This window comes from Mesorhizobium sp. WSM4832, from assembly GCF_055811115.1.
Genome location: NZ_JBVVQH010000006.1, coordinates 110,761 through 165,184 on the forward strand (window position 1 = coordinate 110,761; position 54,424 = coordinate 165,184).

60 protein-coding genes and 1 tRNA gene (2 of these 61 running past the window's edge) are annotated in these 54,424 nt (G+C 64.5%); 31 read left to right on the top strand and 30 right to left on the bottom strand.

Annotated elements, in window-relative coordinates; translation table 11 throughout:
- The 3 genes from AC0L2L_RS10685 to AC0L2L_RS10695 form a co-directional block, all read right to left on the bottom strand.
- Positions 1-513, bottom strand: partial view of a carbohydrate ABC transporter permease gene (locus AC0L2L_RS10685; RefSeq protein ID WP_473578159.1) — the 5' portion only. Its footprint begins 312 nt before the window's first position; the window shows 513 of its 825 coding nt (coding positions 1-513); it begins with the start codon at positions 511-513; its stop codon lies off the left edge, out of view.
- The gene (locus tag AC0L2L_RS10690) at positions 510-1,379 is read right to left on the bottom strand and encodes a carbohydrate ABC transporter permease (protein ID WP_473578161.1); all 870 of its coding nucleotides are present in this window, start codon (positions 1,377-1,379) and stop codon (positions 510-512) included. Before AC0L2L_RS10690 ends, AC0L2L_RS10685 begins: the two co-directional genes overlap by 4 nt.
- Positions 1,380-1,840: 461 nt before the next feature.
- Positions 1,841-3,073 carry an ABC transporter substrate-binding protein gene (locus tag AC0L2L_RS10695; protein ID WP_473578162.1) on the bottom strand — a complete coding sequence of 411 codons (1,233 nt, stop codon included), beginning with the start codon at positions 3,071-3,073 and terminating at the stop codon, positions 1,841-1,843.
- Positions 3,074-3,244: 171 nt separating this feature from the next.
- On the opposite strand from AC0L2L_RS10695, the gene AC0L2L_RS10700 reads away from it, so the two are divergent.
- The 3 genes from AC0L2L_RS10700 to AC0L2L_RS10710 are packed head-to-tail and all read left to right on the top strand — an operon-like array spanning position 3,245 to position 5,976.
- Positions 3,245-4,015 carry an SDR family NAD(P)-dependent oxidoreductase gene (locus AC0L2L_RS10700; RefSeq protein WP_473578164.1) on the top strand — a complete coding sequence of 257 codons (771 nt, stop codon included), beginning with the start codon at positions 3,245-3,247 and terminating at the stop codon, positions 4,013-4,015.
- A gap of 2 nt (positions 4,016-4,017) precedes the next feature.
- Entirely contained in the window at positions 4,018-5,085 is a 1,068-nt protein-coding gene (locus AC0L2L_RS10705) for an ABC transporter ATP-binding protein (RefSeq protein ID WP_473578166.1), read from the top strand.
- A gap of 9 nt (positions 5,086-5,094) precedes the next feature.
- The gene (locus AC0L2L_RS10710; protein ID WP_027169135.1) at positions 5,095-5,976 is read left to right on the top strand and encodes a MurR/RpiR family transcriptional regulator; all 882 of its coding nucleotides are present in this window, start codon (positions 5,095-5,097) and stop codon (positions 5,974-5,976) included.
- 269 nt (positions 5,977-6,245) lie between these two features.
- Here the strand turns inward: AC0L2L_RS10710 and AC0L2L_RS10715 are convergent, their stop codons facing one another.
- Complete coding sequence (locus AC0L2L_RS10715; protein ID WP_473578168.1) at positions 6,246-6,560, bottom strand: DUF167 family protein; 315 nt, start codon at positions 6,558-6,560, stop codon at positions 6,246-6,248.
- Complete coding sequence (locus AC0L2L_RS10720; RefSeq protein WP_473578170.1) at positions 6,560-6,859, bottom strand: YggT family protein; 300 nt, start codon at positions 6,857-6,859, stop codon at positions 6,560-6,562. Before AC0L2L_RS10720 ends, AC0L2L_RS10715 begins: the two co-directional genes overlap by 1 nt.
- 140 nt (positions 6,860-6,999) lie before the next feature.
- Between AC0L2L_RS10720 and AC0L2L_RS10725 the strand changes: the two genes are divergently transcribed.
- Both AC0L2L_RS10725 and AC0L2L_RS10730 read left to right on the top strand, forming a co-directional pair.
- Positions 7,000-7,075, top strand: a tRNA-Ala gene (locus AC0L2L_RS10725).
- Positions 7,076-7,343: 268 nt separating this feature from the next.
- A complete protein-coding gene (locus AC0L2L_RS10730) occupies positions 7,344-7,784 on the top strand; it encodes a hypothetical protein (RefSeq protein WP_473578171.1) in 441 nt (146 codons plus the stop codon).
- 10 nt (positions 7,785-7,794) lie between these two features.
- Here the strand turns inward: AC0L2L_RS10730 and AC0L2L_RS10735 are convergent, their stop codons facing one another.
- Positions 7,795-8,664: an SDR family oxidoreductase gene (locus AC0L2L_RS10735; RefSeq protein WP_473578172.1), complete on the bottom strand. Its 870-nt coding sequence runs from the start codon at positions 8,662-8,664 to the stop codon at positions 7,795-7,797.
- Between the two features lie 103 nt (positions 8,665-8,767).
- On the opposite strand from AC0L2L_RS10735, the gene AC0L2L_RS10740 reads away from it, so the two are divergent.
- Positions 8,768-9,658 carry a LysR family transcriptional regulator gene (locus AC0L2L_RS10740; RefSeq protein WP_473578174.1) on the top strand — a complete coding sequence of 297 codons (891 nt, stop codon included), beginning with the start codon at positions 8,768-8,770 and terminating at the stop codon, positions 9,656-9,658.
- Between the two features lie 15 nt (positions 9,659-9,673).
- Here the strand turns inward: AC0L2L_RS10740 and AC0L2L_RS10745 are convergent, their stop codons facing one another.
- From AC0L2L_RS10745 to AC0L2L_RS10800, 12 genes are all read right to left on the bottom strand, one after another.
- Positions 9,674-10,165: a hypothetical protein gene (locus tag AC0L2L_RS10745; RefSeq protein ID WP_473578175.1), complete on the bottom strand. Its 492-nt coding sequence runs from the start codon at positions 10,163-10,165 to the stop codon at positions 9,674-9,676.
- A 98-nt stretch (positions 10,166-10,263) separates the two neighbouring features.
- Positions 10,264-11,658 carry a multicopper oxidase family protein gene (locus tag AC0L2L_RS10750; protein ID WP_473578177.1) on the bottom strand — a complete coding sequence of 465 codons (1,395 nt, stop codon included), beginning with the start codon at positions 11,656-11,658 and terminating at the stop codon, positions 10,264-10,266.
- A gap of 88 nt (positions 11,659-11,746) precedes the next feature.
- Positions 11,747-13,528 carry an ABC transporter ATP-binding protein gene (locus AC0L2L_RS10755; protein ID WP_473578178.1) on the bottom strand — a complete coding sequence of 594 codons (1,782 nt, stop codon included), beginning with the start codon at positions 13,526-13,528 and terminating at the stop codon, positions 11,747-11,749.
- A gap of 40 nt (positions 13,529-13,568) precedes the next feature.
- Positions 13,569-14,513 (bottom strand): acetamidase/formamidase family protein, encoded by a 945-nt coding sequence (locus AC0L2L_RS10760; protein ID WP_473578180.1) that lies wholly within the window; start codon positions 14,511-14,513, stop codon positions 13,569-13,571.
- Positions 14,503-16,146 (bottom strand): ABC transporter substrate-binding protein, encoded by a 1,644-nt coding sequence (locus AC0L2L_RS10765; RefSeq protein ID WP_473578181.1) that lies wholly within the window; start codon positions 16,144-16,146, stop codon positions 14,503-14,505. The genes AC0L2L_RS10760 and AC0L2L_RS10765 overlap by 11 nt, the downstream gene beginning before the upstream one ends.
- Before the next feature lie 32 nt (positions 16,147-16,178).
- A complete protein-coding gene (locus AC0L2L_RS10770) occupies positions 16,179-17,099 on the bottom strand; it encodes an ABC transporter permease (protein WP_473578183.1) in 921 nt (306 codons plus the stop codon).
- Positions 17,100-17,112: 13 nt separating this feature from the next.
- Positions 17,113-17,979: an ABC transporter permease gene (locus AC0L2L_RS10775; RefSeq protein WP_473578463.1), complete on the bottom strand. Its 867-nt coding sequence runs from the start codon at positions 17,977-17,979 to the stop codon at positions 17,113-17,115.
- Between the two features lie 19 nt (positions 17,980-17,998).
- Positions 17,999-18,601: an ANTAR domain-containing response regulator gene (locus AC0L2L_RS10780; protein ID WP_473578184.1), complete on the bottom strand. Its 603-nt coding sequence runs from the start codon at positions 18,599-18,601 to the stop codon at positions 17,999-18,001.
- The gene (locus AC0L2L_RS10785; RefSeq protein ID WP_473578186.1) at positions 18,598-19,692 is read right to left on the bottom strand and encodes a transporter substrate-binding protein; all 1,095 of its coding nucleotides are present in this window, start codon (positions 19,690-19,692) and stop codon (positions 18,598-18,600) included. Before AC0L2L_RS10785 ends, AC0L2L_RS10780 begins: the two co-directional genes overlap by 4 nt.
- Positions 19,693-19,972: 280 nt before the next feature.
- Positions 19,973-21,163, bottom strand: coding sequence for a cell division protein ZapE (zapE, locus tag AC0L2L_RS10790; protein ID WP_473578188.1), 1,191 nt, complete (start codon positions 21,161-21,163; stop codon positions 19,973-19,975).
- Between the two features lie 193 nt (positions 21,164-21,356).
- Positions 21,357-21,914, bottom strand: a complete 558-nt coding sequence (locus tag AC0L2L_RS10795; RefSeq protein ID WP_473578189.1) for a protease inhibitor Inh/omp19 family protein — start codon at positions 21,912-21,914, stop codon at positions 21,357-21,359.
- A gap of 196 nt (positions 21,915-22,110) precedes the next feature.
- Positions 22,111-22,548 (bottom strand): VOC family protein, encoded by a 438-nt coding sequence (locus AC0L2L_RS10800; protein WP_473578192.1) that lies wholly within the window; start codon positions 22,546-22,548, stop codon positions 22,111-22,113.
- Positions 22,549-22,675: 127 nt separating this feature from the next.
- On the opposite strand from AC0L2L_RS10800, the gene AC0L2L_RS10805 reads away from it, so the two are divergent.
- From AC0L2L_RS10805 to AC0L2L_RS10845, 9 genes are all read left to right on the top strand, one after another.
- Positions 22,676-23,683: an MBL fold metallo-hydrolase gene (locus AC0L2L_RS10805; protein ID WP_473578194.1), complete on the top strand. Its 1,008-nt coding sequence runs from the start codon at positions 22,676-22,678 to the stop codon at positions 23,681-23,683.
- A 71-nt stretch (positions 23,684-23,754) separates the two neighbouring features.
- Positions 23,755-23,916 carry a DUF1328 family protein gene (locus AC0L2L_RS10810; RefSeq protein WP_027169154.1) on the top strand — a complete coding sequence of 54 codons (162 nt, stop codon included), beginning with the start codon at positions 23,755-23,757 and terminating at the stop codon, positions 23,914-23,916.
- Positions 23,917-24,034: 118 nt separating this feature from the next.
- Complete coding sequence (gene dapF, locus AC0L2L_RS10815; RefSeq protein ID WP_473578196.1) at positions 24,035-24,919, top strand: diaminopimelate epimerase; 885 nt, start codon at positions 24,035-24,037, stop codon at positions 24,917-24,919.
- Complete coding sequence (gene mtaB, locus AC0L2L_RS10820; protein ID WP_473578197.1) at positions 24,919-26,247, top strand: tRNA (N(6)-L-threonylcarbamoyladenosine(37)-C(2))-methylthiotransferase MtaB; 1,329 nt, start codon at positions 24,919-24,921, stop codon at positions 26,245-26,247. Before dapF ends, mtaB begins: the two co-directional genes overlap by 1 nt.
- Positions 26,248-26,262: 15 nt before the next feature.
- The gene (ftsY, locus tag AC0L2L_RS10825) at positions 26,263-27,966 is read left to right on the top strand and encodes a signal recognition particle-docking protein FtsY (protein WP_473578198.1); all 1,704 of its coding nucleotides are present in this window, start codon (positions 26,263-26,265) and stop codon (positions 27,964-27,966) included.
- A gap of 63 nt (positions 27,967-28,029) precedes the next feature.
- A complete protein-coding gene (locus AC0L2L_RS10830; RefSeq protein ID WP_473578200.1) occupies positions 28,030-28,686 on the top strand; it encodes a septation protein A in 657 nt (218 codons plus the stop codon).
- 91 nt (positions 28,687-28,777) lie between these two features.
- Positions 28,778-29,398, top strand: coding sequence for a pyridoxamine 5'-phosphate oxidase family protein (locus AC0L2L_RS10835; RefSeq protein WP_473578202.1), 621 nt, complete (start codon positions 28,778-28,780; stop codon positions 29,396-29,398).
- 41 nt (positions 29,399-29,439) lie between these two features.
- Positions 29,440-29,967, top strand: coding sequence for an NADPH-dependent FMN reductase (locus tag AC0L2L_RS10840; RefSeq protein WP_473578203.1), 528 nt, complete (start codon positions 29,440-29,442; stop codon positions 29,965-29,967).
- A gap of 151 nt (positions 29,968-30,118) precedes the next feature.
- Positions 30,119-30,976 (top strand): hypothetical protein, encoded by an 858-nt coding sequence (locus AC0L2L_RS10845; RefSeq protein ID WP_473578205.1) that lies wholly within the window; start codon positions 30,119-30,121, stop codon positions 30,974-30,976.
- Positions 30,977-31,012: 36 nt separating this feature from the next.
- On the opposite strand, the gene AC0L2L_RS10850 is transcribed toward AC0L2L_RS10845, so the two are convergent.
- The 4 genes from AC0L2L_RS10850 to AC0L2L_RS10865 form a co-directional block, all read right to left on the bottom strand.
- Positions 31,013-31,504, bottom strand: coding sequence for an SRPBCC family protein (locus tag AC0L2L_RS10850; RefSeq protein ID WP_473578206.1), 492 nt, complete (start codon positions 31,502-31,504; stop codon positions 31,013-31,015).
- A gap of 39 nt (positions 31,505-31,543) precedes the next feature.
- Entirely contained in the window at positions 31,544-31,993 is a 450-nt protein-coding gene (locus tag AC0L2L_RS10855) for an SRPBCC family protein (RefSeq protein WP_473578207.1), read from the bottom strand.
- Positions 31,990-32,310, bottom strand: a complete 321-nt coding sequence (locus AC0L2L_RS10860) for an ArsR/SmtB family transcription factor (RefSeq protein WP_473578209.1) — start codon at positions 32,308-32,310, stop codon at positions 31,990-31,992. Before AC0L2L_RS10860 ends, AC0L2L_RS10855 begins: the two co-directional genes overlap by 4 nt.
- A gap of 87 nt (positions 32,311-32,397) precedes the next feature.
- Positions 32,398-32,823: a GNAT family N-acetyltransferase gene (locus tag AC0L2L_RS10865; protein ID WP_473578211.1), complete on the bottom strand. Its 426-nt coding sequence runs from the start codon at positions 32,821-32,823 to the stop codon at positions 32,398-32,400.
- A 162-nt stretch (positions 32,824-32,985) separates the two neighbouring features.
- Here AC0L2L_RS10865 and leuD point away from each other — a divergent pair, with 162 nt between their 5' ends.
- The 6 genes from leuD to AC0L2L_RS10895 all read left to right on the top strand — a co-directional run bounded on the left by leuD (position 32,986) and on the right by AC0L2L_RS10895 (position 37,555).
- On the top strand, positions 32,986-33,591 hold the full coding sequence (gene leuD, locus AC0L2L_RS10870; protein ID WP_473578213.1) for a 3-isopropylmalate dehydratase small subunit: 606 nt from the start codon (positions 32,986-32,988) through the stop codon (positions 33,589-33,591).
- A 69-nt stretch (positions 33,592-33,660) separates the two neighbouring features.
- The gene (locus AC0L2L_RS10875; protein ID WP_473578214.1) at positions 33,661-34,593 is read left to right on the top strand and encodes a hypothetical protein; all 933 of its coding nucleotides are present in this window, start codon (positions 33,661-33,663) and stop codon (positions 34,591-34,593) included.
- Between the two features lie 340 nt (positions 34,594-34,933).
- Positions 34,934-35,317, top strand: a complete 384-nt coding sequence (locus AC0L2L_RS10880; protein ID WP_473578215.1) for a RidA family protein — start codon at positions 34,934-34,936, stop codon at positions 35,315-35,317.
- A gap of 169 nt (positions 35,318-35,486) precedes the next feature.
- Positions 35,487-35,837 (top strand): VOC family protein, encoded by a 351-nt coding sequence (locus tag AC0L2L_RS10885; RefSeq protein WP_473578465.1) that lies wholly within the window; start codon positions 35,487-35,489, stop codon positions 35,835-35,837.
- A 124-nt stretch (positions 35,838-35,961) separates the two neighbouring features.
- Entirely contained in the window at positions 35,962-37,065 is a 1,104-nt protein-coding gene (leuB, locus tag AC0L2L_RS10890) for a 3-isopropylmalate dehydrogenase (RefSeq protein ID WP_473578217.1), read from the top strand.
- Between the two features lie 4 nt (positions 37,066-37,069).
- Complete coding sequence (locus tag AC0L2L_RS10895) at positions 37,070-37,555, top strand: GNAT family N-acetyltransferase (RefSeq protein ID WP_473578219.1); 486 nt, start codon at positions 37,070-37,072, stop codon at positions 37,553-37,555.
- Here AC0L2L_RS10895 and AC0L2L_RS10900 read toward each other — a convergent pair.
- The gene (locus tag AC0L2L_RS10900; RefSeq protein ID WP_473578221.1) at positions 37,552-39,396 is read right to left on the bottom strand and encodes a DEAD/DEAH box helicase; all 1,845 of its coding nucleotides are present in this window, start codon (positions 39,394-39,396) and stop codon (positions 37,552-37,554) included. The genes AC0L2L_RS10895 and AC0L2L_RS10900 overlap by 4 nt on opposite strands.
- Positions 39,397-39,997: 601 nt before the next feature.
- Between AC0L2L_RS10900 and AC0L2L_RS10905 the strand changes: the two genes are divergently transcribed.
- The gene (locus AC0L2L_RS10905) at positions 39,998-40,384 is read left to right on the top strand and encodes a DUF2794 domain-containing protein (RefSeq protein WP_027169173.1); all 387 of its coding nucleotides are present in this window, start codon (positions 39,998-40,000) and stop codon (positions 40,382-40,384) included.
- A gap of 106 nt (positions 40,385-40,490) precedes the next feature.
- Here AC0L2L_RS10905 and AC0L2L_RS10910 read toward each other — a convergent pair whose 3' ends face one another.
- From AC0L2L_RS10910 to AC0L2L_RS10925, 4 genes are all read right to left on the bottom strand, one after another.
- Positions 40,491-41,066 (bottom strand): GNAT family N-acetyltransferase, encoded by a 576-nt coding sequence (locus AC0L2L_RS10910; protein ID WP_473578222.1) that lies wholly within the window; start codon positions 41,064-41,066, stop codon positions 40,491-40,493.
- A gap of 117 nt (positions 41,067-41,183) precedes the next feature.
- On the bottom strand, positions 41,184-41,924 hold the full coding sequence (locus AC0L2L_RS10915; RefSeq protein WP_473578223.1) for a Bax inhibitor-1/YccA family protein: 741 nt from the start codon (positions 41,922-41,924) through the stop codon (positions 41,184-41,186).
- A gap of 240 nt (positions 41,925-42,164) precedes the next feature.
- Positions 42,165-44,705: an ABC transporter permease gene (locus AC0L2L_RS10920; protein WP_473578224.1), complete on the bottom strand. Its 2,541-nt coding sequence runs from the start codon at positions 44,703-44,705 to the stop codon at positions 42,165-42,167.
- Positions 44,705-45,403, bottom strand: a complete 699-nt coding sequence (locus tag AC0L2L_RS10925; RefSeq protein WP_473578225.1) for an ABC transporter ATP-binding protein — start codon at positions 45,401-45,403, stop codon at positions 44,705-44,707. The genes AC0L2L_RS10920 and AC0L2L_RS10925 overlap by 1 nt, the downstream gene beginning before the upstream one ends.
- Before the next feature lie 83 nt (positions 45,404-45,486).
- On the opposite strand from AC0L2L_RS10925, the gene AC0L2L_RS10930 reads away from it, so the two are divergent.
- Positions 45,487-46,149, top strand: coding sequence for an arylesterase (locus AC0L2L_RS10930; protein WP_473578226.1), 663 nt, complete (start codon positions 45,487-45,489; stop codon positions 46,147-46,149).
- A 135-nt stretch (positions 46,150-46,284) separates the two neighbouring features.
- Positions 46,285-46,881 (top strand): RNA 2',3'-cyclic phosphodiesterase, encoded by a 597-nt coding sequence (gene thpR / locus AC0L2L_RS10935; protein WP_473578227.1) that lies wholly within the window; start codon positions 46,285-46,287, stop codon positions 46,879-46,881.
- Here thpR and AC0L2L_RS10940 read toward each other — a convergent pair.
- The gene (locus tag AC0L2L_RS10940) at positions 46,785-47,303 is read right to left on the bottom strand and encodes a low molecular weight protein-tyrosine-phosphatase (RefSeq protein WP_473578228.1); all 519 of its coding nucleotides are present in this window, start codon (positions 47,301-47,303) and stop codon (positions 46,785-46,787) included. The genes thpR and AC0L2L_RS10940 overlap by 97 nt on opposite strands.
- Positions 47,304-47,352: 49 nt before the next feature.
- Here AC0L2L_RS10940 and AC0L2L_RS10945 point away from each other — a divergent pair, with 49 nt between their 5' ends.
- The 4 genes from AC0L2L_RS10945 to AC0L2L_RS10960 all read left to right on the top strand — a co-directional run bounded on the left by AC0L2L_RS10945 (position 47,353) and on the right by AC0L2L_RS10960 (position 49,393).
- A complete protein-coding gene (locus AC0L2L_RS10945) occupies positions 47,353-47,646 on the top strand; it encodes a 4a-hydroxytetrahydrobiopterin dehydratase (protein ID WP_473578229.1) in 294 nt (97 codons plus the stop codon).
- Between the two features lie 407 nt (positions 47,647-48,053).
- Positions 48,054-48,416 carry a YkvA family protein gene (locus AC0L2L_RS10950; RefSeq protein ID WP_473578230.1) on the top strand — a complete coding sequence of 121 codons (363 nt, stop codon included), beginning with the start codon at positions 48,054-48,056 and terminating at the stop codon, positions 48,414-48,416.
- A gap of 257 nt (positions 48,417-48,673) precedes the next feature.
- A complete protein-coding gene (locus tag AC0L2L_RS10955; RefSeq protein WP_473578232.1) occupies positions 48,674-49,180 on the top strand; it encodes an invasion associated locus B family protein in 507 nt (168 codons plus the stop codon).
- Between the two features lie 6 nt (positions 49,181-49,186).
- Positions 49,187-49,393 carry a hypothetical protein gene (locus tag AC0L2L_RS10960; RefSeq protein WP_473578234.1) on the top strand — a complete coding sequence of 69 codons (207 nt, stop codon included), beginning with the start codon at positions 49,187-49,189 and terminating at the stop codon, positions 49,391-49,393.
- A gap of 30 nt (positions 49,394-49,423) precedes the next feature.
- Here AC0L2L_RS10960 and AC0L2L_RS10965 read toward each other — a convergent pair whose 3' ends face one another.
- Together AC0L2L_RS10965 and AC0L2L_RS10970 are read right to left on the bottom strand one after the other, a co-directional pair.
- Positions 49,424-50,773 (bottom strand): chloride channel protein, encoded by a 1,350-nt coding sequence (locus tag AC0L2L_RS10965; protein ID WP_473578236.1) that lies wholly within the window; start codon positions 50,771-50,773, stop codon positions 49,424-49,426.
- Positions 50,774-50,902: 129 nt separating this feature from the next.
- On the bottom strand, positions 50,903-51,202 hold the full coding sequence (locus AC0L2L_RS10970) for a hypothetical protein (RefSeq protein WP_473578238.1): 300 nt from the start codon (positions 51,200-51,202) through the stop codon (positions 50,903-50,905).
- 274 nt (positions 51,203-51,476) lie between these two features.
- On the opposite strand from AC0L2L_RS10970, the gene AC0L2L_RS10975 reads away from it, so the two are divergent.
- The 3 genes from AC0L2L_RS10975 to AC0L2L_RS10985 form a co-directional block, all read left to right on the top strand.
- On the top strand, positions 51,477-52,937 hold the full coding sequence (locus AC0L2L_RS10975) for a DHA2 family efflux MFS transporter permease subunit (RefSeq protein WP_473578240.1): 1,461 nt from the start codon (positions 51,477-51,479) through the stop codon (positions 52,935-52,937).
- An 85-nt stretch (positions 52,938-53,022) separates the two neighbouring features.
- Positions 53,023-54,255 (top strand): dual-specificity RNA methyltransferase RlmN, encoded by a 1,233-nt coding sequence (gene rlmN, locus AC0L2L_RS10980; RefSeq protein WP_473578242.1) that lies wholly within the window; start codon positions 53,023-53,025, stop codon positions 54,253-54,255.
- Positions 54,252-54,424 carry the 5' portion of a hypothetical protein gene (locus tag AC0L2L_RS10985; protein ID WP_473578244.1) on the top strand. It continues 295 nt past the right edge of the window, so 173 of the gene's 468 nt are visible here — the first part of the coding sequence; the start codon lies at positions 54,252-54,254; its stop codon lies off the right edge, out of view. Before rlmN ends, AC0L2L_RS10985 begins: the two co-directional genes overlap by 4 nt.

Sequence of the window (54,424 nt, forward strand, 5' to 3'; positions counted from 1 at the left end):
CCAGGCAGCCTCCTCGAGGTCGCGCGGGATGGTGTCGAAATAGCTCTGCAGCATCCAGACCGTGAAGGCGACGTTGAAGGCCATGTAGATGAAGCCAAGCGCGGTCGTGCTCTCGACCAGCCCCCAGGCGGCCATCAGCCGGAACAGGCCGAGCACCAGCACAATCGGCGAGATCATCTGCGAGATCAAAAGGAACTGGCGGAAGGCGCCATAGCCGGCAAAACGGAAACGCGACATGGCATAGGCCGCTGGCACCGAGATCAGGATCGCGCCGATGGTCGCCAGCGCCGAGACATAGAGCGAGTTGAGCAGCGCCTGGCCGAAGCCGGTCGCCACCCACATGTCGGCGAAATTTGACCAGCGGAATTCGCTCGGCCACCAGGTCGGCGTCAGCACTTCGGTGCGCGGCTTGACGGCGGTGAGGAGCATCACCGCGAAGGGGAAGATCGTCACCAAGATCAGCGGCGCCAACAGCAGCCAGGCGATGACGGTGCGTTTCAGCTTGCCGTTCATGCCCGCTGCTCCCGCATGGCCAGCCTCACATAGATCATGGTGAAGACGAGCAGGATCGCGAACATCACGAGCGACACGGCGGACGCCTCGCCCAGCTTGCCGATGCGGAAGGCGAGCTTGTAGAGATGCGTGACGAGAATGTCGGTCGAGTTCGCCGGCCCCCCTTGCGTCATCACCCAGATGATCGGGAAAGAGTTGAAGACGTAGATGGTGTTGAGCACGATCGCGATGTTGATGAAGGGTTTCAGGAGCGGAAAGGTGATCTCGCGGAACTGCTGCAACGGCGTGGCGCCTTCGAGCGCCGCCGCCTCGTAAAGATCGTCGGGGATCGAGGACAGGCCGCCGAGGAAGATCGTGGTGGTGAAAGGCACCGTCACCAATATGCCGATCAGCACCTGCATCGGGAAAGCGGTCTCGGCGCTCGCCAGCCACTGGATGTTCTGGCTGATGATGCCGAGCTTCATCAGCGCCGAATTCAGCATGCCGCTTTCGCCGTTGAGCGCCCAGCGCCAGACCACCGCGGTCATGGTGAGCGACACCGCCCAGGGCAGCATGATGATGACGCGCGCAATTCCGCGGCCGTAGAAGTCGGTATTGAGGATGATTGCCACCGGGATCGACAACAGCAGCGCGCCGCCGACCACCAGCACTGTCCATAGGCCGGTGCGCCAAAGCGCGGCCATGAAGTCCGGATCGGCGGCGAGCGCCGCGAAGTTGGCCAGGCCGCTGAACTCGCGCAACTGGCCGAAGCGGTTGACGTCATGCGTCGAAATCTGGATCAGGTCCCAGACCGGCCAGAAGATGACGATCGCCGCCAGGAACAGGCTGGGGAGCGTTAGCAGATAGGGCAGGATACGATTTTGCATTTGTACCGCATTGTGGTGGACATGAATGACAGCGGGCTAGCGCGCAGATCGGGCCGGCTTCGGAAGCTTGCCAGTTAGTTCCACCATGCCTCTCGTTCTTCCCTGAGCACCGCTACAGGATTCTCTTACGCAGGTATGCGCCGCCCCTCACCTGCCTACCGGCATCCTCTCCCGTATAGTGATGGGGAGAGGGGGCGCTGTCGTCGGCGGTTTCGCCAATCGCCAACGTGGCAAGAAATGCGCCAGCGTTGCGGCCAGCCCCTTTCTCCCGTCACTATACGGGGAGAAATGCCCGGCAGGGCAATGAGGGGCGGCGCGGATGTCGGCGATTTATCCTTTTTGTCCCGGAGTGACCGTCTTGTTGCCTTTGCCGTTTTCCCTGGGAAGCCGTTGCCTGCCATTGAAAGATGTGGCGCGCTCCGACGGGGTGGAGCGCGCCACGGGCGCAGGGAGATACGCCCTTATTTCTTCTTCAGCACGGCGTCGGCCTTGGCTGCCGCGTCCTTCAATGCGTCTTCCGGCTTAGCGCTGCCAAGATAGATCTTCTGCATCGCATCCGACGTGATCTGGGCGATCTCTTCCCAGCCCGGGATGACCGGCGCGAAGCGGGCGTCGGGCAAGAGTGCCGTGAAGGCGGCGAGGTCGGCGTTGTTCACGTAATAGTCCATCTTCGCCTCTTCCTTGTTCACCGGCAGGAAGCCTTCGCCTTGCGTGAACTTGGCGCGCTGCTCCTTGGTGAACAGGAAGTCGAGCAGCTTCCAGGCCTCATCCTTGTTCTTGGAGTTCTTGAACATGATGATGGAATCGGTGACGCCATAGGTGCCGCGCGCGCCGGTCGGGCCGGCTGGGATCGCGGCGACGCCGTATTTCAGGCTCGGCGCTTCTTCCTTGATCTGGTTGGACAGGAAGGGCGCGGTGATCATCATGCCGACCTTGCCCTGCTTGAACAGGTTCTGCACGTCCTCGCGGTTGTTGGAGGTGACGCCGGGTTCGGTCAGGCCCTCGTCGATCATCGACTTATAGAGCTTGGCGGCCTCGAGCGCGCCTGGCGTGCTCAAGCCGGACGTGCCGTCCTTGTTGAGGATCTCGGTGCCCTGCGACCACATCGCATAGTAGTAGTAGACGTCGGTCTCGATCTCCTTGCCCTGCAGACCAAAGCCGAAGGCGCCGACCGCCTTGATCTTGCGCGCGTCCTCCTGCAACTCGGTCCAGGTCGCCGGCGGCTTGGCGATGCCGGCTTTCTCGAACAATTCCTTGTTGTAGTACATGGCGCGCGCGGAAGCCGCGATCGGCAGGCCGTAGGTGTGGCCGTCCATGATCGAGGGCTGCAGGAAGGTGTCGATGAAGCGATCCTTGAACTCGGGCGTGACATAGCTGTCGAGCGGCTCGGCGACATCCTGCTGCACGAAGTCGATCAGCCAGCGCGTGCCGATGATCGAGAGGTCGGCATTGGTGCCGGCGGTGATGTCGGTGGTGAGCTTCTGCAGCAGCACGTCCCATGGCACCACTTCATACTTGATGGTGATGCCGGGATTGGCCGCCTCGAACTCCTTCTTGACCTCTGCGAAATAGGGGCCGGTCTTGGCGCTGTATTCGGCGACGGTGACCCGCACCTCGCCGGCGTCGGCAGGTACCGCAAAAGCCAGCATGCTCATTCCGGCCAACAGGCCGACAGTCCATTTGGCAAGGCTCATTTGATTCTCCCATTGATGCACGTTGGCGCCCGGGCCCTTGGGGCTCGGGATAATGTTACTTTCCTACATTATCCATCGTTCCGCGCCATGCAAGCGGATTATCGTGTTGCTTAATTACATTTGCTTGGCTAGCCTATTGGCTCGAAAATGAGGGGCGTAGGAGCAGGCAGCGTGGGTTCGAAAGCCGAATTCGAGGGCAAGACCGTCGTCGTCACGGGCGCCGGCGGTGGCCTCGGCTCGGCGATCGTGGCGCTCATGGCCGATCGCGGCGCCCGTATCGTCGGCTGCGACCAGTCGGCGGAAGCGCTGGCCAGTCCACAGATCGCTTCCCGTCACGTCTTCAACCTGCTCGACCGCACTTCGATCGAAGCGGCAATCGCCGCGCTGCTCGAGAAAGACGGCGTCCCCGACATCCTGATCAACAATGCCGGCTGGACGCGCGCCGAGACGCTCGATGCGCTGACGGCGGACAGAATAGAGCAGGAGCTCGATCTCAACCTGACCGGCGTGATGACTTTCGCCGATCCGCTGGTCAAGGCGATGTCCAAGCGCGGTTCGGGCAGCATCGTCTTCATCTCCTCGGTCAACGCCATCGCGCATTTCGGCAATCCCGCCTATGCCGCCGCCAAGGCCGGCATCAACGCCTATGCCAAGTCGATCGCCGTCGAGCTTGGCCGCAGCGGGTTGCGCGCCAATGTCGTCTGCCCGGGGTCGATCCGCACCGCGGCCTGGGACCATCGCCTGGCCAAGGATCCAGAGATCCTCGGCAGATTGAAGCAACTCTACCCGCTTGGCCGCATCGTCGATGCATCGGAAGTGGCGGAAGCCGTGGCCTTCCTTGCCTCCCAGCGCGCTTCCGGCATAACTGGCGCGGTGGTGCCGGTGGACGCCGGTCTGACAGCCGGCTACCTGCCTTTCATCGACGACATATTGGGAGCGTGACCATGACCGACGTCCAGTTCCGCAACCTGTCGAAATCCTTCGGCCAGCATAAAATCCTCGAGGACATCAACCTCGACATCAAAACCGGCGAGTTCGTCGTGCTGGTCGGGCCGTCCGGCTGCGGCAAGTCCACCCTGCTGCGCATGCTGGCCGGGCTGGAGACGATCACTTCCGGCGACCTCGTCATCGGCGGCACGCGCGCCAACGACCTGCCGCCGCAGAAGCGCAACATCGCCATGGTGTTCCAGTCCTATGCGCTGTTCCCGCATCTGAAAGCCTCCGAGAATATCGGCTTCGGCCCGAAGATACGCGGCGAGAACCGCGCCGCGATCGACGACAAGGTGAAGAAGGCCTCGGGCGTGCTGAACCTCTTCTCCTATCTCGACCGCTATCCGCGGCAATTGTCCGGCGGCCAGCGCCAGCGCGTGGCCATGGGCCGCGCCATCGTGCGCGAGCCTTCGGTGTTCCTGTTCGACGAGCCGCTCTCCAACCTCGACGCGCAATTGCGCGTGCAGATGCGCGTCGAGATCAAGGCGCTGCATCAGCGGCTGAAATCGACCATCGTCTACGTCACCCACGACCAGATCGAGGCGATGACCATGGCCGACCGCATCGTGGTGATGGACCGCGGCCGCATCCAGCAGGTCGGCCAGCCGCTGGAGCTCTATGACCGGCCGGCCAACAAATTCGTCGCCGGCTTCATCGGCTCGCCGTCGATGAGCTTTGTTTCCGGCGCCTTGAAAACCGCCGATGCCAGGTCCTGGTTCGAAACGACGAGTGGCGGCCGTCTGGCGCTGCCGGGCAAAGCCGCTTCCGGCAACGACACCGTCGAGGCCGGCATCAGGCCCGAGCACTTCGTCATCGGCGCCGCCGCGGATGCTATCGCCATCAAGGTCGACGTCGTCGAGCCGACCGGCTCGGAAACCCATGTCTATGGCTCGGTCGGCGACGACGCGGTGCGCGCGGTGTTCCGCGACCGGCTGCAGGTGAAGCCGGGCGAGCGGCTGCCGGTCACCGTCGACCCGCGCAACATCCACCTGTTCGACAAGGCGACGGGCCTGCCCCTGTGAGGCAATAAGATGAAAAGCCCGGCCGACATCATCACCCGCCTGCAATTGATCTCGCAGGACGGCACCAAGTCGGATCGCCGGCTGGCCGGGCTGGTGCTTTCCGATCTCGATTTCGCGTCCAAGGCCGCCATCTCGGAAATCGCCGCCCGCGTCGGCGTCAGCGAGCCGACCGTCACCCGCTTCTGCCGCAATCTCGGCTGCGAGGGCCTGCGCGACTTCAAATTCTATCTGGCGCAGGCGATCGCTATCGGCGGCCAGTATCTGTCGCCGGAGCCGCTCAGCCGCGACGCGCGCGAGCAGCGTATCGCCTCCGCCATCACCGAGGCGGCGATCGCCGCGATCCACCGCGCCAGCGAAAACCTGGACATGACGACGCTGATGGCTGTCGCCGCCCGCATCGCCGCTTCCGGCAACGTGCTTTGCATCGGCTCCGGAGGTATTTCCTCGATGATGGCGACGGAGATGCAGAACCGGCTGTTCCGGCTGGGGCTTTCGGCGCTCGCCCAGATCGACGGCCAGCTGCAGCGCATGTATGCCGCCGTGGCTACGCCCGAGACGACGCTGGTCGCCTTCTCGGTGTCGGGCTATGCGCGCTCGGTGATCGAAGCGGTCGAGGTCGCGCAGCAATATGGCGCTGCCACCGTTGCCATCACCGCGCCGGACTCGGCTTTGGCCAAGGTCGCCGACACGGTCATCCTCCTGCAGTCCGTCGAGGACGGCAACATCTACAAACCGACCTCGTCGCGCTACGCCCTTCTCGCCATCCTCGACATGATCGCCACCACGGTGGCGGAATCGCGCGGCCCGAAAGTGCTGGAGAACCTGCGCCGCATCAAGCAGAGCGTGAACACGCTGAAGGTCGATGACCCGAGGCTGCCGCTGGGGGATTGAGGGGTCCTGCCTCGTCAGCGGCAAACCGAATGGCTTGGCCACGAGCTGCTTAATTTCGAACCGTTGCGCTGCCCCTCATCCGCCTGCCGGCACCTTCTCCCCGTAAACGGCGAGAAGAGGGCTGGCCGCAACCTTGGCGCTATTTCTGCGACGTTGATGATTGGCGAAATCATTCGCGGCAGCTTCTTTCTCCCCGTCAATATACGGGGAGAAATGCCCGGCAGGGCAATGAGGGGCAGCACCGACCTGAGCATCTGGTCGCTGCGGTTTCAACCGCCCGAAAGCGCCTCGACACGCCCCACCAGTTCAGCCGCATCCCCCACCACCCGCAGCGTCTTCAGCCGCGCCGTGCCGCCGGCAACCACCGAAACGGCCGACGCCGGCACGCCCAGCGCCTTGGCCATCATTCGTTCCAGCGCCGCATTGGCGGCGCCGTTCTCCGGCACGGCGCGCACGCGCGCCTTGAGATGGCTGCGTCCGTCGGCCGCCGTCTCGACGCCTTCGATTCGATCGAGCGCCGCTTTCGGCGTCAGCCGCACGAAGAGATCGATGCCGTTCTCGCGCAGCCGAAACGACGTGCTCATCAGCCGCCGGTCACGACCCAGGACCAGACGGTGGTGACGATAAACTGCCGTATGAAGAAAAGGATCAAAAGCAAGATGATCGGCGAAATGTCGATGCCGCCGAGATCGGGCATGAAGCGGCGGATCGGCCGCAGCGCCGGCTCGGTCAGCCGAAAGAGCATGTTGCCGACGGTGCCGACGAACTGGTTGCGCGAGTTGACGACATTGAAGGCGTAAAGCCAGGAAAAGATCGCCGAGGCGATGATGATCCACCAGTAGATATCAAGTGCCATGACGATGGTCTGAATAAGGGCGATCATGCCGGTCTCCAAATTGTCGCCGACATGTAGCCATTGCTTGGCGAACCGGCAAGCCCGGCAGTTTCGGCGCCTCGACGCCAGGCAGCCGTTTCGCCTTGACATCAAACCGCCGCGACCGATACAAGCCGATCCGCTGGAACGGGGCTGTAGCTCAGCTGGGAGAGCGCATCGTTCGCAATGATGAGGTCAGGGGTTCGATCCCCCTCAGCTCCACCAGCCAGCACAGGCATTTGCTTTTCGCGGTGGCTTTGCCCTCCCCCATCCAGGCATTTGCTGCTTGTCCATAATGGCTTTGACCAAGCCATGCTGGCGCCGAAGCCATTCTCTCCAATCGGCATCGTTTCGTAGCCGTCTCCTCGCGGCCGGATTCCGGCCGTGTGCCTGGAACCAAAGGCGCGGCGAGACTGTTCAACTATACTTTCACACACGAAGCTGACGTGCCCGGCCGGCTGGGCAGGCGGCGATGCTTGAGGAGTTCCCGATCATGAAGATTTCCAGGTTCCGTTCAGTCGCGGTTGCAGCCATCGCCGCAGCGGGCATGAGCATTGCCAGCGCCGCGCATGCCGACAGCGGCACAATCCGCTTCTCCGTCTACAAGGCAGCCTTCTTCATTGGCGGCTCAGGCGGCGAAGGCACGTTGACCTTCCATGGCAAACGCTATCCGATCTCCGTCGGCGGCGTCTCTGGCGGCCTCGCCTTCGGCGCATCCAAGACCTATTTCCAGGGTAGGGTGCGTCATATCCGGCGCGCAAGCGACGTGACGGGAGTCTACGGCGCGGCCGGCGGCGGCGGCACGCTCGGCAGGGGCGCCCAGGTGATCGTCATGACCAATGACAAGGGCGCCCAGCTGGAGCTTGCCGGCAGGCAGGTCGGCCTGCAGGTCAACGCCGATCTCAGCGGCATCAGCATCGCGCTGAAGAGGTAAGGGCGCGGCTTCAGGCGGAAGCAGCGATTGCCGAGGCGAAGTCGCGATATGGGCGCAATGGGCGTCCGAGCAGGGCAGTCAGGCGCTCGACGTCGCCGGTCTCAGGCAGCATCCCGTCGGTCAAGAAACGCTCGCCCATCAGGCGCATGTCGTAGGCCATCCAGGCGGGCAGGAACTGCTTGAGGTTTTGCTCAAAGCCCTCCGTGTTGTCGCCGCCGTAATTGATCGGGCGAGCAAGCACGTCCGACCAAATGGCGGCGATATCCGCCCCGGTCAGTGTCTGCGGACCGACGAGGTTGATCCGCTCGAGCGCAAGCGGCTCTGCGGACCGTTCGCGGCGCAGCAGCTCAAGGGCGGCGATCTCGGCGATATCGCGGACGTCGATCATGGCGAGACCCTTGCCGCCGATCGGCATCGGATAGGCGCCGTGGCCGGTGATGATGTCTTCGATCATCAGATCGTTCTGGATGAAGTAGGCCGGGCGCAAGATCGTGGCCTTGAAGTCCATCTGCTCGATCATTCGCTCGACGCCGAACTTGCCCGCGAAATGCGGCACGTTCACATAGACGTCGGCGTGGATCACCGAAAGATAGACGAGCCGCTCGATGCCGACCGACCGGGCGACGTTCAGCGCGACCAAGGCCTGGGTGAATTCGTCCGGCACCACGGCGTTCAAGAGGAACAGGGTAGAGACGCCGGACATGGCTTTGCGCAGCGAATCGACATCGAGAAAGTCGCCTTGCACGACAGACACGCTTGCCGGGAAGTTGGCTTTCGACGGATCGCGGACGAGAGCACGGACATCGGCGCCGCGCTTGACGAGGTGTTCGACGACTTGGCGGCCAACATTGCCTGTGGCGCCGGTAACGAGAATGGTCATGGAAATTCTCCTGCTGGGTTGCTTGACACCTCCAATATGTGCGGCTCACAAAGAGCCCAACAGACGAGAATTTTAGACGCTCCGTCTCGCTGGTGGAACAGCCATGGATCTTCTTGCCCTCGCCGACTTTAACCTCGTTGCCCGTCATGGCGGCTTCGGCAAAGCGGCAAGGGCCACCGGCCGGCCTAAGGCGACCCTGTCCCGGCGCGTTGGAGACTTGGAAAGCAGTCTTGATCTGCGCCTGTTTGAACGGGGTACGCGCAACCTGAAGCTCACCGAAGAAGGACGGGCGCTCTTCGAGCGGACGGGGACCTTGCTCGCCGAACTGGACGAGACGGCTTCGGCAATCGCCTCGGGCGGTCAGAGACCCAAGGGCAGATTGCGGATCAGCGCACCTTTACATTTTTCTCAGACCGCGATGGGGAGGATTGCTGCAGGGTTTGCCGTTAAGTATCCGGAGGTGAGGTTGGAGGTCACGACCGAGGACCGGTATGTGGACATGATCGAGGAAGGCTACGATCTGGCTATTCGAGTCAATCCGGATCCCGACGAAAGCCTTGTCGGACGGGCGTTCCTCCGCGACCGCCTGGTCGTGGTGGCGAGCCCCGACCTTCCTCGCCCGACCGGTGGACTCGCTGCTCCCGGCGTTGCGCGCGGCGCAGGCGAAAGGCAAACATGGCACGTGAAGACACAAGGTGGCCGCTCGACAATTACAATCGAGCCGGTCCTCGCTTTGTCGACGCTCATCATGGTCCGCGATGCGGTGCGGTCCGGTGTCGGTGCAGCGCGTCTTCCCATTTCTTTGGTGGTCCACGATTTGGCTGACGGCACACTGGTAAATTGGGGGGATATTGACGGCCCCGAGGTCGTTCTATGGACGCTCTACCCATCCCGGCGGCTGCTCAGCGCGCGCGTGTCGGCGTTCATGGACTTTCTAAAACAAGCCTTCCCAAATGGGACGCCGGACGAACTGGCCGCTTATATTGGCAAGTGATAGCCGAAGCCGCTTTCACCTGGAGACCGCCGGCACCTTGTAGCGGCGCTGGCGCGCATAAGCCACGCAGGCGTCGACCGTGCTGACACAGAGCGCATCGCGGCTGTTCGGCAGGTTGTTGTCACCGGCATAGGCGATCTCGGCGACACGGCCGTTGAGCATGCGAATCTGCGTGTTGCAATAGCCGCCCGGAGCGACGTTGACCGAGCCGCCGACTGCGGGAATCGCACCCACGGCCAAGGTCGGCACCACGATGTTGAGATTGCCGCGCTGCACGGTGCGCTGATAGGTCCAGATCTGGCCCGATGATCCGACATCGGCCGTCGCGGTCGGAAAGCCTGCGCACATGCGGATATCGGCCTCGCTGAGGCCGACCATTTCCCTGCGGGCGGCGGCAGTGGTGACGTCCTCTTTCGCGACCCGCGACGTATCGTCGGGGACGACGCAGGAAGACAGGATGGGAATACCCGCCGCAAGGGCAAGTGTTCGAATGCACAAAGATGTCATGTCGTCGGTCGGAGTTGCGTGGCGCCCCGTCTGCCCTGTTGGCTACCTAGGCAATCGCGAGGCGGGGTCAACCTGCCGTTGCGGAAACGAGACGCGTCTCACGCCACCCGAAGATAGCTCGTCATGCCCGTCTTCTGGTGCTCGATGATATGGCAATGCAGCAGCCAGTCGCCGGGATTGTCTGCGACGAGGCCCAGCTGCACCTTCTCATTGGGCTGGATCAGGTAGGTGTCGGAGACGAGCGGCTGGACTGCCCGCGTCGAGGACGACAGCACCCTGAAACTCATGCCGTGCAGATGGATCGGGTGCGCGTGCGGGGTGAGGTTTTCCATGTCGATGACATAGCTTTGGCCGAGCTTCAGTTCGGCCAGCGGCGCCGTCGGGTCCGGCGTGTCGCCGGGCCACGGCACCTTGTTGATCGCCCAGAAACTGTAGCCGAGGGAACCGCAAATGCCGTCGCCCGGCACGTTTTCGGCCGTGGCGCTGAGCGCCAGCGGAATGCGCTTGGCGCTGGCTAGGTCGACTTCGGCGACAGGGTTGGCTTCGAGCGGACCGAGGTCGCGAAGATCGCGCTTGAGCGATTTGCCGACCGAACGCAGCGTCGCCAGGATTTTCGGCTTGGTGCCCCGCACGTCGCGCAGGCTAACGATGGCGCCTTCCTCCTCGGGCATGCGGACGGCTAGCTCCAGCCGTTGGCCGGGGCCGAGCTGCAAGGCATCCGGCGTAAAACGCTGCGGCACCGGATTGCCGTCGAGCGCGATCACCGTCGCCTCGGCGCCGTCGACCCGGAAGGCGTAGATGCGGGTGAAGTCGGTGATGGCGGTCCGAAGCCGCACCAGTCCGCCGGCCGGCGCATCGAATTGCGGCTGGTCGAGCCAATTGGCGGTGCGCACCGTGCCGAAGGTGCCGGACTTGGCCGCGTCGCGCGGCCTGAACTGCTCGATGAACTGGCCGTCGTCGCCGAGCCGCCAATCGCGCAAATTGACGACCATCTCGACATCGAAGGCCGGATCGTTCGGGTTCTCGACCACGATCACGCCGGTCAGGCCGTGACCCATCTGTTCAAGCGTGTTGCAATGCGGGTGGTACCAGAACGTGCCGGCATCGGGCGGCGTGAAGGCATAGTCGAAATGGTCGCCCTGATAGACATAGGGCTGCACCAGGAACGGCACGCCGTCCATCTTGTTGGGAACGCGGATGCCATGCCAGTGGATGGTGGTCGGATCGTCGATGCCGTTGATCAGCCGCGCGGCGAACGGCTCACCCTTCCTCATCCTGACGACAGGCGGCGGGCCTGCCTCGCCATAGGTCAGAACATTCTTCGTCGGCGCGCCGTCCATCAGCTGCGTCTGAATGCTGGCGGTCTTCAGGATCAGCGGCTCGGGCTTCGCCGCCGCCCAGCCGGCAAACTTGCCGGCGGCCGACAGGCCGATACCGGCCGCGCCGGCGGCCGCGGCGCCTTGCAGGAGTTTGCGGCGAGTGAGGACCGACATTGCGATTCCGAAATAGATGAGTGGTTGCGTCAGGCTTTACCACCATTCGGGCACATCCCGAAACGGACAGATCGCCGCTCCGCCCGTATCAGTCCCCGACGGCGGCGAAATGCCCGCCGCCGAAATCCTTGAGCACCAGTTTCGGCATGCTTTCGCCGATCCGCCGCGTGGCGCTCGGAATTTCACGATCGAGGCGGGCAAAGCGTGGCCGGCGTCGTGACGGATCGGGAACCGGCACCGCCTCGATGAGCCGTCGCGTGTAGGGATGGCGCGGGTTGGAGAAGACCTGGTCGCGGCTGCCGATCTCGACGATCTGGCCGAGATACATGACGGCGACGCGATCCGAGATGTTCTCGACCACCGCCATGTCATGCGAGATGAACAGATAGGCGACGCCGAATTCGCGCTGCAGCTCCTTCAACAGATCGAGCACGCGCGCCTGCACCGAGACATCCAGCGCCGACACGCTCTCGTCGGCGATGATCAGCTTCGGCCTGAGCGCCAGCGCCCGCGCGATGCAGATGCGCTGGCGCTGGCCGCCCGAGAATTCATGCGGATAAAGCTCCATCTGCGCCGCCGACAGGCCGACCCTCTCGAACAACGCGGCCACGCGTTCGCGGCGCTCCTCCTTCGACCCGATGCCGTGGATGAGCAGCGGCTCGGCCACCAGGTCGCCGACGCGCATGCGCGGATCGAGCGAAGCGTAAGGATCCTGGAAAACCATCTGCACGTCGCGCCGCACCGCCTTGCGCGCGTCGCCGCCAAGCGTGGCGAGCTCCCGGCCGCCGATCGTCACGCCGCCGCTATAGGGCACCAGGCCGGCAAGCGCCTTGGCGGTGGTCGATTTGCCGCAGCCGGACTCGCCGACCAGCGCCAGCGTCTCATTCGGCGCAATAGAGAAGCTGACGCCTTCGACGGCATGCACCCGCCGGTTGACGCGGCTGAAGAAGCCGCCGCGCAGGTCGAAGCGGACATGGAGGTCGTTCACGACCGCCACCTTGTCCTGCGTCGCCACTTTGTCCGGCTCGCCGGAAGCGCGGCGCCCGGCGCCCGAGCCGATGCGCGGAACGGCGGCAAGAAGCTCGCGCGTATAGGCGGCCTGCGGCCTGGCGAAAATATCGGCGGCGGCGCCTTCCTCGACCATGCGGCCATTGCGCATGATGATGACGCGATCGGCCATTTCGGCGACGACGCCCATGTCGTGGGTGATCAGGATGACGCTGGTGCCGTGCTGGCGCTGCAGGTCGCGCAGCAGTTCCAGCACCTCGCCCTGCACGGTGACGTCCAGCGCCGTCGTCGGCTCGTCGGCGATCAGCACGTCGGGTTCGAGCGCCAGCGCCATGGCGATCATCACCCGCTGGCGCATGCCGCCCGACAATTCGTGCGGAAACTGTTTCAGCCGGTTTTCGGCCTCTGAGATGCGCACCGCCTGCAGCGCCTTGACGGCGCGCCGTTGCGCCTCGGCGTGGGAAAGGCCGGTATGCGCCTCGATCGATTCGGTGAGCTGCCGGCCGATCGACAGCACCGGATTGAGCGAGGTCATCGGCTCCTGGAAGATCATCGCGATGCGGTCGCCGCGAATGTCGCGCATGCGGCGCTCGTCGAGCGCCGTCAGCTCGACGGCGCCCAGATTAGCCCCATCACGAAGGCGGATCTTGCCTGATGATATGCGCGCGGCAGGTTGCGGCAGCAATTGCATGATCGCCAGCGCGGTCATCGATTTGCCGGAACCGGACTCGCCGGCAATGCACAGTGTCTCGCCGCGTTTGAGCGACAGCGACAGGCCGGAGACAACCTCGCGCTCGCCATCCTCACCACGCACGCTGACGGAGAGGTTGGCGATGTCTAGGACGGGCTCGGGGGTCGTCACAGGCGCACCCCTGCAAGGGATTTATTCCGTCGCCGGCCTCTCATTCAAACACGCAGCGCGGGAAGTAGAACGACACCACCCAGTTCGGCATGTCGACGATCTCGCTGATCCTGAGATCGCCGCAGACCGAGACCAGCATGTAGGCATCGACCGGGTCGAGCTTGTAACGGGCAGCCAGCAGATCGACCATCTGGCTGACGGCCTCCCTGGCGCCGGTCATCAGGTCGGGCCCGATGCCCGTCGTCACCTCATAGCCCTTGGCGTCGAGGTGCCGCGTCACCGGGCCCGGCGTGGTGAAACGCGGCGTTTTCAGCCGCGCGTCCTTGACCAGGTCGAGTTTCAGCACGACGTCCATCGGGCTCTCGATCGCCGTGCCGCACACCTCGCCGTCGCCCTGTGCGGCGTGCGTGTCGCCGACCGAAAACAACGCGCCCGCGACTTCCACCGGCAGGTACAGCGTGGTGCCGGCGGCGAGATCGCGGATGTCGAGATTGCCGCCGACACGCCGCGGCGGCACCACAGAGTGGAGGCCGTTTTCGGCCAGGGCGTTGCCGATGGTGCCGGCAAACGGCTTCAGCGGCACACGCGCATTTTGGCCGAACAGCGCCGGCTCGAGCGAGGCAGCGTCGTATTTCCAGATGTTCAGCGCCGGCTCCTTGAAGTCGTCGGCGAGCAGGCCGAAGCCCGGGATGTTGGCCGTCCAGCCGAAGCCGGATGGCTTGAACATCTCGATCGTCACCTTCAGCGCGTCACCCGGCTCGGCGCCGTCGACGAAGATCGGCCCGGTCACCGGGTTGACCTTGGCGAAGTCGAGCTTGGCGGCGTCGGCGACCGTGCTGTCGGGTTTGAGTTGCCCGCCGGACGAATCCAGGCACTGGAACTCGATGGTCGAGCCGGGCGCCACCCGCTCGGCCGGGACAAAGGAATTGTCCCAGCCGAAATGATGATGGCGCCCGTGGATGGTGTAGTCGCAGTTACTGCACATCTTTTACATACACATTGTCGTAGTTGATCGGGATATGGACCGGGTCGACATAGAGGTTGTCGGCGCCGCCCATGCGGGCCGATTTCATGGTGAAGCGCTGCTCGTTGAAGACCGGCGCCCAGGGCGCGTCCTCCATCACCTTGTCGTAGATGGCGCTCCACATCTTGCCACGGTCGGCGGACTTCGCCGGATCGACCACCGAGTCAGCCTCGGCCGCCTTGGCGTCGAGATCCTTGTTGCAATACCATGACCAGTTCCAGCCGCCCGGCACGGCGCCGGCGCAGCCGAGGATCGGGCCGTAGAAGTTGGACGGATCCGGGAAGTCGGCGATCCAGGCCATGCCGCCCGACCAGATCATCGGCGCGCCTGCCTTGTCGCCGCCGGCGGCAATGACATTGGCCTGGGCGAGCGACTGGATGCTGGCCTTGATGCCGATCGCCGCCAGGTCCTGCTGGATCGCCTGGGCGATGCGCGGGTTGGGATCGGTGTTCATGGCGAACAATTGCGTCTCGAAGCCATCGGGATGGCCGGCCTCGGCGAGCAGCGCCTTGGCCTTGGCGACGTCATAGGGATAGCCCTTGTATTCCTTGTCGTAGCCCGGCATCGACGGCGGCAGCGGCTGGTTGGCCGGCACGGCGCGGCCGTTGATGATCTGGATGATGCGCGCCTTGTTGATCGCCATGTTGACGGCCTGGCGCACCTTCACATTGTCGAAGGGCGCCATGGTGGTGTTCATGGTGACGTAGCCGGTGTGCAACTGGCCGCCTTCGACGACGCGGGCCTTCTGCTCGGGATCGGCCATCACCTCCTGGAATTTGGCCGGCGGGATGCCGTCGCCGGGCACGTCGATCTCGCCCTTCTGCAGGCGCAGCAGCGCCACGATCGGCTCCTGGCCGATCTCGAAGGTGATCTTGTCGAGGTGCGGCAGGCCCTTGTGCCAGTAATCCGGATTGCGCTCGAAGACGATGCGCTGTCCGAGCGTCCATTCGGCGAGCTTGAAGGCGCCGGTGCCGACCGGATGCTTGCCGAAATCGGCGCCGTATTTCTCGACCTCTTCCTTCGGCACGACATGTGAGAAGTTGATGGCCATGACATGCAGGAAGGTGGCGTCCGGCCGGGTCAGCTCGAACTTGATCGTGTATGGATCGACCACGGTCACGCCGGAAAGGCTCTGGGCCTTGCCGGCGGCGACATCGTCATAGCCCTTGATCGAGCCGAAGAAGCCGGCGCCCGGGCTCTGCGTCTTCGGGTTGGTGACGCGGTCGAGCGAATATTTCACGTCATCCGCGGTCATCTCGCGGCCGTTGTGGAACTTGACGCCGTGGCGCAGCTTGAAGGTGAAGGTCTTGCCGTCGGGCGAGATCTCGTAGCTCTCCGCAAGGTCGGGCTTGAGGTTGGTGGTGCCCGGCTCGTAATCCATCAGCCCGTCGAACAGGCTCTTGATCATCGACCAGTTCTGCCAGTCATAGCCGATCGCCGGATCGAGCGTGGCGACGTCATCCTTGTAGGTGATGGTGATGGCGCCGCCCTGCTTGGCGTTCGGGTCGACAGCGTCCTCGGCGCGGGCGCTTGCCATGCCGAGCATCAGCGCCAGCGCCGACGCGGCCACGGTGGATGCAAGAAAACGTCTCATGTCAGTGTTCCCTTTCTTTGGTTGTTTTCATTTCATCTGAGCTTGATACGCGGATCGATGAAGGGCGCGATGATGTCGGCGAGCAGGTTGCCGAGCACGATGGCGAAGGCCGAGACCAGGGTGACGCCCATGATGATCGGGATGTCGACGCGCTGGATGGCCTGCCAGGCGAGCTGGCCGATGCCGGGCCAGCCGAAGACGCTTTCGACCACCACGATGCCGCCCATGAAGACGCCGATGTCGATGCCGATCATGGCGACGACCGGCAGGATGGCGTTGGGCAGCGCATGGCGAAACAGGATGGCGCCGCGCGCCAGGCCCTTGGCGCGCGCGGTGCGCATATAGTCCTGGCGCAGCACGTCGATCATCGACGAGCGCATCATGCGCGCGTACCAGCCGGCGCCGAGTATGCCCATGGTCAGCGAGGGCAGCACGAGGTGGCGCCAGCTGCCGTAGCCGCCGATCGGGAACCAGCCGAGCCTGACGGCGAAGACGTAGAGCAAGAGCAGGCCGACGACGAATTGCGGCGCCGAGACGCCGACGAAAGAGGCGACCATCAAGGTCTGGTCGGTGGCGGTGCCGCGCTTGACGGCGGCGATCAGCCCCATGCTGAGCCCGATCGCCAGCTCGCACAGGATGGCTCCGACCATCAAAAGCAGGCTTGCCGGCAGCCGCGAGACGATGAGCTCGGTGACTTCCGAGCGCTGGATGTAGGAGCGGCCGAGATCGCCGCTGATGAGCCGGACGAGATAGTGCCAATACTGGACGATGAAGGGCTGGTCGAGGCCGAGCTGCCGGCGGATGTTCTCCACCGTTTCGGGCGTGGCGCTGCGGCCGGCGATCTGGCGCACCGGATCGGCCGGCAAGAGATAGAGCAGCGCGAAGGTGATCAGCGAAACGCCGAGCAGGATGAGCAACGACTGGATAAGCCGGCGGCCGAGATAGGCGATCATGCGCGGCCTCCCATCATTCCCGCCCTCTTTGCGTCGGGTCGAGAATGTCGCGCAGCGCGTCGCCAATCAGGTTGAAGGCCAGCGCCAGCGCCAGGATCGCGGCGCCCGGGAAGAACACCAGCCAAGGGGCCGCCTGGAAATAGGTCTGGTTCTCGAAGATGATGTTGCCCCACGAGGCCGTCGGCGGCTGCACGCCGATGCCGAGATAGCTGAGCGTGGCTTCGAGCAGCACGGTGGTCGAGATGCCGAGCGTGCCCCAGACGATGATGGTCGGCAGAAGATGCGGCAGGATGTGGCGAATAAGAATCCGCGGCGCGCTCGCCCCTATCGTGCGCTCGGCATCGATGAACTCGCGCTCGGAGAGCGACGAGGTTTCGGTGTAGATGACGCGCGCCGTCTGCACCCAGTTGACCAGGGCGATCACCATGGCGACGATCCACAGGCTGGGCTGGAAGACCGCCGCCAGGCAGATGGCGAGCAGAAGTGCTGGAAAGGCCATCATCAGGTCGGTGAAGCGCATCAGCGCGCTGCCGATCCAGCCGCGGAAATAGCCCGCCGTGACGCCGACCAGCGTGCCGATCAGAAGCGCCACGCCATTGGCGACGATGCCGATGATCAGCGAGGTGCGGGCGCCGAACAGGATGCGGGTCAAAAGATCCCGGCCGAGCAGGTCGGTGCCCAGCCAGAACTTGGCGGTCGGCGGCAAGGGCGAGCCTTCGAGCGTCAGGCCGTCGAACATCTGCTCGTTGGGATCGTAGCCAGTCAGCCATGGCGCCAGCATGGCGCCGGTGAGCACGATTGCGACGATGAGCAAGCCGAGCAGCGCCAGCGGTCGCTTGACCAGCCGGCGCCAGACGCCGGCGCGCGGTTTTACCGGCATCCGGCCCGCCGCCGGGAGGTCAGGCGCGATGGGACTGGTCATCGCCGCCTTCGTCTTCCGTCATCGCCACGATGCGCCGCGCCGCTTCCTCGACGCTGATCTGCCAGCTCATCGCCAGCGATCTGAGCTGCGCGTAGGCGCGGTCGTCGTCGCTGCCTTTCGACAGGGCCGCGACCGCGCGCACGATGGTCTGGCGCTCGCCGACCCGCTGGCGCAGCGACGCGATCTCGCCGGCAAGCTGTTTTCGCGCCTCGAAGCTTTGCCGGGCGATCAGCAGCGCGCTGTAGACACCGGCGGTGCCGACCGGTTTCAGCAATTGCGCATCCGCCTTGTGCGACAACGACCATTCGATGCGGCCCGGCGCCTCCGAGCCGATCAGCGCCACCAGCGGCATCGGCGCCTCGCCGGGCTTCCACGGGAACTGGTCGTCGAAGCCGAGGTCGGCATCGAAGAAGACGAAATCCGCCGCGAGCGCCTCCGCCGGCAGTTGCGGCCAGCACTCGACCGCATCGAGGCCGATCGCCGACAACTGCCGGGTGATCGCCTGCACCGTCGTGTGCGGGCGATGCAGCACGAAGGCCTTGGCGCCGCCGAGATTGGGAATGCGCGTGGCGCGGCTCACGACACCACCCTGAGCCGCGGACGGCCGAATATCTTGGCCGGATCGTAGCGCGAAAGATAAGGGTCGGGCGCCACCTCTTCCTCGCGGCTCACCACCTCGAAGAACCCGTCGGCAATGCGCCCGATGATCACCGGCAGGGTCGCATGCTGGGTGTGCGGATCGATGGCGATCGGCCCCAGCCGCGTCGCGAAGCGGCGTTCGGCGAAGGCTTTCGAGAATTCCGCGGGACCGGCATCGGGATCGCCGGAAAGCACGTCCGCCATCACTTGCACCGAGGCATAGGCCGACGCCTCGAAGGACGAGGCGAAGGCGGCCGGACGCGGCGCGAAATAGGGCCCGGCCGACAAATGGCCCTTGCCGGTTTCGCCGATCGCCGGCAACTCGCCCTCGGTGAGATTGCACGAGATCACCGGGCAGGCGTCGGGCTTGAAGGCCGCGTCCTCGCTTCCCAGGTCGCGATATGCGGCGAGGAAGGCGTAGGACGAGGTGCCGATCAGGTTGTTGAGGATGAAATTCGGCCGCGTCACGCGGATTTCGTCGATCAGGCGCGAAACGTCGGTCTCGCCGATGCGCAGGTAGCGCTCGCCGAGCACCTTGCCGCCGGCGTCGGCGATCAGGTCGCGCGCAACGCGGTTCATCTCCCAGCCCCAAATGTAATTCGAGCCGAGCAGGAAGCCGTTGGCGCCGAAACGCGGCGCGACATAGGCCATCAAGGGCACCAGATGCTGGTTCGGGCAGGCATGCATGTAGACGACATGCTCGTTGGCCTCGAAGCCTTCATACGGGCAGGCATACCAGAGCATGCCTCCCGCCTTCTCCAGCACGGGAATTGTCTCCTTGCGGCTCCAGGAGGTGATGCAGCCGATGACATGGCGGGCGCTGCTGGTCCGGAAGATATCCTCGCAGAGCGTCGCGTAACGGTCGGCATTGCTTTGCGGGTCGCGCTCGACCGGGACAAGGTCGATGCTTTGCGCGCGATCGGCGTTGATGTCGGCGATCGCCCGCATCGCGCCGGTGCGGCAGGCGTCCGAGACGAGCTGGTAGCTCCCGGACCGGGAATAGAGGACGCCGATCTCGATGCGTCGTTTCAAGCGAGGCCCCAAAATGAAAAAGCCCCGCAGCCAGCGCCGGATGGGCGAGGCATACGAGGCATTTTTGCCGCCCGGCGACCAAAGCCGGTATTTTCGTGGGCCACCCTATTCCGTACCGTCCACCAGTCAAGCCTGAAAGTGTAACGGCATGCTGGGGCGGCTAGAGCAGTTCAGGGTTTGATGGAACCACTGACCTGCTCCAACGCTTTGTTTCTACGCAATTCCGGACGGAAAATCGCTGCGCCTTTTTCCCACGCAGGAGGGTGGCGAAACGATATCCCTACGCCTGCCTTGCCTCCGCAGGCTGCGCTTCATCGCGCCGTTCCGCCCAGCCGTCGAGCCAGTCGCGGCTCTGCATCTCGGCCAGGCGCGAGGCGGTGCGCTCGAATTCGAACACTTCCGTGCCGCGCTTGGCTGTGTAGAGCCCTTCGGGCGGCGCCGCCGCGCTCATCACCAACCGCATGCGGTGGTCGTAGAGCGTGTCGATCAAAAGAATGAAGCGCTTGGCCTCGTTGCGCTTGCCTTCCCCCAGCACCGGCACATGATCGATGACGACGGTCGAGAAACGGCCGGCGATCGCCAAATAGTCGCGCGCGCCGAGCGGCTTTTCGCAAAGATCGGCAAAGGAAAAGCGCGCCGCATCGCCGGCGGCGCGCGGCACGACGAGTTGGCGGCCTTTGAGCGTCAATATGACCTCGCCGGTCGGCCGGCCATGCGTCATGGCCTCCCAGGCGTCGTCCAGCGCGCGGTCGGCCGCGGCATCGTCCGGCGTGACATAGACCGGCAGGCGATCGAGCTTTTCCTGCCGATAGTCTTTCTCGGCATCCAGCGTCATCACCGCGGCATTGCGCTCGAGCAGCGAAATGAACGGCAGGAAGAGCTGCCGGTTCAGCCCGTCGCGATAGAGGTTCTCCGGCGCCACGTTTGAGGTGGCGACCAGCACCACGCCGCCGGCAAACAACGCTGAAAACAGGCGCGACAGGATCATCGCGTCGGCAATATCGGTGACCGAGAACTCGTCGAAGCACAGCACCCATGCTTCCTCGGCGAGCGCCCGCGCCACTGGCGGGATCGGATCGTCTTCCTTGACATCGCCGTTCTTGCGCGCCAGCCGGTGCTTCTGGATGCGGTCCTGCACATCGGCCATGAAGTCGTTGAAATGAACGCGGCGCTTGCGCCTGACCGGCAGCAGCTCGAAGAACATGTCCATCAGCATGGACTTGCCACGCCCGACGCCGCCATGGATGTAAAGGCCTCTGACCTGCTCGCGCGGCTTGCTGCGCGCGAACAGCCAGCCCAGCGCGCTGGATTTCTGCGCGAGCCTCTTTGCCGAAATCTCGTCGGTCAGCCGGTCGAGCGCGGTGACGATGCGCTCCTGCGCCGGGTCACGTTCGACGGCGCCGCTCTGGACGAGATGGTCGTAGCGCTGCCTGACGGTCGCATGGGTCTGGAGGCCGTCACGCAGATGCATAGGTCACGTCATTTATATCGAGCAGAATGCTCTAAGGAAGGCGCCAAGGGTGTGCTGAGATTCAGGTCAGGCCGAGCCGAGAATGGTGGCTTACGAGAACCGGAGCGGAGCGTACTTAAAGTACGTGAGCACCGGAAGCGCAGAAAGCCGCCGTTCGCAGGCCGGCATCACCTGAATATCAGCACACCCTAGCTTACCTTGTAAGCGAAATCGGCTGCCCGTTGGAAGTCTGGCCGTCGAACTTTTCGCCGCCCGAGGAATAGAGCCTGGCCAGCGCGCCGCCGTTTTCGTCGTAGAGCGTCAGCTGCTTGCCGGCGACGTTCCACGACTTGATGCCGTCCATCGGCGCCGGGCAGTGCAGCGGACCGGCGCGGTAGCCGGCGCCGAACTTGGTCTGCGGCGTCGCCACCTTGCAGCTCTGCCCGGCGACACTGGCGCTCCACACACCGGCGACGCTGGCCGCGGTGAGATCGGCGGCGCCGGCGGGCGCGGTACCGTCCGGCGGCAGCGAGGCGACCTGCGCATTTTTCGGCGCGGTCGGGAATTGCGACGGGTCAGTGGTGCCGGGCGAAGCCGGCGGCGGCAGCTGATTCTGCGTCACCGTGCCGGAGGGTGCCGGCGTCAGCGGCGCCGGCTGCTGCTCGTCCATCGACGAGAAGCGCGAGGTCGAGCAGCCGCTCGCAACCAGCGCGGCCAGCGACACGGCCACGAGGCCGCTTATTGAAAAGGGGCGGGTCATAGAAAAATTCATCCAAACCTCCGTCGGATCTGGCCGGGGGAAGCCATCCGCGTAATCTCCGCTCCACCAAGATGGCGAAGGTGGCAGAATTTCAACCCGATATGGTTAAAATAGGGTTTTCGATGCGGCTGTTGTAAATTTATCGCAACAAACGGGCAGCACCGGGACGACGCCGGAAGCAGCCATCTAAACCTTTGAAATAACGACATTATATCCTTGTGCTCGGCACGAATACATAGCCATCCGGGCCGATAATGTAGCATTCGCGCAGACCGTGCGGCTTGTCGATCGAGCCGGCCAACACGATGTGGCCGAGCGCTGCCGCCTTTTTCTCGACCGCATCCGGATCGGCGCCGTAAAGGCGCAGTTCGATACCGGCCCCGCGCGTTTCGGTGCCTGCGGTGACCCCGGTCATCGGATTGTCGAGATAGGAATGGTCGGCATGCAGCATGAACAACGAGCCCAAAAGTTCGATCGCTGCGAAATCCTCGTCGGCATAAATAACGCGCGCGCCAAGCACATCGCGGCAGAACGCCTCCATCGCCGCCATGTCGGTGACCAGGAGGTTGACGCCCACCCCGCGCGGCAGCGAGCGGCCGAAATCCTCGGCCTTCATCCACGGTGTTTTGGTTCGCTTCATCGCCATGGCGCAGTCCTCCGCGCCCGTGATCCTAGACGAAGCCGTCTTCCGGCCCTTGGCATTCGCCCGCAAAATGCTTGCGCCAGGCAGGCGCGTCCTTATCTCAGGAAGGACCGAGCCGGCGGGAGAGAGAATGGCTGCGAGCACGAGAACCGCCAACCGCTACTATAGCGGCCCGCCCAGCGATCATTTCGACGGCACCTTGTTCTTCAATCCTGGCGGCAAGCCGCCGGGGCGCTTCACCGATCTGCTCAAATGGCAATTCAGCGGCGGGCGGGCGAAATGGCCGGCGGCCTTTCCGAGCCCTTTTCCGAAAGCACAACCCGACAAGATGATCGAGGGTAGCGCGCTCAGGCTCACCATGGTCGGCCACGCCTCGCTCCTCATCCAGACGGCGGGCCTGAATATCCTCATCGATCCGGTCTGGTCGGAACGCGCCTCGCCTTTCGCCTTCGCCGGTCCGAGAAGGGTCAATGCGCCGGGGATTGCCTTTGCCGACCTGCCGCCGATCGATCTGGTCCTCATCAGCCACAACCACTACGACCACCTCGACCTTGCCACGCTGAAGCGGTTGAGGGAGGACCACGACGCGCGGGTCATGACGCCGCTCGGCAACGATGCCGTCATCAACCGCGCGGTGCCCGGCATGCGGCTCAGCGTGCATGATTGGGGCGACCGGGTCGACGTCGGCGCGGCCGCCATTCATGTCGAGCCGGCGCATCACTGGTCGGCGCGCGGCGGGCGTGACCGCCGCATGGCGCTGTGGGCGGGCTTCGTCATCGAAACAGCGGGCGGCAACATCTATTTCGCCGGCGACACCGGCTTCCATGACGGTATCAACTACCGGCTGATGGCTGAAAAGCATGGCGGCTTTCGCCTCGCCATCCTGCCGATCGGCGCCTATGAGCCGCGCTGGTTCATGGCGCCGCAGCACCAGAACCCGGAGGAGGCCGTGCAAGGCATGAAGCTGTGCAACACCACCTTCGCCGCCGGCTGCCATTGGGGCACATTCCATCTCACCGACGAGCCGGTTGAGGAGCCGGCGCAAAAGCTGGCCGAGGCGCTGGACGCCGAAGGCCTGCCGCCGGAGCGATTCCGCGCGATGCGCCCGGGCGAAGTGTGGGATTTGCCATCGGCCTAGCTCGCCAGGCAGCGGAACCCAAGGCGCATAGAAGCGTTGCTTCCTGACACAATTCGGCAGGGAGCCCCTCCATGATCAGATGGATCATTATTCTTTTGATTATCGCTGCCGCCGCGAGCCTTCTCGGCATGCCGGCGCTGGCAGGCGCCGCCGCAATGGGCGCGCGCATCCTCATCGGCATCGTGCTGATCATCTTCCTGCTGATCGTGCTCGGCGTCTTCGCGGTAACTTAGGCGCGACCTCTTGGTCGTCGCAGCGCGGCATCTTGCCGTCGCCCAAAACCGGGCCGGACTGGTAATTCCCGCCCGTTTCCGCCATATAGCGGCCAAACGGAATTGGAATAGCGGTTAGATGGCAGGCACCGCCCCCTTCGCCAAGATGAACGGCATCGGCAACGAGATCATCGTCGCCGACATGCGTGGCCGTGCCGACAAGGTGACGGCCGCGGCCGCGATCGCGCTCAATGCCGACGCCGCGACCAGGTTCGACCAGATCATGGCGATCCATGATGCGCGCACGCCAGGCACCGCCTATTATGTCGACATCCTGAATTCCGATGGCACCAGCGCGCAGGCCTGCGGCAACGGCATGCGCTGCGTCGTGCAGGCTTTGGCCGCCGAGACCGGGCGGAAGACCTTCACCTTCGAGACCCGGGCCGGCATTCTGAGTGCCGAGGAGCACGCCGATGGCTCGATCTCGGTCGACATGGGCAAGCCGCGTTTCGGCTGGCAGGAGATCCCGCTCGCCGAGGAATTCCGCGATACCCGCATGATCGAGCTGCAGATCGGCCCGATCGACGCGCCGGTGCTGCATTCGCCGTCCGCGGTCTCGATGGGCAATCCGCACGCCATCTTCTGGGTCGACAACGACGTCTGGTCCTATGAGCTCGACCGCTTCGGCCCGCTGCTCGAAAACCATCCGATCTTCCCCGAGCGTGCCAATATCACCATTGCCCAGGTCACGTCCCCGCAGACCATGGTCATCCGCACATGGGAACGCGGTGCCGGCCTGACCAAGGCTTGCGGGTCGGCGTCGTGCGCCGCTGTGGTGGCGGCAGCCCGCACCAGGCGGACTGGGCGAAGCGTCAGCCTGTTGGCTCCCAGCGGCGGCACGCTGCATATCGAATGGCGCGACGACGATCACGTCATTCTGACCGGTGCAGCCGAATGGGAATTTTCCGGCAGCTTCGATCCCTTGACCGGCGCCTGGGGCCGCGACACCGAAAGCGCCGCCTGATGTCCGCCCTTGAAAAAAGCGCGGCGCCCCAAGCCTCCACGGGGCCGGGTATCGACGTCGTCACCTTCGGCTGCCGCCTCAACACCTATGAATCGGAAGTGATGCGCCGCGAGGCCGAAAGCGCCGGGCTCGGCGCGCTTCAAGGCGGCGCCGTCATCTTCAACACCTGCGCCGTCACCGCCGAAGCCGTGCGCCAGGCCAAGCAGGCGATCCGCAAGGCCCGCCGCGAGAATCCGCAAGCACGCATCATCGTCACCGGCTGCGCGGCGCAGACCGAGCCGCAGAATTTCGCCGCCATGGACGAGGTCGACCTCGTCCTCGGCAATGAGGAGAAGCTCAAGGCGAACTCCTACCGCGCGCTGCCCGATTTCGGCGTCAACGACACCGAGAAGGCGCGCGTCAACGACATCTTCTCGGTGCGCGAGACGGCGAGCCATATGGTCGATGCCATTGAAGGCCGGGCGCGCGCCTTCGTGCAAGTGCAGAATGGCTGCGACCATCGCTGCACCTTCTGCATCATCCCCTATGGGCGCGGCAATTCGCGCTCCGTGCCGATGGGCGCGGTGGTCGAGCAGGTCAAGCGGCTGGCTGGCAACGGCTATGCCGAGGTCGTTTTGACCGGCGTCGACATGACCAGCTTCGGCGCCGACCTTCCCGGCAGCCCGAAACTTGGAAAGCTGGTGAAGACGATCCTGCGCCAGGTGCCGGACGTGAAACGGCTGAGACTGTCCTCGATCGATTCCATCGAGGCCGACGACGACCTGCTCGACGCCCTCGCCACCGAGCCGAGGCTGATGCCGCATCTGCATCTGTCGCTGCAATCGGGCGACGACATGATCCTGAAGCGCATGAAGCGTCGCCACAGCAGAGACCAGTCGATCCGCTTTTGCGAGGACGTGCGCAAGCTGCGACCCGGAATCGTCTTCGGCGCCGACATCATCGCCGGTTTCCCGACCGAGACCGAGGCGATGTTCGAGAATTCGGAAAGAATAGTAGAGGAATGCGGCCTGACGCATCTTCATGTGTTTCCGTTCAGCCCACGCGAGGGCACGCCCGCCGCGCGCATGCCGCAGGTCCGCCGCGAGGTGGTGAAGGCGCGCGCCGCAAGGCTGCGCGCCGACGGCGAGGCAGCCTATCGCCGCCATTTGTCGTCGCTCTCCGGCACAAGGCAATCGATCCTGGTCGAGCGCGACGGGCTCGGCCGCACCGAAGGTTTTACGCTGGCCGCGATCGCCGCCGGGCAACCCGGCGACATTGTTGATGCCGTGGTCGCCGGCCATGACGGCGCCCGACTGATCGCGGCGCCCTCTGCCGCGCAAGCCGCCTGAGAAACTGCGAGACGCATGGCTGGTTTTTTCAAGAAGATATTTTCGTTCGGCAAGAAAGAGGTCGTCGAGGAGCGCGTCGACGAGGCGGCCCCGCTGCCGCCGATCAAATGGGATGCGCTCGACGCGCTGAAGCCGGAAGCCGAGCAGGCCGCGCCAGAGGTTTTGGCGCGCGAGGAAGAGCCCGCGCCGCAACCGACGCCGGAAGAGCCGAAGCCCGAGCCGGCGCCAACCATCCCGCCAACGCCGGAACCGACAGTTCCTACCGAGCCGGAACCGCTGCCGCGGCCCGAGCCGGAAGAAGAACCGCAGCCGGCGCCCCTGACGCCCGAGCCGCCAGCGCCGGAGGAAGTGCCGCCGGCCGAGCCGGAACCTGCGCCGGCACCAAAACCGCAGCCCGCGCCGCAGGAGGTGCCTCCACCCGCGCCGGTCCAACCGGACATCGAGCCTTCGCGTCCGGAGCCCCGGCCTGAGCCGGCCCCGGTCGAGGTGCCGACGCCGCCGAGCGAAGTTCCGGTCGAAACACCCGCGCCGATCGAGGTTCCGCCGTCGGTGCCGCCTTCCATCGAGCCGTCCTCGGAAGCCGGCGCGGACCTGGCGCCCTCTGCTGAAATTATCGCGGAGATCTCGCCGCCAATTCGCCAGCCTGCGCCCATCGAGCCGCAGCCTGTGCGTGCGGAGATAGCACCGGAGCCGGAAGCAGTTCCCGCGCCACCGAAGCCCACTCCCGCCGCCGGCAAGGTGACCGTCGCCAAAAAAGTCGAGCAGAGGGCCGAGCCGGTAAAGGCGCCGGAGCCGGCGCGGCGGCTTTCCTGGTTCCAGCGCATGCGCGAAGGCCTGGCCCGCTCCTCGCGCGAACTTACCGGCAACATCGCCGGCGTCTTCACCAAGCGCAAATTGGACGAGGACACACTCCAGGACCTGGAGGACGTGCTGATCCGCGCCGATCTTGGCGTGGAGACGGCGCTTCGCGTCACCGATTCGCTTGCCGCAAGCCGCTACGGCAAGGATGTCTCCGATACGGAAGTCCGCGCCGTGATGGCAGCGGAGGTGGAGAAGGTGCTGACGCCGGTCGCCAGGCCGCTCGAGCTCGACCTCAGCCACAAGCCGCATGTCATCCTGGTCGTCGGTGTCAACGGCACCGGCAAGACCACCACCATTGGCAAATTAGCCGCCAAGCTCACCGACGGCGGCCTCAAGGTGATGCTGGCCGCCGGCGACACGTTTCGCGCCGCGGCGATCGAGCAACTGAAAATCTGGGGCGAGCGCACGAAATCGCCCGTCATCGCCTCCAAGCTCGGCGCCGATGCCGCCGGCCTCGCCTATGATGCCTTCGAGAAGGCCAGGGAAGCCGGCTCCGATGTGCTGATCATCGACACCGCCGGCCGCCTGCAGAACAAGACCGAGCTGATGGCGGAACTGGAGAAGATCGTGCGCGTGCTGGGCAAGCTCGATCCGGAAGCGCCGCATACGGTGCTGCAGACGGTCGACGCAACCACCGGCCAGAATGCGCTGAACCAGGTCGAGATCTTCCGCAACGTCGCCGGCGTCAACGGCCTGGTGATGACCAAGCTGGACGGCACGGCGCGCGGCGGTATTCTGGTGGCGATCGCCGCCAAGCACCGGCTGCCGGTCTATTTCATCGGCGTCGGCGAGCAGGTCGACGACCTCGAACCGTTTTCCGCCAGCGAATTCGCGCGAGCGATCGCCGGCGTGGCTTGAACAAAGGCGTGATCTTGAACGGCCGCCTGCTTTTTGGCCAGATCATGCGCAAGAAGGACTTTTATGAATATCATCGAACGTGAACCGTCCGATCCACGCCGCAAGCCGGTCAATCCCGGCCTGAAGTTCCTGCTCGAGCTGGGACCCGGCCTGGTGTTCTTCTTCACCACCATCCGCGGCGAGTGGCTGGCCGAGAAATTCCCGGTGTTGGCCCATCTCGGCGAGCCGATCCTGATCGCAACCGCCTTCTTCATGGTCGCGACGGCGCTTTCGCTGAGCGCCTCCTGGCTGCTGACGCGCAGCCTGCCGCTGATGCCGCTGGTCTCGGCGATCGTCGTTTTCGTCTTCGGCGCGCTGGCGCTTTACCTGCAGGACAAGACCTTCGCCTTCATGAAGCCGACGATCATCAATTCGCTGTTCGGCGTCACACTGCTCGGCGGATTGCTGTTCGGCCGGTCCCTGCTCGGCTACGTCTTCGATTCCGCTTTCCAGCTCGATGCCGAAGGCTGGCGCAAGCTGACCTTCCGCTGGGGGTTGTTCTTCCTTTTCCTGGCCGTGCTCAACGAGGTTGTGTGGCGCAACTTTTCCGAGGCGACCTGGCTTTATTTCAAGGTGTGGGGCACGATCCCGATCACCTTGCTGTTCACCTTCAGCCAGATGCCGTTGATCATGCGCCACTCGGTTGAGGAAAAGCCCAAGGAAGAGAAAGCCGGCAATTAAAGCAATTCCAGGAAAAGTGGCTGCCGGTTGGGTTCGGCGACTTCGCCGTAACCTCCGTCCGGAATTGCGTCAGACTAAGAGGGGGGACGGCATGGAATTCCTGACCACGCGCGAGGCGCTGCGCACCGTCTACAAGACGCCGAAGCCGACCGACGGCCCGATCCGCAAGGAACTGAAAGCCCTCGACGGCCATTGCCGGTCCTTCATCGGCAAGAGCCCCTTCGTGCTGATCGGCTCCTCCGACGGCGCTGGCAACGCCGACGTCACGCCCAAGGGCGATAAGCCCGGTTTCACCACCATCCTCGACAACAGCACCATCGCCATCCCCGACCGCCCCGGCAACAACCGGCTGGACACGCTGGAAAACATCATCCGCAACCCGTCGGTCGGGCTGCTCTTCCTCATCCCCGGCATGAACGAGACGCTGCGTGTCAACGGCGAGGCGCGCATCACCGTCGACCCCGCCTTGCGCGAACGGCTGGCCATCGACGGCAAGCAGCCGCAGAGCGTGATCGTGGTGACGGTCAAGGCGGCCTACATGCACTGCGCCAAGGCCTTCATGCGCTCCGACCTCTGGAAGCCGGAGACCTGGTACGATCGCGCCACCTTGCCGACGCTCGGCCAGATCATCCGCGACCAGCTGGCGCTGGCCGAAAGCGCGGGCGAGATCGACCGCGAGTTGGACGACGATTACCGGCAGACCATGTGGTAGGTTTTGCCGACGCGATTCGTCCGAACCGACCCCGCCGATCCATGCTGAACATCCTCGCCATTTCCGGCAGCCTGCGCGCTGCCTCGACCAACTCCGCACTGGTGGAGGCTTTGGCCGCCAACACGCCTGCGGACTGCCGCATTGCGGTCTATGACGGCCTTGGCCGGCTGCCGATCTTCAATCCCGACGACGAGGGCGAGCGCACGCCGCCGGAAGCGGCGCGCCTGATCGAGGCAGTCACGCGCGCCGACGGCGTCATCGTCTCCTGCCCGGAATATGCGCATGGCGTGCCTGGCGGCATGAAGAATGCGCTCGACTGGCTGGTCTCGCGCGACGCGGCCGTCGGCAAGCCGGCGATGCTGGTCCATGCCTCGCCGCGCTCGCTCTATGCGCGCGCGGCACTTGCCGAGATCATGCGCACGATGTCGTTCGCGCTGTACGAGGAGGCGGCGCTGGAGATCGCGCTGCTGGGGAAGAAGCCGGCGGAGACGGAGATGATCCTCGACGCGAACCGGCAGGCGCTGCGCGATGCCGTGCTGGCTTTTGCGGGCTTTATTCATTCGCGGTGAGCGCTGCCGGCAAATATCAGGTCCTGTCGACAAATGCCGTTGCATCCTACTGGCTGTATCATGTTACCCTGAGCCTGCAGGGCGCTTGGGGAATACGAAAACATTGTCTGGAAAGGCTGTCGAAACTTTTCGGCGCGCAAGGGGAGTCCAATTGCTTTTGGGACTCTGCCACGAGATCCTGTACCGCCAGTTTCTCGGAGCCGCTGCGCAAAAAGGCCATGCATTTGCCAGGGCTCTGAGCAGTAGGCCCGAGCGCAGTTATTGCTTCACCATCGCATTCAATACCCCTTGGATCATAGACGTGCTCACCAAGGCCTGGCAGGTATTCCCGACCGGGACCAGGCTGGTGGTGATCGACAATTCGTCGAAGCAGGATGCGCGAGTTTCGATCGAAGCAATCTGCGCGCGGCGCGGAGTCGCGTATTTCCGGCTACCTAGAAATTTCGAGACGAACCCTTCCAGATCACACGGTATTTCTCAGACCTGGGTCTTCCACAACATTGTCAAGCACCTCAAACCCGACATGTTCGGCTTCATCGATCACGATTGCTTTCCGGTCAGGCCGATCGATATCGCGCAACGCGTCGGACGCAAGATCGGGTATGGGGTGCAGTTGGGTGCCAAGTCCAGCTACCTGTACAAGGCGGCCGAAGACGAACCCGGCTGGTATTACTGGGCCGGCCTCTGCTTCTATAATTTCGCTACCGTCGAGCATACGAAGCTCGATTTCAGAAATCGGCTCGACATTGGAATGGATACCGGCGGCGGCAACTGGCCGGTCCTGTATTCGAAGCACTCTGCCGGGGAGTTCGAGATGGCCCGGTCAAATTCCGTCGCCGTGAGCGTCGAGGGGAAAATCGCCAACTATCGGGTATATGACGAGGCCCTTTTCCACGTCGGCGGCGCGTCCTACCGCTCGCTCGCGGCAAATCCGGACTATCGTCGCCAATTGGCGGACCATATCTGGAAAACCTACCTCGGCGGGACCCAGGATCGCCTGGTTTCCTAATGCATGTCGCCCGGAAATGTGCTGCCGCGACGCGCCTTAAGCCCAAATCGAGCCCGCGTCGAAATACCGTTGCAACCAGCCCAGCACACGTGCCCAGCCGTCGGCATGCTCGGCCGCGGCCTCGGTAAAGCCGGCGAAACCGCCATGGCAGACGGTAAATCTTGTGCCGCCGGCAATTGGCTCCAGGAGATAGGCGACGGTCGTCTCGCGCCGGCCGAGCGCCGGGTGGTCCCAATCGTATCTTCGCGTCTGCACGATCCGGCGCGGCGCCTTTATTTCGAGGAAGATCCCGCCGGCGGGCAGGCTCCGCCCATCCGCTGTTCTCACGAGCACATTCCAGCGGCCGCCGGCGCGAAGGTCGGCCGTCCAACCGGTCATCCGGTAAGTGTCGGGCGAACCCCACCAGCGCTCGACTTCATCGGTGACAAGCGCTGCGAACACCTGCTCTACAGGGGCGTTGACCTCGGCAAAGGCCATGGCAGTTTCGCCATTCGCCATGGCCTGCGGCCAGGAATGCCGGAGCATCATAGCGTCTCTCCCCGATTGTTTCGAGACCGAAACGATATCTCAGCTCTTTGACGGCGGGCGCTCGAAACCCTTGCCGGTTTCGAGCAGGCTTTTCAGGCTCGACAGCACCAGCGGCCAACCCTTGGCGACGTTTGCGATCAGCTTGTGCGGGCCGTCGGCCTCATGGGTGACGGCGAGTTTCATCATGTCGCCGTCCTGCTCGATGGTGAAGGTGCAGCGCGTATAGCCGTCCTCCTTCACCTCGGGCATCCATTCGTTGCGCCATTTGATGACCAGGCGCCGCGGCGGATCGACCTCCAGGATCTCGCCGGAATCGGCGATGCGGCCATCGGGAAAGATCAGCTTCCAGCTGGAGCCGACTTTCCAGTCGCTCTCCTGATAGGAGCAGAGGAAGAACTGACGGTTGAACTCGGGGTCGGTCAGCGCTTGCCAAAGCTTTTCAGGCGTGGTGCGGATATAGGTGACATAGACGAAGCTGTTGTCGCTCACGGCTCTTTCCTTTCAGGACGTTGCTTCAGGTCGCTCAATGCACTGAGCCGATGGCGCTCGAACTTGCCGATCCAGCGCTCGGCGATCTCGTTGATCGGAACGGGGTTGAGGTAGTGCTCCTTCTCCCGGCCGCGGCGGACGGTGGTGACGAGGTTCGCCTCCTCGAGGATCGCCAGGTGCTTGGTCACCGCCTGGCGCGTCATATCCATCCGCTCGCACAGCGCGTTCAGCGTTTGCCCGTTCCTGGCATAGAGGCTGTCCAGCAGCTGCCGGCGGGTCGGGTCGGCCAAAGCGCGAAAGACGGCATCCATGCTCATGGCTTTTAATATGCAACCATTTGGTTGCATGTCAAGCTCAAAAAGAATTGCCGCGGCCACATCGAGAGTCTGGCTCGTCAGGAAAGATCAGTGCTTGCGGGAGAACCAGAAGGCGTCGGCCATGCGCTGCATGCCGATGCGTTCGTAGAAGCCGACGGCGTTGGGCAGCGAGATCAGGCTGATGCCGACGGACGCGCCAAGCTGCCGGCGCGCCTCGTCCATCAGGCCCTTGCCGATGCCGAGCCCCTGCGCCGAAGCGGATACGGCGAGCTCGGAGATGTAGCAGACCCAGGAGAAGTCGGTGACGCCGCGCGCGACGCCGATCAGCGGCTTGCCCTCGATATCGAGGCGGGCCGTCAGGACAAGATTGGCGTTGGCCAGCATCGTCCTCAGACGGGCCTCGTCATCGACCGGTCGTGTTTCGCCAAGCCCGGACTCCACCAACACGCGGCGGAATTCGGCGACGTCGAGCGAGGGCTCGCTTGCGTAGAGGACTTTGGGAGGCGCTGTCATGCCGGCCAAGGTGCCCCACCCATCGACATTTTGGAAGCGTCCAGCCCCTATCTTGTGTCGGATGGCCCAAACTCAACTGCCAACAGCTGCCTTTCATTTGCCCGGCGCTTTGTGTAAACCGGGCGCCGGCAATCCCCAGCTAGAAGAAGACGGGCAAGGACCATGGACAAATTCACCAAGCTCACCGGCGTCGCCGCGCCCATGCCGATCGTCAATGTCGACACCGACATGATCATCCCGAAGGATTATCTGAAGACGATCAAGCGCACCGGGCTTGGCACCGGGCTTTTCGCCGAGATGCGCTACAATGACGACGGTTCGGAAAACCCGGATTTCGTGCTCAACAAGCCGGCCTATCGCAAGGCGCAGATCCTGGTCGCCGGCGACAATTTCGGCTGCGGCTCGAGCCGCGAGCACGCGCCGTGGGCGCTGCTCGATTTCGGCATCCGCTGCGTAATCTCGACCTCGTTCGCCGATATTTTCTACAACAACTGCTTCAAGAACGGCATCCTGCCGATCACCGTCAGCCCGGAAGACCTGGACAAGCTGATGGACGACGCGTCGCGCGGTTCCAACGCGACACTGTCGATCGACCTCGAGGCCAAGGAAATCCGCGGGCCGGACGGCGGCGTGGTCGCGTTCGACCTCGACGACTTCAAGCGCCATTGCCTGCTCAACGGCCTCGACGATATCGGGCTGACCATGGAGAAGGCCGGCGAGATCGCGTCTTTCGAGAAGAAGAACGCCGAGCTGCGCCCCTGGGCCTGAGCGTCTTCCGCGATAGGTAAGCCCGGCTGCCAGCAGCTGGGTTCGCGGCGGCTGAATGGAGGGACAGTCATGACACGTTCGCTTTTGGCGGCCGCCTGCGCGTCGACGGCAATCCTTCTCGCCGCCATCGGCGCCAATGCGCAGACCACCGCGCCGGCCACGTCCAGCCAGCCGGCGGCTGATCAAGGCGCGGCCGACCAGGGATCGGGCAGCGACCAGGCCGGTTCGGACGAGGAAAAGCAGGCGCCCATCCCCTTCGAAGGCGGCCAGTTCACCATCGCCCAGCAGGAACAGTATGGCGAGAAGGTGCTGGCCTATGACGGCAAGCAACTCGCCAGCAACTACGACGTCTTCTTCGAAAAGATCGTCAAGGTCGGCGACGTCAACGTGGCGTTGTTCGATGTCGGCGACGGCGGCAATCAGTGCGGGCCGGCCAGCCTCATCGCCTGGAAGCCGCAAGGCGGCGAAATCCAGACCACTACCGTCGAGCAGGACGAGTGCGGCGCGCCGCCGGTCGCCATCTCCGAGAGCGCCATCTATTACGTGCCCTATCTTCTGCCGGGCGATTCCAAGCCGGCGCTGCAATGGTCGCCGACGACCGGGCTGACCACGTCGGGCGAGCTCACCTACACGCCGGAACCCGGCACCGGCTGGAAGGATGTCGATCCGTCGAAATACGACAACATCATCGACGCCTTCCACAACGAGGCCGTCTACAAGGCCGGCCAGGCGCTGCTGGGCAACGACATGCCCGACATGGCGACCAGCCTGCTGGTCGGCGGCGGCACCGAAAAGATGGCGTCCGGAGCCTTCTATGCCACCGGCTGCGTGCCGCATGATTGCGGCGGCAATGACGGCTTCATGGCCGTCGACCCGGCCAAGCACAAGGTCTATTTCGCCCGCCGCGGCGACAATGGCGAGCCGCAGGCCTGGCCGCCGGTCAAGGACTGGCCGGCCGACATCAAGAAGGCATATGACGACGCGCAGGGGTCGGGTAATTAGGGCACCGGCTCTGCTACCCGCGCGGCTTCGTCATCCACGGGCGGAGCGACGCGCAGCGGAGCGCACACCCGAGGATCCATTCCGTGACGGTTGCCGTAGAGTGCTAGGGTCCAGAATTCTGCACCGTTGCAACGCTCTGACGTCACGGCATGGATTCCAGGGTCTGCGCGCGTCGCTTCGCTCCTTGCTTCGCCCTGGAATGACGATTTGCGGAGGGCTGCCCCAGCCAACCCCGGAGGTTTGTGCTTTCCTTTCGTGACAACAGTCGGCCCGGCTTGGCCCACGACCAGCCGCGCCTCTTTTGCTAAATGCAGGCCGACAAACCCAACGCGAGGCCCCCATGCGCAAGCTCATCTCCACCGGTTCGCCCTTCGAGAAGACCGCCGGCTATTCGCGCGCGGTGGTGCAGGGCGACTGGTGCTTCGTCTCCGGCACGACCGGCTACGACTATTCCACCATGACGATGCCCGACACGGTCGAGGCGCAGGCTCGCAATTGCCTGGCCACCATCGCCAAGGCTTTGGCCGACGGCGGCTTTGATATGGCCGATGTGGTGCGGGCGCATTATTATATCACCGACCAGGCCTATGTTGACGTCGTCTTCCCGATCCTCGGCGAGGTTTTCGGCGATATCCGTCCGGCGGCGACGATGATCGTCTGCCAGCTCAACAAGCCGGAGATGAAGATCGAGATCGAAGTCACGGCGCTCAAGCGCACGGCCTGATGCCCCTGTCGCCCAAAGTGCGAAGCGGTTGCGACAACGACATCGGTTAGAGCAATTCCAGGAAAAGTGTGAGCGGTTTTCCGTCCGGAATTGCGCAAAACAAAGAGATAGGGCGTTTCGCCGTTTCCATGAAACGGTGAAGCGCACTAGATGCGAGGATCGACCCATGGTGAAGGTCAGACGCATCGTTGCAAACATAGACACGCAGGATATCGCAGCGGCAAAGCGCTTCTATCAGGATGTCCTCGGCCTCGATCTGCTCATGGATATGGGCTGGATCGCCACTTACGGCTCGCAGGACAAGATGACCGTTCAGGTCAGCTTCATGGCGCAAGGGGGCTCAGGCACGCCGGTGCCTGACATCTCGATAGAGGTCGACGACGTCGACGCGGCGCTCGACGCCATGAAGGCCGCTGGCTTCGCCATCGAATACGGTCCTGCCGACGAGCCCTGGAGCGTGCGGCGCTTCTTCGTGCGCGATCCGTTCGGCAGGTTGGTGAATATTCTGTCGCATCGGTAGACTCTTACGAGAGGGGGGCGCGAAGGATCACGGCGATTGGTGTTTCGCAGCGCTCATCCCCTTGCGTCGCAATCGCTTGGCGTTTAGCAAGGCCGCGGTTCAATTTCTCTCCGGACGGTTCTCCATGGCTTCGAAAAATCTCTTCCTGCTCGCCGGCGACGGCATCGGCCCCGAGGCCATGGCCGAGGTGAAGAAGCTGATCAAGGCCATGAACGACAAGCTCGGCAGCGGTTTCGCTACTGAAGAGGGGCTGGTCGGCGGCTGCGCTTATGACGCGCATGGCGCGGCGATCTCCGATGCCGACATGGCGAAGGCGATGGCGGCCGATGCCGTGCTGTTCGGCGCCGTCGGCGGGCCGAAATGGGACAAGGTGCCTTACGAGGTGCGTCCCGAGGCCGGCCTGCTGCGCCTGCGCAAGGACATGGAGCTGTTCGCCAACCTGCGCCCGGCGATCTGCTACCCGGCGCTGGCCGCATCCTCCTCGCTGAAGCAGGACGTGGTCGAAGGCCTCGACATCCTGATCGTGCGCGAGCTCACCGGCGGCGTCTATTTCGGCGAGCCCAAGCAGATCATCGATCTCGGCAACGGCCAGAAGCGCGGCATAGACACCCAGGTCTACGACACGTTCGAGATCGAGCGCATCTCGGGCGTCGCCTTCGAGCTCGCGCGAACCCGCCGCAACCATGTGACGTCGATGGAAAAGCGCAACGTCATGAAGTCGGGCGTGCTGTGGAACGAGGTGGTCTCGCAGACGCACAAGGCGCGCTATTCCGACGTGAAGCTCGACCACATGCTGGCCGATGCCGGCGGCATGCAGCTGGTGCGCTGGCCGAAACAGTTCGACGTCATCGTCACCGACAATTTGTTCGGCGACATGCTCTCCGACATCGCCGCCATGCTGACCGGCTCGATCGGCATGCTGCCGTCGGCCTCGCTCGGCGCGCCGGACGTCAAGACCAGGAAGCGCAAGGCGCTCTACGAGCCGGTGCACGGCTCGGCGCCGGACATCGCCGGCAAGGGCATCGCCAATCCGATCGCAATGATCGCGTCCTTCGCCATGTGCCTGCGCTATTCCTTCGGCATGGTCGCCGAGGCCGACAAGCTCGAAGCGGCAATCGCCGCCGTGCTCGACGACGGCCTGCGCACCAAGGACATTTCTTCCCCGGGCATGACCGAGATCGGCACCACCGAAATGGGTGACGCCATCATCGCCAAGTTCCTCGGCTGAGCCTATGACCGTCGACATTCGCTGGGCGGAGGTCGACGATGCCGAAGCGCTCGCCGCGGTGCTTTGCGCTATGGCGGCGCACTACCGCCAGGCGCCGCTCGATTACAGTCGGGCGGCGGCCACGGCGCGGCAATGGCTCAGCGACGAGAGCCCGGCCTATCCGCATTTCGCCTTGGCGTTCGTGGGTGGCGAGGCGGCTGGCCTCGCCTCGGTGGCCATCGCCCACCCAGGCATCGATCTCGAAAGGCTGATGTTCCTGAAGGATCTGTTCGTGCGCGACAGCGCCCGCGACAGGGGCGTTGGCCGCGCGCTGGTCGGCTTCCTCGCCGCCTATTGCGTCAGCAAAGGGATCGGCCGCATCGACCTCACGACCGAAGACTGGAACGAGGGCGCGCTGCGCTTCTACGACCGGCTCGGCGCCGAGCGCTACGGCCAGAAGGTTTTTCTGCGGCTGACCGGGCCGGCGCTCAGGGCCATAGCCGACGATTAAGCCGGCCGCTTCTTCGATTTCTTGTGCTTGGCAGGTCCGGCGGCTTTGTCGAATTTCACCTTGCCCGGCTTGCCGGCCCAAGGCTTTGCCTCGAATGCCGGGCGCTGATCGGCTGGCGCCCGCTTCTCGAATCCGGAGGCATTCTGGTCGAAAGACCGCTTGCCGCGATGCGGCTTCTTGTCGGGTTTCGGCTGCTGGTAGCCGGCGCGCGACAGGTCCGGCGTGCCGTCGATCCGCCTGACCGCGATGTTGCCCTGCAGCTTGCGCTCGGGGCCGATCGCTTCGAGGAACCGGTCGGCCCAATCGGCGGCTATCTGCACGAAGGTTTCTTCCGGCTGCATCTTGATGGCGCCGATCTCGCGCTTGGACATGCCGCCGGTGCGGCACAGCATCGGGATCAGCCAGCGCGGCTCGGCATTCTGCCGGCGGCCGACCGACAGCGAGAACCAGACGCTGTCGCCGAAATCGTCGCGGCGGCTTGCCGTTTCTTCGCGCCGGGCCGGTCTGTCGGGCGACGGCGCGAACGCCGCGACTTCGAGCAGATCCTCGGGCGCCGAGCGGCTGGCCCGGCAAAGCCGCACGAAGGCCGCCGCCACCTGTTCGGCGCCACGCTGCTTGAGCAGCGTGTCGATGAAGCCACGCTCCTCCTCGCTGACCGGCTCGCCGAGCGCCGGATCCGCCAGGATGCGCTCGTCGTCGCGGCGCAGCACCTCGTCGGCCGAGGGCGGGCTCGCCCATGTCGCCTTGATGCCGGCATTCTGCAGCAATCGCTCGGTGCGCCTGCGGGTATTGCCTGGCACGATCAGGGCGCTGACGCCCTTGCGTCCGGCGCGGCCCGTGCGCCCGCTGCGGTGGAGCAGCGTCTCCGGGTTGCTCGGCAGGTCGGCGTGCACCACCAGTTCGAGATTGGGCAGGTCGATGCCCCGGGCGGCGACATCGGTGGCGATGCAGACTTTGGCGCGGCCGTCACGCATGGCCTGCAACGCATGGCTGCGCTCGCTCTGGCTGAGTTCGCCGGAAAGCGCCACCACGGAAAAATTGCGGTTGTTGAAGCGCGCCGTCAGATGATTGACCGCGGCGCGCGTGTTGCAGAACACCAGCGCATTGCGGGCTTCATAGTAGCGCAGCACGTTGATGATGGCGTTTTCGCGGTCGGCCTGCGCGACATTCAACGCCCGGTATTCGATATCGAGATGCTGCTTCTCCTCGCCGCCGGCCGAGATGCGCACGGCGTTGCGCTGATATCCCTGGGCCAGCGTGGCGATGGAGCGCGGCACGGTGGCGGAAAACATCAGCGTGCGGCGCCCGGCGGGGGCGGCGTCGAGGATGAATTCGAGGTCCTCGCGGAAGCCGAGGTCGAGCATCTCGTCGGCCTCGTCCAGCACCACCGCCTTCAGCGCCGACATGTCGAGCGCACCGCGCGTGATGTGGTCGCGCAGCCGCCCCGGCGTGCCGACGACGATGTGGGCGCCCCGTTCCAGCGCGCGTCGCTCCGTGCGCATGTCCATGCCGCCGACGCAGGAGGCGATCTGCGCACCCGTCAGCTCGTAGAGCCATTCCAGCTCGCGCCGCACCTGCAGCGCCAGTTCGCGCGTCGGCGCCACGACCAATCCCAGCGGCGCGCCGGCATCGGCGAAACGCGTGGCGCCGCCAAGCAGGGTCGGCGCCACGGCAAGGCCGAAGGCGACGGTCTTGCCGGACCCGGTCTGCGCCGACACCAGCGCGTCGGCATCGCCCAGTTCCGGCCCAAGCACAGCCTTCTGCACCGGCGTCAGCGCTGCATAGCCGCGCTTTTCCAGCGCCTCTGCCAGCGCAGGAACGATCGTTTCGAAACTGGACATCGTCTTCTTTCGGAATTTGGAGTTCTGGCTCGTCATCGAGCACCGGCCGGCACTGTGCCAGCCAAACGGAATTTGGCCGTTCGTACTTCTTGCGGCCGCCATTGTACAGAGCGGCCGCCGACCCCCTCCTGCCTCGCAGCATCCCGGCGCTCGCCGGCCTTTCATCGTGCCGCACGATGGATTCGCCTCGCGAACCGGCCTCTCACCCCCGCAAAGGGGGAGGAAAATAAAAAACCGGCGTCAGCTTGCTTCTGACGCCGGTTATTCAGGTTTTGGGATCGTCGCACCTGATTTTTCCAAGGAAAAACCGAGGTTGGTTCGATCCGACGCTGACCCGTGGGCGGGGGGCTTGGGGTTTACGAGCCGGTGCCGGACCGAACCGTCTCAGGCAACGCCGGTAAATTCGTCGGACATTGGGGCATGAGCGCGGATTATTTGTGTCGAGATTGTGGCGAAGCATCACCAATTCCAACATGCGGTTTGGAAACGTGACTGGACGTTTGAGAAAACCGCGGAACCGCGGCGGCTCGGCCGGCTCTTGCAATTCCGTTGCGAAAGCGCGAACCTTTGACGGCGCATGATTCAATCGAAGGATCGAGGCATGACCGATCACAGCAGCGGGGCGGAGGATGGGGAAGCATCCGGAATATTGATCCCGTTGCACGAGGCGCGCAACGCCCGCCTCGACCAGCCGGTACGATTCGACCGGCGTGAATTAGACCAGATCCTGAGGCTTTACGGACGCATGGTGGCCGCCAATGAATGGCGCGACTATGCGATCGATCATCTTACTGATCGCGCTGTCTTTTCCGTCTTCCGCCGGGCCAGCGAAGTGCCCCTGTTCCAGATCGTCAAGGACCCGAAGTTGGCGCGCCGGCAAGGCGCGTTCGCCGTCATCGCCGCCGGCGGCCGCATCCTTAAACGCAGCCAGGAACTCGGCCGCGTGCTTGGCGTGTTCGATTCCAAGCTGAAGGTCGTCGAAGCCTGAGCTGGGGGAGGGGAACTGAGGAATTGAAGAACTGAAGAAAAAGGCGCTTAGCGCCTCACATAACTGCCATCTTCCTTGTTCATCAGTTCTTCAATTCCTCAGTTCTTCAGTTCCTTTTCAGGCCCCTGAACCTCCGCTCCGGCAGCGAATCAGGATCGGGCGGCGATTCGGCGCCGCCATTCAGCGACAGCTGCATGAACACCGTGTCCAGCCAGCGCCCATGCTTGTAGCCCGACCCTTCCAGTCGCCCGGAGTGGCGGAAGCCGAGCTTCTCGTGCAGCCGCACCGAAGCGCTGTCCGCGTGGCCGTCGCCGATGACAGCGATGATCTGGCGGAAGCCCGCCGCGCGCGCCGTCTCGATCAGCGCCTGCATCAGCCGCAAGCCCACGCCCTGACCCTTGGCCTCGGGCGCGACATAGACCGAATCCTCGATAACGAATCGGTAGGCGGGGCGCGGCCGGAACGGTCCGGCATAGGCATAGCCGAGCACGACGCCGTCCTTCTCCGCCACCAGATAGGGAAAGCCGCCCGCCGCTAGAGCGTCGAATCGATTGCCCATCTCGGCGCGGCTGGGCGGCTCCAGCTCGTAGCTCGCGGTGCCGTGCGCGACCGCATCGGCGTAGATTTCCGTGATTCGGTCGAGGTCGGCCGCGGTCGCTGCTCTGATTGTAATAATGCTCATAATTTATGCAGGTCGTCTTCGTGCCTCGATAACAGCAGAGGCGTGCGCAAAAGGAAAGGGCGGCCGTTGGGCCGCCCTTTGCAAAGTCTATGGTCCAGTGAGACCGGGCAGCTGCCTTTAGCGGCGGTCGCCCATGAACTGCAGCAGGAACATGAACAGGTTGATGAAGTCGAGATAGAGCCGCAGCGCGCCCATGATCGCTTTGCGGCCGGCGACGTCGGCGACATCGCCTTCGAAATACATCTCCTTGATCTTCTGCGTGTCGTAGGCGGTGAGGCCGGCGAACACCAGCACGCCGATCGCCGAGATGGCGAAGCCAAGCGCCGACGACTGCAGGAAGATGTTGATCAGCATCGCAATCAGCAGGCCGATCACGCCCATGATCAGGAACGAGCCGAACGCCGTCAGGTCGCGCCTGGTCGTATAACCGTAGAGCGACAGACCGCCAAAGGCCGCGGCCGTGGCGAAGAAGGTCTGGGTGATGCTGGTGCCGGTATAGACGAGGAAGATCGTCGACAGCGACAGGCCGACAAGGCCGGCATAGACCCAGAACGTGGCCTGCGCCGCCCCTACGCTCATCGACTGGATGCGGAACGACAGGAACATCACCGCAGCGAGCGGCGCCAGGATGACGATCCAGCGGAACGCGCTTGCATAGATAAGCTGGCCGAAAGCGGTCAGCTGGCCGTCGCCGGTGACGGCGAACTGAAAGGCACCCCAGGCGGCAAGGCCGGTTATGAGCAGGCCAAGCCCCATGAGGTTATAGACTTTGATCATATAGGCGCGCAGGCCCTGATCGATATCGACGCGCGCGCCGGGGGCGGCGGACGTCTGGTAGTTGCGAATGGGATCAGCCATTGGAAATCCTCTGTTGCTTCTGCCCCGTCCGGTGACAGGTCCGCTCGGAGCAACTCCCGGGACCAGGCGCCGCTGGCGGAGCTCCAGCATGCCTAGCGCGAAATATGATGGTTCTTGACGTCAAGGACAAGACGGTAACGGGCCGTAACGCTCCGTGAGAGCACAAAAGGCCGGTTTTCGGCGCCTCCGGAAGGCATTCTTACAAAGATTTAACTGACCGGCGGCTCGAGACAGGGCGAGTCAGAGGTCGCGCAGCACCGGCGCGGCCTTGTGGCCGAGCACCCGCCAGGTGCCGGCAAGGCCGATGCCGACGGTGACCGTCAGTGAAACCAGGATCGTCGCCACCGCCACTTCCGGCATGAAATGCGACGGCAGCGTCATGATATGCGCCACCACGAACCAGGCGGCGATGCCGCCGGCGGCGAGCGCGAACAGCGCGGTCGCAAGCCCGATCAGCGCATATTCCAGCGAGAAGGCCGCAATCAGTGTCCTGCGCGTCGCGCCGAGCGTCTTCAGCACCACCGCGTCGTGGATGCGCGCCCGGTTGCCGGCGGCCAGCGCGCCGGAAAGCACCAATACCGAGGCGATCAGCGCCACGCCCGCGGCGGCGCGGATCGCCGTGCCCAGTTGCGCGACCAGCCGGTTGACGATGTCGAGCGCGTCCTTGACGCGGACCGTCGTCACCGCCGGAAAGGCCCGCGTCACGGCATTGAGCAGCCGCGCGTCGCCGGCCGTGGTGGCTTGTCTGTCGGTCAGCGTCGCCAGCCAGCCATGCGGCGCGCCGGCGAAACTGTTGGGCGAGAACACCATGACGAAGTTGATGCCCATCGTCTCCCATTGCACCTGGCGGAAATTGGCTATTCTTGCCGTCACGTTGCGGCCGAGCACGTTGACGGTCACGGTGTCGCCGAGCTTCAGCCCGATCGCCTTGCCCTCCTCGGCCGAGAACGACACCAGCGGCTCGCCGGAATAGTCCTGCGGCCACCACGCGCCTTCGGTCAGCGTCGCATTTTCCGGCTGCTTGGCGTCATAGGTCAGGCCGCGGTCGCCGCGCAGCACCCAGGCGCCGTCGGCCGGGGTCTTCACCTTGTCGACGTCGACGCCGTTGAGCGCCATGATGCGGCCGCGCAGCATCGGCACCTTGACCAGTGTTCCTTGAGGCGCCTGCTTGGCCACGAGGCCGGCGAAGGCATCGACGTCGCTGCTCTGGATGTCGACGAAGAAGAAGTTCGGCGCCCGCTCCGGCAGGCTGCCCGAGATTTGCCGCCGCAGATTCCCGTCGATCAGCGCCAGCGTCACCAGCAGCGTCAGGCCTAGGCCGAGCGACAGCACCACCGAAGGCGTCAGCGCGCCGGGCCGATGGATATTGCCGAGCGCGAGCCGCAACGGAACCGAGCGCACGCGCGGGCTCTTGCTGGCGGCCCATTGCACCAGCACCGCCACCAGCCGCAGCACCAGGAAGGCGAAGACCGTCGCCCCGACGAAGTTCGAGGCGATGCGGTAGTCGTTGGCCGAAAGGATCGCCAGCGCCGCCAGCGCCGCGACGATCGCCAGCGCGGCGCCGGCATAGGGCAGGCGCGGCAGGCCGCGGCTTTCGAACCCCATTTCGCGGAACAGCGCGGTTGCCGGCACGTCGCGGGCGCGGCCGAGCGGCAGCAGCGCGAAGGCCAGCGTCACCAGCAGGCCGAACAGCGCCGCCATCGCCAGCGCGCCCGGATAGAAGCCGCCTTGCGCCGGCACGGGGATGACCGACTGCAAAAGCGCGCTCGCCACGAAAGGCATCGCCGCGCCCAGGATGAGCCCGAGCACGATGCCGAGGCCTGCGATCAAAAGGATCTGCACCAGATAGACGGTGAAGACGAAGCCGCCCGAGGCGCCGAGGCTCTTGAAGGTGGCGATGACGCCGCGCTTGCCATCCAGATAGGCGCGCACGGCGTTCGCCACGCCGACGCCGCCGACCACCAGCGCCGTCAGCCCGACCAGGGTCAGGAACTGCGAGAAGCGCTCGATATTGGCGGAGAGCGCGGGGGCCGCGTTGCTGCGCGTGCGGATCGACCAGCCGGCCTGCGGAAAATCCTTCGCGGCTTGAGCCTGGATGTCCTTGATCCGCGCCTCGGACGTGCCCTTGGGCAGCTTCACCTTGTAGGCGTTCTCGACCAGGCTGCCTGGCTGCACCAGGCCGGATGCGGCAAGGCCCTCGCGCGAAATCATCAGCCGCGGCGCGAAACCGAAACCGTCCGACACCGCATCCGGCTCGCTGACCAGCCTGGCTCGCAGCTCGAAAGTAGCGCTGCCGAGTTTGAGCCGGTCGCCTATATGAAGATTGAGCCGGTCGAACAACAGGTCGGGCGCGGCGGCGCCGAACACGCCGGACCTGTCGCCGAACAGTTGTTCCTTCGGCAGCGCCGGATCGGTTTCCAGCGCGCCGTAGAGCGGATAGGCGTCGTCGACGGCCTTTGCCTCGACCAGCGCCTGGTCGGAACCGTCCTCCAGCCGCGCCATCGAGCGCATGCCGGAATTCTGCGAGACCGTGCCAAGGCTTTTGATGAAGCCGAGCTCGGCGTCCGAAGCGCTGCGCTGGTTGACCTGGAAGCGCAGGTCGCCGCCAAGCAGCGTCTGGCCCTGATTGGCGACGCCGGTGGAGATCGCCTGCGCCACCGAATTGACGCCGCCGATCGCCGCGACGCCCAGCGCGATGCAGGCAAGGAAGATCATGAAGCCGGACAGGCCGCCGCGCATCTCGCGCAGCGAGAAGCGGATGGCGAGCTTCAATGTCCGCATCAGGCGGGCACCTTGACGGGCTTCGGCGCATCCTCGATCCGCCCCGAGCGCATCGAGACCTGGCGCGCGCAGCGGGCGGCAAGCGCCGGATCATGCGTGACCAGCACCAGCGTCATGCCGCGTTCCGCCGCCTTGGCGAACAGAAGGTCGGCGATCTGCTTTCCCGTCGCCTGGTCGAGATTGCCGGTCGGCTCGTCGGCAATGAGGATGCGCGGCGACGGCGCCAGCGCCCGGGCGATCGCCACGCGCTGCTGCTCGCCGCCGGAGAGCTCGCCGGGATAGTGCGTCACACGGTCGCTCAAGCCGACTGCCGCGAGCTCCTGCGCCGCCACGCCGAACGGATCGGCATGGCCGGCAAGCTCCAGCGGCACAGCGACATTTTCCAGCGCCGTCATGTTGGGGATGAGATGGAAGGACTGGAAGACGATGCCGATGTTTCGTCCCCGAAACGATGCAATCTGGTCCTCGCTTTTGCCATTGAGCAATTCGCCGGCGATTCGCACTGTTCCCGAGTCGATCCTTTCCAGTCCGGCCAGAACCATCAGCAAGGTGGACTTGCCGGAACCCGAAGGACCGACGATGCCGGTTGCCGCGCCGGCCGCCACATCGAGGCTGACGCCCTTCAGCACATGGACGGAAGACGCGCCCTCGCCGAGCGTCAGCGATACGTCCCTCAGCGCGATGACGGCTTCTGTCACAATGAAAGCACCCTATATGTGAAAAAAAGGAGACGGCTCGTGTCTCCTCCCTTGGGTTGTTCCGGTCATATGGGGCTCGCCGCATGGCTTTCAAACACCGTTTTGCCGCAGCTCATGCCGTTTTCGCAGCCCTCATCCTTTTCCTCGCCGTTTACGGCGCCGTTTCGTCGGCGCGCGCCGCCACCTTCGCCATCGTCGGCTTCGGCGACAGCCTGACGGCGGGCTACGGCCTTGGCCCGGGCCAGGGCTTCACCGACAGGCTGCAGGCAGCCTTGAAAGCGAAAGGCCTCGACGTCACCGTCGCCAATGCCGGCGTCTCCGGCGACACCACGAGCGGCGGGCTGTCGCGGCTCGACTGGTCGGTGCCGGACGGCACCAGGCTCGTCATCATCGAGCTCGGCGCCAACGACATGCTGCGCGGCGTCTCGCCCGACATAGCCGAGAAGAACCTCGACGCCATGCTGGCAAAGCTGGAGCAGCGCAACATCCCGGTGCTGCTCGCCGGCATGCGCGCCGCGCCCAATCTCGGCGCCGACTACCAGAAGACCTTCGACGCCATCTACCCGAAGCTTGCCGCTAAATACGCCGTTCCGCTCTATCCGTTCTTTCTCGACGGCGTCGCCGGCCACCCCGACCTGCAGTTGGAGGACGGCCTGCATCCCAATCCGAAAGGCGTCGACGTGATCGTCGAGCGCATCCTTCCCGTCGTCGAGAAGGCGATCGCCGACAATGGCGGTCCGTCATGAGGGGCGGCGCGTCGTGAGTCCAAAACGCCACGGTTTCCGTTGGGGAAACTTTGTGGACAACAAACCTCTTGCCCCGCGCTTACATCGATGATTCGCTAGGGACGAGAGTTTCGATTCGAGGACAGGAGGCTTCACATGCCACGTCTTTTCACCGCCCTCGAAATTCCGCGTGACGCCGCCCTCTCTCTATCCCTGCTCCGCGGCGGGCTGCCCGGAGCGCGCTGGATCGATGTCGAAAACTACCATCTGACGCTGCGCTTCATCGGCGATGTCGAGGGCCATGTCGCCGACGAGATCGCCAACGCCCTCGACCGGGTGCACCGTCCCTCTTTCCAGATGACGCTCTGCGGCGTCGGCGCCTTCGGCGGCAAGAAGCCGCATGCGGTGTGGGCCGGCGTGTCCGCCTCGCCGGACCTGACTGGGCTGCAGGGCGAGATCGACCGCATCTGCCAGCGGCTCGGCCTGGCTGCCGATCCGCGCAAATTCTCGCCGCACGTGACCCTGGCACGGCTACGCAACGGGAGCCCGCTCGACGTCGCGCAATATCTTTCGGCGCGCGGCAATTTTTCCACGCTGCCTTTCCGCGTCGGCCGCTTCGTCCTGATGTCGTCGCGCGATTCGGTCGGCGGCGGCCCTTACATCGTCGAGGAAGCCTGGCCACTGGCCGGCACCGACGCGCTGGCCTCGAAGCGCTTCGCCAGCGCCTCCGACGCCTCGCGGATCATGCGATAGACGGAAGCGAAGGCTTCGGCGCCGTCGTAATAGGGATCCGGCACGTCTGCGGTATTTCCCGTCGCGAAGTCCAGATAGAGATGGACACGGTCGCGCTCGGCCGGCGGCGCCAGCGCCTTGAGGTCGCGCACGTTCGCCTTGTCCATGCCGAGGATCAGGTCGAAGCGCGAGAAATCCTCCGGCGCTATTCTGCGCGCCCTTTGCCTCGAAATATCGATGCCATGCTCGGCGGCAACCGCGATCGAGCGCGGGTCGGGAGCGGAGCCGATTTCCCAGCCGCTCGTCGCCGCCGAATCGAGCACGATATCGCCGGCAATTCCGCGTTCCGCCAGAACGGCGCCCAGCACGCCCTGGGCCAGTGGCGAGCGGCAGATGTTGCCGAGGCAGACGAAGAGAATGGAATTTATGGGCTTTGCGCTCATCGATCCGGCGTTATGGTTGTGCAATGTCGAAGTATCACAGGGATCTAACATGAACAGGGAAAAACTGAACCCGGAAGCGATCACGGCCGCGCTCGCCGAACTCGATGGCTGGTCGCTGGCCGCCGACGGCGCCGCCATCAAGCGCAGCTTCGTCTTCAAGAATTTCTCCGAGGCCTTCGCCTTCATGACGCGCGTGGCGCTGGCCGCCGAGAAGATGGACCATCACCCCGACTGGTCGAATGTCTACAAGACCGTCGACGTGACGCTGAACACGCATGACGCCGGCGGCGTCACGGCGCTCGACATCGAACTCGCCAAGCGGATGAACCGGTATTTTGGCTAGGGCCTCGCTTCTAAGGGTGGTTCGACTTCGTCATTCCAGGGCGGAGCAAGGAGCGAAGCGACGCGCGCAGACCCTGGAATCCATGCCGTGACGTACGAGCGTCGCCGCGGTGCAGACCGGGCAATCGGAGAGCCAGCGTAGACAGCCTTCTTCTGCCCCGCTGCATCCTTCGGCAGACGCAACGGCATGGATTCTATGGTCTGCGCGCGTCGCTTCGCTCCTTGCTCCGCCATAGAATGACGATGAGCGAGACGTTCCGGCCAATCTTCGACGTGGGCGATTGCCAACTCTGCCCAGGTTCGATTTCCCGACGAACCAACCCCCGAACTCTTGTAGCAGCCTCCCGCTTTCACCACATCTTCCGGCGGGTCGGCACGCAGGGGTTGCGCGCGGCCAAGGAGCGATTGATGGCGCAAGGTACCGGTTTTGATTTCTTCGGCTTCGGCGACAAGCTCGCCGGCGAAGGCGAGGTGCGCGAGAAATTCTGGCGCACCGCCAAGAAGGCGGCCCGGCAGATCCCGTTCATGGACGAGGTCGTCGCCGCCTATTATTGCGCCCTGGACAAGGACACGCCGCTGCGCGCCAAGGCGATCCTGCTCGGCGCGCTCGGCTATTTCGTCCTGCCGTTCGATTTCATCCCCGACTTCGTCGTCGGCTTCGGCTTCACCGACGACCTTGCCGTGCTGACCGCCGCGATCACCGCCGTCAGCGCCCATATCACGCCCGCCCACAGGCAGGCCGCCAAGGACGCGCTGGCCGACAGGAACTGAGCGCGGCTCGCTTCATGCCCGCAAATCAGCGCGTGCAAAAGACAAACTCTTGCCGTTTTCGTGGCCTCCAACTCCGCGCCGGGACGTCGCGCCAGCCGCTTTCAACGGTGGCGGCGCGAATGGTGGCGGTTTCCTGGGGTGAGTTCCTTTTCTTCGAGGACAATTCACCGTTTGGTAACCCTGATTAAATCAAAATGAAGCGACGGCAGGACGCCAGGCGGGCCCGCCTCCGCACCATTTGGAATACGGGAAGAACGATGCGCGGATTGATTGCTACAGTTTCCAGCCTGGTCCTGGTGGCCGCCTTCGCCACGCCGGCGCTGGCGCAGCAGGCGACCAAGATCGGCCAGCACAACGCCTGGGGCACCTACAGCTATCAGTCGCAGGCAGGTAAAGTCTGCTACGTGCTGACGGTGCCGACGGACAAGCAGCCGAAGACGCTCGACCATGGCGACATGTTCTTCTTCGTCAGCCAGCGGCCCGGGCAGCAGGTCTCCTACGAGCCGCAGTTCATCGCCGGCTACACCTTCCAGGAAGGCTCGAAGGCCACCGTCACCATCGACAAGAAGTCGTTCTCGATGTTCACCCGTGGCAAGTCGGCCTGGGTCGAGAACGCCGCGGAAGAGCCGGTGCTGATCGCCGCCATGAAGACCGGCACCGACATGAAGGTGCAGGCCAAGTCCGGCCGCGGCAACCCAACCTCCTATGTCTTCTCGCTGAAGGGCATCTCCGCCGCCCTGTCCTCGATCGCCAAGTGTAAATAGGTTCGAATGAGCAAATTAGGCAAGATCCTACGCACAGCATGGATCGTCGCGCTGTGTACGGCAGGATTGTTGCTTGGCGCCATGACTGGCTACAACAACGCCGGATACACTGGGGCAATAGCGTTGGGTCTGGCCGGCTGGATTGTTGGTGCAATTTTCGGCATGGGCGGTCTGGCCGGAGCAAGAGTTTTGATGCGTTTTCTAGCTGCCTAACGAGCGCCTTCCCCGCGCGTCAACTTGCAATCAGCCTGGCGCTGTCTCCGCTTCCGCTCTGCGCCGCCGGATCGCCTCGGCGATGAATACCCGCGACAGCGCGTGGTAGAGCGGCTCGTGCGAGATCAGCCGCGCCGTGCCATAACCCAGCATCGAAGCGCACATCAGCGCGATCACATTGTCGTGGTTGCCGGTCATTTCGAGGATGATGACGAAGGCCGTCATCGGCGCCTGCACGACACCGGCGAAATAACCGGCCATGCCGAGCACCGCCGCTGTGCCGGTGGCCGTGCCGAAGACCAGGCCGAGCGTGCTGCCGAGGCCCGCGCCCACCGCCAGCGACGGCGCAAAGAGGCCGCCCGGAATGCCGGACACCATCGACAGCAGGCCGGCAGCGAATTTCTCCATGAAGAAGATGGCCGGCAACGGCGCGCCTTCGATCGCGCCACGCGCCTGCGTGTAGCCGGTGCCGAAGGTCAACCCTCCGGAGGCAATGCCGATCGCGGCCACGGCCAGCCCGCAGACAGCCGCCACGACCAGCGTGCGCGGCAGCGGCTGCAGCGCGTTCCAGCGCCGGATGCGGCGCATCGTTCTCAGCGCCAGCAGCGAGAACAGCGCGCCGACACCGCCGCCGATGATGCCGCAGGCAAGCACCAGCGGCCAGTCGGCGGCGAAGGCGACCGTGTCCCTGGCGACGCCGAAATAGGTGTAGTTGCCAAGCAGCCCCAGCGAGGCGAGGCCGGCCAGGATCACCGCGGTCAGCACCAGCCCGTTGGTGCGCGCCTCATAGGCGCGTCCCATCTCCTCGATGGCGAAGACGATGCCGGCAAGCGGCGTGTTGAAGGCGGCGGCGATGCCGGCGGCGGAGCCCGCCAGGATCAGGCCGCGCGCCTGCGCCATGCCGCCCCAGCGCGCCGCCTGCAGCATCACCGAGGCGCCGACCTGGACCGTCGGCCCCTCGCGGCCGATTGAGGCGCCGCAGGCGAGGCCGACGATGGTGAGCGCGATCTTGCCCACCACCAGCTTGAGCGACAGGATGTGGCTGCGGTCGTCCTCGTCACGCAGATGCCGCGCCGCGATCGCCTGCGGAATGCCGCTGCCTTGCGATCCCGGGAAGAAGGAATGCGCGAGCCAGGCGCAAGAGACGAAACCGAGCGGCGTCAAGACCAGCGGCAGATAGGAGCGCCAGCCGTCGCCATTGCCGGTCATGGCATGGAAGAGTGTCTGCGCACGGTCGGCGAGCAACGCGAACAGAACGCTGATCAGGCCGATCGAAATGGCCCCGGCCCAGAAGACGAGACGCGGCTGCCAGACGCGCCGCGACACCCACATTGCCTGCGAGCGCCGCAGCATACGGTATTTTCGCGATAGTCCGGCCATGTTCGCCCTCGGGATGGAAGCCAGCCCTAGCACAGGCTGAGGGTCGATCAAGACCGGGGGCGCGATCGCGCATTCCCTAGGATTGTCCCGCCGGCTCCGCGCCGGCGGGAATGTCAGGCGAACTCGAACTCACATCGCCATTTTTTCACATTCGGCCTGGGCCTTCTTGGTCGACGTATCGACCATATAGGCTTTGCCCTTGGCGTCGGTGATCATCATCATGCAGTGCTTGATCGGCTTGGCCATCTTCATCATCTCGGCGCCCATCTTGGCGTCCGGCATCATGGTGCCCATGTGGCCGTCCGGCATGATCGCGGTCACTTGGCCGCCTTTCATCATGGTCATGCTGCCCATCGTGTCTTCGGCAAATGCCTGCGAGGCGAAGAGGCCGACGAGGCCTGCAATAAGTACGAACTTGATTGAGTGCATCTGACAACTCCCATTGTTGGTGGGCATGGTCGCCCTCTTCAGGTTCGCCGCCGCGCTTCGATTGGTTACGTCAACACGAATATGTGATCGGCTTCGAAGCACGGCCGGTCGCGTTCGACCGCTGGGAGGGCAAGGGGTCAAAATTTGTTGACCTGCGTTGCCGTAGAATTAGCTGCCGCTTCCTCCTAATTGGCATAAGACCGGCCGGTGGCCGCTTCACGCCCCGCAGACACCGGTCACCACAAGCGCCTGAATGACGGAATTGGCCGGATCCTTGGAACAGCCTCTCTTTGCGACCGAGCGTGACCCGCGTCTCAAGCTGATCATCCCGTCGATCGTCGCCATCGCCTTCCTGATGGAGCAGCTCGATTCCACCATTCTCACCACCGCTATCCCTTCCATCGCGCAAAGCCTCGACACGACCCCGGTCCGGCTCAATCTGGCGATCACCACCTACATCCTGACCTTGGCGGTGTTCATTCCCGTCAGCGGCTGGTTCGCCGACCGGTTCGGCGCCCGGAAAATCTTCGCGCTGGCGCTCTTCACCTTCACCCTCGGCTCGGTCCTGTGCGGCACGGCCAACAGCGTCGGCATGCTTTTGGCCATGCGCGCGCTGCAGGGGCTGGGCGGCGCCATGATGACGCCGGTCGGGCGGCTGATCCTTCTGCGCTCCTTTCCGCGCAGCGGGCTGATCACCGCCATGACCTACACGACCCTGCCGGCGATTGTCGGGCCCGTCATCGGGCCACTGCTCGGCGGCCTCTTGACCACCTATGCCTCCTGGCGCTGGATCTTCTATGTCAACGTGCCGTTCGGCCTCATCGGCATCTTCGCCGCCTTGCGCTTCGTCGACGATTTCCACGGCGAGGAAGCGCAGCCTTTCGATTTCGCCGGCTTCCTGATGGTCGGAGCCGGCGCGGCGCTGCTGCAATTCGGCCTGGAGAATATCGGCCGTCCGGCGATTTCGTCGCTGGCGACCGTGCTGGTGCTGGTCGCGTCGGTCCTGCTGCTGCTCGCCTTCGGCCGCTATGCGCGCCGCGTCGCGGCGCCCGCGGTGGATCTGACGCTGTTTCGCTTTCGCTCCTTCTGGGTCGGCACGCTGGCCGGCGGCCTGTGCCGCATCGGCCTCAACGGCGCGCCGTTCCTTTTGCCGCTGATGCTGCAGGTCGGCTTCGGCATGAGCCCGGTCACCTCCGGCTCGCTGACCTTCGTCGGCAGCTTCGGCGCCTTGCTGATGCGGCCATTGCTGTCGTTTTTCTTGCGGCGCTTCGGCTTCAAGGCCGTGCTGAGCGGCAGCGCAATTGTCGGATCGATGGCGGTGGCGGGATTTGCCCTGCTCGATGCCGACACCCCGCATTGGGCGATCGGCCTCTATGTCTTCTTCTTCGGCATCGTCCGCTCGGCGCAGTTCATGTCCTCCAACACGCTATCCTATGCCGACCTGCCGGCGGAGAAGCTCAGCCGCGCCACCAGCCTCGGCGGCGTCCTGCAGCAGCTCAGCGTCTCGCTCGGCGTCTCGATCGCCGCCATGGTGCTCGGCCTGGTCTCCGGTGAGGTGCATGCGCCGACGGCGGATCAGTTCCATTGGGCGTTCCTGCTGACGGCGGTCATCCCGCTGCTTCCCATCCCCGGGTTCTTCTTCCTGCATCCGGAAGACGGCCAGCAGGTCAGCGGCCATCGCCGCAAGGCGGATGCCGTCGCCGACGCAACGCCCGTGAACCCGCCAGGCGCATGACTCCGGCGCCAAGCTGTGCTAAGCGCCGCGCTTCCTGTTCAGCCGATGCTGAAATCGGCTGCAAATCGCTTATATTGGCGCCACCATGACCGTTTCGCTTGATCTTACCGCCGAAGGCGCCCGTGACGCCTTGCGCCGCACGACGCAAACCGAGAAGCCGTCGCTGATCGGCCTGACCCGCGCCGAGCTCGGCGCCGCTCTTGTCGAGGCCGGCATCGTGCCCGAGCGCCAGGCCAAAATGCGCGCCCAGCAGCTCTGGCACTGGATGTATGTGCGCGGCGTCTGCGACTTCGCGCATATGTTCAATATCTCCAAGGACTTGCGCGCCGAGCTCGGCAAGCACTTCACGGTCGCGCGGCCGGAAATCGTCGAGGAGCAGATCTCTGCCGACGGCACGCGCAAATGGCTGTTCCGCTTTCCGCCGCGCGGCGCCGGCCGCCCGGTCGAGATCGAAACGGTCTATATCCCCGAGGAAGGCCGCGGCACGCTCTGCATCTCCTCGCAGGTCGGCTGCACGCTGACCTGTTCCTTCTGCCACACCGGCACGCAGAAGCTGGTGCGCAACCTCACCGCCGAGGAAATCCTGGCGCAACTGCTGACCGCCCGCGACCGTCTCGGCGATTTCCCCGACCGCGACACGCCCGACGGCGCCATCGTGCCGGCCGAGGGGCGCAAGGTTTCCAACATCGTCATGATGGGCATGGGCGAGCCGCTTTACAATTTCGAGGCGGTGAAGAAGGCGCTGCTGATCGCTTCCGACGGCGACGGACTTTCCCTGTCGAAGCGCCGCATCACGCTTTCCACCTCTGGCGTCGTGCCGGAGATTTTCCGCACCGGCGAGGAGATCGGCGTCATGCTGGCGATCTCGCTGCACGCCACCAATGACGATCTGCGCGACCTTCTCGTGCCGATCAACAAGAAGTTCCCGCTGAAGGACCTCATCGCCGCCTGCAAGGCCTATCCGGGCCTCTCCAATGCCAAGCGCATCACCTTCGAATATGTGATGCTCAAGGACGTCAACGACTCTCTCGAAGACGCCAAGGCGCTGGTGAAGCTGTTGAAGGGCATTCCGGCCAAAATCAACCTGATCCCGTTCAACCCCTGGCCGGGCACCAACTACCAGTGCTCGGACTGGGAGACGATCGAGAAGTTTGCCGACTACATAAACAATGCCGGCTATGCCTCGCCGATCCGCACGCCGCGCGGCCGCGACATCCTCGCCGCCTGCGGCCAGCTCAAGTCGGATTCCGAGCGCATGCGGAAAGTGGACCGCCTGGCGCTCGAAGCCATGATGATCGCAGGGCACGGCGAGGCGTGAGACGTCTCGTCGCCTACCTCATTCGCTTCGCCGTCATCCTGGTCGGCTATGTCGTGGCTTCGCTGGCGGCGAGCGCCTTCCTCAACGTCCTGGTCCTGGCGCATCTCGGCTACACGCCCGCCGATCCCGAGCCGACGGCGACCGCCTCGCTCTATTTCTCGGTACCTTT

Coding starts and splice junctions, on each gene's coding strand:
- AC0L2L_RS10690 (WP_473578161.1), bottom strand. CDS start 1,379: ATGCAAAATCGTATCCTGCCCTATCTGCTAACGCTCCCCAGCCTGTTC.
- AC0L2L_RS10695 (WP_473578162.1), bottom strand. CDS start 3,073: ATGAGCCTTGCCAAATGGACTGTCGGCCTGTTGGCCGGAATGAGCATG.
- AC0L2L_RS10705 (WP_473578166.1), top strand. CDS start 4,018: ATGACCGACGTCCAGTTCCGCAACCTGTCGAAATCCTTCGGCCAGCAT.
- AC0L2L_RS10710 (WP_027169135.1), top strand. CDS start 5,095: ATGAAAAGCCCGGCCGACATCATCACCCGCCTGCAATTGATCTCGCAG.
- AC0L2L_RS10715 (WP_473578168.1), bottom strand. CDS start 6,560: ATGAGCACGTCGTTTCGGCTGCGCGAGAACGGCATCGATCTCTTCGTG.
- AC0L2L_RS10720 (WP_473578170.1), bottom strand. CDS start 6,859: ATGATCGCCCTTATTCAGACCATCGTCATGGCACTTGATATCTACTGG.
- AC0L2L_RS10730 (WP_473578171.1), top strand. CDS start 7,344: ATGAAGATTTCCAGGTTCCGTTCAGTCGCGGTTGCAGCCATCGCCGCA.
- AC0L2L_RS10735 (WP_473578172.1), bottom strand. CDS start 8,664: ATGACCATTCTCGTTACCGGCGCCACAGGCAATGTTGGCCGCCAAGTC.
- AC0L2L_RS10740 (WP_473578174.1), top strand. CDS start 8,768: ATGGATCTTCTTGCCCTCGCCGACTTTAACCTCGTTGCCCGTCATGGC.
- AC0L2L_RS10745 (WP_473578175.1), bottom strand. CDS start 10,165: ATGACATCTTTGTGCATTCGAACACTTGCCCTTGCGGCGGGTATTCCC.
- AC0L2L_RS10750 (WP_473578177.1), bottom strand. CDS start 11,658: ATGTCGGTCCTCACTCGCCGCAAACTCCTGCAAGGCGCCGCGGCCGCC.
- AC0L2L_RS10760 (WP_473578180.1), bottom strand. CDS start 14,513: ATGTGCAGTAACTGCGACTACACCATCCACGGGCGCCATCATCATTTC.
- AC0L2L_RS10765 (WP_473578181.1), bottom strand. CDS start 16,146: ATGAGACGTTTTCTTGCATCCACCGTGGCCGCGTCGGCGCTGGCGCTG.
- AC0L2L_RS10770 (WP_473578183.1), bottom strand. CDS start 17,099: ATGATCGCCTATCTCGGCCGCCGGCTTATCCAGTCGTTGCTCATCCTG.
- AC0L2L_RS10775 (WP_473578463.1), bottom strand. CDS start 17,979: ATGCCGGTAAAACCGCGCGCCGGCGTCTGGCGCCGGCTGGTCAAGCGA.
- zapE (WP_473578188.1), bottom strand. CDS start 21,163: ATGCATCTGCGTGACGGCCTCCAGACCCATGCGACCGTCAGGCAGCGC.
- AC0L2L_RS10795 (WP_473578189.1), bottom strand. CDS start 21,914: ATGAATTTTTCTATGACCCGCCCCTTTTCAATAAGCGGCCTCGTGGCC.
- AC0L2L_RS10800 (WP_473578192.1), bottom strand. CDS start 22,548: ATGGCGATGAAGCGAACCAAAACACCGTGGATGAAGGCCGAGGATTTC.
- AC0L2L_RS10805 (WP_473578194.1), top strand. CDS start 22,676: ATGGCTGCGAGCACGAGAACCGCCAACCGCTACTATAGCGGCCCGCCC.
- AC0L2L_RS10810 (WP_027169154.1), top strand. CDS start 23,755: ATGATCAGATGGATCATTATTCTTTTGATTATCGCTGCCGCCGCGAGC.
- dapF (WP_473578196.1), top strand. CDS start 24,035: ATGGCAGGCACCGCCCCCTTCGCCAAGATGAACGGCATCGGCAACGAG.
- mtaB (WP_473578197.1), top strand. CDS start 24,919: ATGTCCGCCCTTGAAAAAAGCGCGGCGCCCCAAGCCTCCACGGGGCCG.
- ftsY (WP_473578198.1), top strand. CDS start 26,263: ATGGCTGGTTTTTTCAAGAAGATATTTTCGTTCGGCAAGAAAGAGGTC.
- AC0L2L_RS10830 (WP_473578200.1), top strand. CDS start 28,030: ATGAATATCATCGAACGTGAACCGTCCGATCCACGCCGCAAGCCGGTC.
- AC0L2L_RS10835 (WP_473578202.1), top strand. CDS start 28,778: ATGGAATTCCTGACCACGCGCGAGGCGCTGCGCACCGTCTACAAGACG.
- AC0L2L_RS10840 (WP_473578203.1), top strand. CDS start 29,440: ATGCTGAACATCCTCGCCATTTCCGGCAGCCTGCGCGCTGCCTCGACC.
- AC0L2L_RS10850 (WP_473578206.1), bottom strand. CDS start 31,504: ATGATGCTCCGGCATTCCTGGCCGCAGGCCATGGCGAATGGCGAAACT.
- AC0L2L_RS10860 (WP_473578209.1), bottom strand. CDS start 32,310: ATGAGCATGGATGCCGTCTTTCGCGCTTTGGCCGACCCGACCCGCCGG.
- AC0L2L_RS10865 (WP_473578211.1), bottom strand. CDS start 32,823: ATGACAGCGCCTCCCAAAGTCCTCTACGCAAGCGAGCCCTCGCTCGAC.
- leuD (WP_473578213.1), top strand. CDS start 32,986: ATGGACAAATTCACCAAGCTCACCGGCGTCGCCGCGCCCATGCCGATC.
- AC0L2L_RS10875 (WP_473578214.1), top strand. CDS start 33,661: ATGACACGTTCGCTTTTGGCGGCCGCCTGCGCGTCGACGGCAATCCTT.
- AC0L2L_RS10880 (WP_473578215.1), top strand. CDS start 34,934: ATGCGCAAGCTCATCTCCACCGGTTCGCCCTTCGAGAAGACCGCCGGC.
- leuB (WP_473578217.1), top strand. CDS start 35,962: ATGGCTTCGAAAAATCTCTTCCTGCTCGCCGGCGACGGCATCGGCCCC.
- AC0L2L_RS10895 (WP_473578219.1), top strand. CDS start 37,070: ATGACCGTCGACATTCGCTGGGCGGAGGTCGACGATGCCGAAGCGCTC.
- AC0L2L_RS10900 (WP_473578221.1), bottom strand. CDS start 39,396: ATGTCCAGTTTCGAAACGATCGTTCCTGCGCTGGCAGAGGCGCTGGAA.
- AC0L2L_RS10905 (WP_027169173.1), top strand. CDS start 39,998: ATGACCGATCACAGCAGCGGGGCGGAGGATGGGGAAGCATCCGGAATA.
- AC0L2L_RS10910 (WP_473578222.1), bottom strand. CDS start 41,066: ATGAGCATTATTACAATCAGAGCAGCGACCGCGGCCGACCTCGACCGA.
- AC0L2L_RS10915 (WP_473578223.1), bottom strand. CDS start 41,924: ATGGCTGATCCCATTCGCAACTACCAGACGTCCGCCGCCCCCGGCGCG.
- AC0L2L_RS10920 (WP_473578224.1), bottom strand. CDS start 44,705: ATGCGGACATTGAAGCTCGCCATCCGCTTCTCGCTGCGCGAGATGCGC.
- AC0L2L_RS10930 (WP_473578226.1), top strand. CDS start 45,487: ATGGCTTTCAAACACCGTTTTGCCGCAGCTCATGCCGTTTTCGCAGCC.
- thpR (WP_473578227.1), top strand. CDS start 46,285: ATGCCACGTCTTTTCACCGCCCTCGAAATTCCGCGTGACGCCGCCCTC.
- AC0L2L_RS10940 (WP_473578228.1), bottom strand. CDS start 47,303: ATGAGCGCAAAGCCCATAAATTCCATTCTCTTCGTCTGCCTCGGCAAC.
- AC0L2L_RS10945 (WP_473578229.1), top strand. CDS start 47,353: ATGAACAGGGAAAAACTGAACCCGGAAGCGATCACGGCCGCGCTCGCC.
- AC0L2L_RS10950 (WP_473578230.1), top strand. CDS start 48,054: ATGGCGCAAGGTACCGGTTTTGATTTCTTCGGCTTCGGCGACAAGCTC.
- AC0L2L_RS10955 (WP_473578232.1), top strand. CDS start 48,674: ATGCGCGGATTGATTGCTACAGTTTCCAGCCTGGTCCTGGTGGCCGCC.
- AC0L2L_RS10960 (WP_473578234.1), top strand. CDS start 49,187: ATGAGCAAATTAGGCAAGATCCTACGCACAGCATGGATCGTCGCGCTG.
- AC0L2L_RS10965 (WP_473578236.1), bottom strand. CDS start 50,773: ATGGCCGGACTATCGCGAAAATACCGTATGCTGCGGCGCTCGCAGGCA.
- AC0L2L_RS10970 (WP_473578238.1), bottom strand. CDS start 51,202: ATGCACTCAATCAAGTTCGTACTTATTGCAGGCCTCGTCGGCCTCTTC.
- rlmN (WP_473578242.1), top strand. CDS start 53,023: ATGACCGTTTCGCTTGATCTTACCGCCGAAGGCGCCCGTGACGCCTTG.